Origin of the sequence: Psychrobacillus faecigallinarum, from assembly GCF_014836595.1 — a bacterium.
In the GTDB taxonomy this organism is placed as follows: Bacteria; Bacillota; Bacilli; order Bacillales_A; family Planococcaceae; genus Psychrobacillus; species Psychrobacillus faecigallinarum.
This window is the reverse complement of sequence record NZ_JACSQO010000007.1, coordinates 115,344-173,014: the sequence shown is the minus strand read 5'-3', so window position 1 is coordinate 173,014 and position 57,671 is coordinate 115,344. Positions and strand designations below refer to the sequence as shown.

The 57,671-nt window shown below is 36.9% G+C and carries 49 protein-coding genes, 1 other RNA gene and 1 pseudogene (2 of these 51 cut by a window edge); 15 read left to right on the top strand and 36 right to left on the bottom strand.

Features of this window, described 5'->3' with window-relative positions; genetic code table 11:
• The 3 genes from H9650_RS14125 to H9650_RS14115 all read left to right on the top strand — a co-directional run.
• Positions 1-473, top strand: partial view of a branched-chain amino acid aminotransferase gene (locus tag H9650_RS14125; protein WP_191697480.1) — the 3' portion only. Its footprint begins 112 nt before the window's first position; the window shows 473 of its 585 coding nt (coding positions 113-585); the start codon falls outside the window, past its left edge; its stop codon occupies positions 471-473.
• 179 nt (positions 474-652) lie between these two features.
• Positions 653-1,282, top strand: a complete 630-nt coding sequence (locus tag H9650_RS14120) for a spore coat protein (RefSeq protein ID WP_370455722.1) — start codon at positions 653-655, stop codon at positions 1,280-1,282.
• A 214-nt stretch (positions 1,283-1,496) separates the two neighbouring features.
• A complete protein-coding gene (locus H9650_RS14115) occupies positions 1,497-2,159 on the top strand; it encodes an HAD family hydrolase (protein ID WP_151110086.1) in 663 nt (220 codons plus the stop codon).
• Between the two features lie 213 nt (positions 2,160-2,372).
• Here H9650_RS14115 and hisF read toward each other — a convergent pair whose 3' ends face one another.
• The 4 genes from hisF to gltB all read right to left on the bottom strand — a co-directional run bounded on the left by hisF (position 2,373) and on the right by gltB (position 10,104).
• Positions 2,373-3,146 (bottom strand): imidazole glycerol phosphate synthase subunit HisF, encoded by a 774-nt coding sequence (gene hisF, locus H9650_RS14110; RefSeq protein ID WP_144536769.1) that lies wholly within the window; start codon positions 3,144-3,146, stop codon positions 2,373-2,375.
• Complete coding sequence (hisH, locus tag H9650_RS14105) at positions 3,139-3,759, bottom strand: imidazole glycerol phosphate synthase subunit HisH (RefSeq protein ID WP_151110088.1); 621 nt, start codon at positions 3,757-3,759, stop codon at positions 3,139-3,141. Before hisH ends, hisF begins: the two co-directional genes overlap by 8 nt.
• Positions 3,760-3,905: 146 nt before the next feature.
• On the bottom strand, positions 3,906-5,387 hold the full coding sequence (gene gltD, locus H9650_RS14100; protein WP_151110090.1) for a glutamate synthase small subunit: 1,482 nt from the start codon (positions 5,385-5,387) through the stop codon (positions 3,906-3,908).
• A gap of 184 nt (positions 5,388-5,571) precedes the next feature.
• Positions 5,572-10,104: a glutamate synthase large subunit gene (gene gltB, locus H9650_RS14095; RefSeq protein WP_191697479.1), complete on the bottom strand. Its 4,533-nt coding sequence runs from the start codon at positions 10,102-10,104 to the stop codon at positions 5,572-5,574.
• Positions 10,105-10,224: 120 nt separating this feature from the next.
• On the opposite strand from gltB, the gene H9650_RS14090 reads away from it, so the two are divergent.
• Entirely contained in the window at positions 10,225-11,127 is a 903-nt protein-coding gene (locus H9650_RS14090) for a LysR family transcriptional regulator (RefSeq protein ID WP_151110094.1), read from the top strand.
• Between the two features lie 95 nt (positions 11,128-11,222).
• On the top strand, positions 11,223-11,780 hold the full coding sequence (gene lepB / locus H9650_RS14085; RefSeq protein ID WP_151113690.1) for a signal peptidase I: 558 nt from the start codon (positions 11,223-11,225) through the stop codon (positions 11,778-11,780).
• Positions 11,781-11,957: 177 nt separating this feature from the next.
• On the opposite strand, the gene H9650_RS14080 is transcribed toward lepB, so the two are convergent.
• From H9650_RS14080 to H9650_RS14060, 5 genes are all read right to left on the bottom strand, one after another.
• Positions 11,958-12,506 (bottom strand): NADPH-dependent FMN reductase, encoded by a 549-nt coding sequence (locus H9650_RS14080; RefSeq protein ID WP_186318081.1) that lies wholly within the window; start codon positions 12,504-12,506, stop codon positions 11,958-11,960.
• 374 nt (positions 12,507-12,880) lie between these two features.
• Entirely contained in the window at positions 12,881-14,257 is a 1,377-nt protein-coding gene (locus H9650_RS14075; RefSeq protein ID WP_191697478.1) for a GntP family permease, read from the bottom strand.
• Between the two features lie 70 nt (positions 14,258-14,327).
• Entirely contained in the window at positions 14,328-15,338 is a 1,011-nt protein-coding gene (gene pdxA, locus H9650_RS14070; protein WP_144536781.1) for a 4-hydroxythreonine-4-phosphate dehydrogenase PdxA, read from the bottom strand.
• Positions 15,335-16,642: a four-carbon acid sugar kinase family protein gene (locus H9650_RS14065; protein WP_191697477.1), complete on the bottom strand. Its 1,308-nt coding sequence runs from the start codon at positions 16,640-16,642 to the stop codon at positions 15,335-15,337. Before H9650_RS14065 ends, pdxA begins: the two co-directional genes overlap by 4 nt.
• The gene (locus H9650_RS14060) at positions 16,639-17,403 is read right to left on the bottom strand and encodes a DeoR/GlpR family DNA-binding transcription regulator (protein ID WP_191697476.1); all 765 of its coding nucleotides are present in this window, start codon (positions 17,401-17,403) and stop codon (positions 16,639-16,641) included. Before H9650_RS14060 ends, H9650_RS14065 begins: the two co-directional genes overlap by 4 nt.
• A gap of 211 nt (positions 17,404-17,614) precedes the next feature.
• Between H9650_RS14060 and ilvA the strand changes: the two genes are divergently transcribed.
• The 3 genes from ilvA to ytzI all read left to right on the top strand — a co-directional run bounded on the left by ilvA (position 17,615) and on the right by ytzI (position 20,800).
• Positions 17,615-18,877, top strand: a complete 1,263-nt coding sequence (ilvA, locus tag H9650_RS14055) for a threonine ammonia-lyase IlvA (protein WP_191697475.1) — start codon at positions 17,615-17,617, stop codon at positions 18,875-18,877.
• 165 nt (positions 18,878-19,042) lie between these two features.
• Entirely contained in the window at positions 19,043-20,533 is a 1,491-nt protein-coding gene (locus H9650_RS14050) for a catalase (RefSeq protein WP_154310910.1), read from the top strand.
• Between the two features lie 114 nt (positions 20,534-20,647).
• Positions 20,648-20,800, top strand: coding sequence for a YtzI protein (gene ytzI / locus H9650_RS14045; protein ID WP_144537223.1), 153 nt, complete (start codon positions 20,648-20,650; stop codon positions 20,798-20,800).
• Positions 20,801-20,828: 28 nt separating this feature from the next.
• On the opposite strand, the gene rlmN is transcribed toward ytzI, so the two are convergent.
• Both rlmN and H9650_RS14035 read right to left on the bottom strand, forming a co-directional pair.
• Positions 20,829-21,899, bottom strand: coding sequence for a 23S rRNA (adenine(2503)-C(2))-methyltransferase RlmN (rlmN, locus tag H9650_RS14040; protein WP_191697474.1), 1,071 nt, complete (start codon positions 21,897-21,899; stop codon positions 20,829-20,831).
• A 426-nt stretch (positions 21,900-22,325) separates the two neighbouring features.
• Positions 22,326-22,775: a hypothetical protein gene (locus tag H9650_RS14035; protein ID WP_154310912.1), complete on the bottom strand. Its 450-nt coding sequence runs from the start codon at positions 22,773-22,775 to the stop codon at positions 22,326-22,328.
• Positions 22,776-22,999: 224 nt separating this feature from the next.
• On the opposite strand from H9650_RS14035, the gene H9650_RS14030 reads away from it, so the two are divergent.
• Positions 23,000-23,359 (top strand): hypothetical protein, encoded by a 360-nt coding sequence (locus H9650_RS14030; protein ID WP_191697473.1) that lies wholly within the window; start codon positions 23,000-23,002, stop codon positions 23,357-23,359.
• A 117-nt stretch (positions 23,360-23,476) separates the two neighbouring features.
• Here the strand turns inward: H9650_RS14030 and H9650_RS14025 are convergent, their stop codons facing one another.
• On the bottom strand, positions 23,477-24,292 hold the full coding sequence (locus H9650_RS14025; protein WP_191697472.1) for a sulfurtransferase: 816 nt from the start codon (positions 24,290-24,292) through the stop codon (positions 23,477-23,479).
• Positions 24,289-27,900 carry a dynamin family protein gene (locus H9650_RS14020; protein WP_191697471.1) on the bottom strand — a complete coding sequence of 1,204 codons (3,612 nt, stop codon included), beginning with the start codon at positions 27,898-27,900 and terminating at the stop codon, positions 24,289-24,291. The genes H9650_RS14025 and H9650_RS14020 overlap by 4 nt, the downstream gene beginning before the upstream one ends.
• A gap of 337 nt (positions 27,901-28,237) precedes the next feature.
• Here H9650_RS14020 and H9650_RS14015 point away from each other — a divergent pair, with 337 nt between their 5' ends.
• The 4 genes from H9650_RS14015 (at position 28,238) to H9650_RS14000 (ending at position 31,288) form a co-directional block, all read left to right on the top strand.
• Positions 28,238-28,693 carry a chemotaxis protein CheX gene (locus tag H9650_RS14015; RefSeq protein WP_191697470.1) on the top strand — a complete coding sequence of 152 codons (456 nt, stop codon included), beginning with the start codon at positions 28,238-28,240 and terminating at the stop codon, positions 28,691-28,693.
• Positions 28,694-28,999: 306 nt separating this feature from the next.
• Entirely contained in the window at positions 29,000-29,122 is a 123-nt protein-coding gene (locus tag H9650_RS14010; protein WP_144536803.1) for a cytochrome c oxidase subunit 2A, read from the top strand.
• Between the two features lie 20 nt (positions 29,123-29,142).
• The gene (locus H9650_RS14005; RefSeq protein ID WP_144536805.1) at positions 29,143-29,619 is read left to right on the top strand and encodes a cytochrome c oxidase subunit II; all 477 of its coding nucleotides are present in this window, start codon (positions 29,143-29,145) and stop codon (positions 29,617-29,619) included.
• A gap of 1 nt (position 29,620) precedes the next feature.
• On the top strand, positions 29,621-31,288 hold the full coding sequence (locus tag H9650_RS14000) for a b(o/a)3-type cytochrome-c oxidase subunit 1 (RefSeq protein ID WP_191697469.1): 1,668 nt from the start codon (positions 29,621-29,623) through the stop codon (positions 31,286-31,288).
• Between the two features lie 729 nt (positions 31,289-32,017).
• On the opposite strand, the gene H9650_RS13995 is transcribed toward H9650_RS14000, so the two are convergent.
• From H9650_RS13995 to H9650_RS13950, 10 genes are all read right to left on the bottom strand, one after another.
• A complete protein-coding gene (locus tag H9650_RS13995) occupies positions 32,018-32,638 on the bottom strand; it encodes a hypothetical protein (RefSeq protein WP_191697468.1) in 621 nt (206 codons plus the stop codon).
• Between the two features lie 153 nt (positions 32,639-32,791).
• Positions 32,792-34,690 (bottom strand): ATP-dependent DNA helicase, encoded by a 1,899-nt coding sequence (locus H9650_RS13990; protein ID WP_154310918.1) that lies wholly within the window; start codon positions 34,688-34,690, stop codon positions 32,792-32,794.
• A gap of 57 nt (positions 34,691-34,747) precedes the next feature.
• Positions 34,748-35,875, bottom strand: a complete 1,128-nt coding sequence (locus H9650_RS13985) for a THUMP domain-containing class I SAM-dependent RNA methyltransferase (protein WP_144536813.1) — start codon at positions 35,873-35,875, stop codon at positions 34,748-34,750.
• On the bottom strand, positions 35,875-37,599 hold the full coding sequence (locus tag H9650_RS13980) for a putative bifunctional diguanylate cyclase/phosphodiesterase (RefSeq protein ID WP_225216083.1): 1,725 nt from the start codon (positions 37,597-37,599) through the stop codon (positions 35,875-35,877). The genes H9650_RS13985 and H9650_RS13980 overlap by 1 nt, the downstream gene beginning before the upstream one ends.
• Positions 37,600-37,922: 323 nt before the next feature.
• Positions 37,923-38,306: RNase P RNA component class B (gene rnpB, locus H9650_RS13975), an RNA gene on the bottom strand.
• Between the two features lie 65 nt (positions 38,307-38,371).
• Positions 38,372-38,668 (bottom strand): cell division regulator GpsB, encoded by a 297-nt coding sequence (gpsB, locus tag H9650_RS13970; protein ID WP_144536817.1) that lies wholly within the window; start codon positions 38,666-38,668, stop codon positions 38,372-38,374.
• A 79-nt stretch (positions 38,669-38,747) separates the two neighbouring features.
• On the bottom strand, positions 38,748-40,025 hold the full coding sequence (locus tag H9650_RS13965; protein WP_191697466.1) for a ribonuclease H-like domain-containing protein: 1,278 nt from the start codon (positions 40,023-40,025) through the stop codon (positions 38,748-38,750).
• A complete protein-coding gene (locus tag H9650_RS13960) occupies positions 40,015-42,294 on the bottom strand; it encodes a DEAD/DEAH box helicase (protein WP_151110122.1) in 2,280 nt (759 codons plus the stop codon). The genes H9650_RS13965 and H9650_RS13960 overlap by 11 nt, the downstream gene beginning before the upstream one ends.
• 1 nt (position 42,295) lies before the next feature.
• On the bottom strand, positions 42,296-42,655 hold the full coding sequence (locus H9650_RS13955; RefSeq protein WP_144536823.1) for a YppE family protein: 360 nt from the start codon (positions 42,653-42,655) through the stop codon (positions 42,296-42,298).
• A 75-nt stretch (positions 42,656-42,730) separates the two neighbouring features.
• Positions 42,731-42,886 carry a hypothetical protein gene (locus H9650_RS13950; protein WP_154310921.1) on the bottom strand — a complete coding sequence of 52 codons (156 nt, stop codon included), beginning with the start codon at positions 42,884-42,886 and terminating at the stop codon, positions 42,731-42,733.
• A 184-nt stretch (positions 42,887-43,070) separates the two neighbouring features.
• Here H9650_RS13950 and recU point away from each other — a divergent pair, with 184 nt between their 5' ends.
• Complete coding sequence (gene recU / locus H9650_RS13945) at positions 43,071-43,670, top strand: Holliday junction resolvase RecU (protein ID WP_151110126.1); 600 nt, start codon at positions 43,071-43,073, stop codon at positions 43,668-43,670.
• A gap of 21 nt (positions 43,671-43,691) precedes the next feature.
• Positions 43,692-46,316 carry a PBP1A family penicillin-binding protein gene (locus tag H9650_RS13940; RefSeq protein ID WP_151110128.1) on the top strand — a complete coding sequence of 875 codons (2,625 nt, stop codon included), beginning with the start codon at positions 43,692-43,694 and terminating at the stop codon, positions 46,314-46,316.
• 209 nt (positions 46,317-46,525) lie between these two features.
• Here the strand turns inward: H9650_RS13940 and H9650_RS13935 are convergent, their stop codons facing one another.
• The 13 genes and pseudogenes from H9650_RS13935 to H9650_RS13875 all read right to left on the bottom strand — a co-directional run.
• Entirely contained in the window at positions 46,526-47,395 is an 870-nt protein-coding gene (locus H9650_RS13935; protein ID WP_191697465.1) for an SDR family oxidoreductase, read from the bottom strand.
• Between the two features lie 103 nt (positions 47,396-47,498).
• Positions 47,499-48,065 (bottom strand): annotated as a pseudogene (locus H9650_RS13930) (histidine phosphatase family protein).
• A 209-nt stretch (positions 48,066-48,274) separates the two neighbouring features.
• Positions 48,275-48,583, bottom strand: coding sequence for a YpoC family protein (locus H9650_RS13925; protein WP_191697464.1), 309 nt, complete (start codon positions 48,581-48,583; stop codon positions 48,275-48,277).
• Positions 48,570-49,226 (bottom strand): endonuclease III, encoded by a 657-nt coding sequence (nth, locus tag H9650_RS13920; RefSeq protein ID WP_144536835.1) that lies wholly within the window; start codon positions 49,224-49,226, stop codon positions 48,570-48,572. Before nth ends, H9650_RS13925 begins: the two co-directional genes overlap by 14 nt.
• A 10-nt stretch (positions 49,227-49,236) precedes the next feature.
• Positions 49,237-49,947 (bottom strand): DnaD domain-containing protein, encoded by a 711-nt coding sequence (locus H9650_RS13915; protein WP_144536837.1) that lies wholly within the window; start codon positions 49,945-49,947, stop codon positions 49,237-49,239.
• 62 nt (positions 49,948-50,009) lie between these two features.
• Entirely contained in the window at positions 50,010-51,305 is a 1,296-nt protein-coding gene (gene asnS, locus H9650_RS13910; RefSeq protein ID WP_191697463.1) for an asparagine--tRNA ligase, read from the bottom strand.
• A 28-nt stretch (positions 51,306-51,333) separates the two neighbouring features.
• On the bottom strand, positions 51,334-51,822 hold the full coding sequence (locus tag H9650_RS13905; protein ID WP_191697462.1) for a cell wall elongation regulator TseB-like domain-containing protein: 489 nt from the start codon (positions 51,820-51,822) through the stop codon (positions 51,334-51,336).
• 3 nt (positions 51,823-51,825) lie between these two features.
• Positions 51,826-51,996, bottom strand: a complete 171-nt coding sequence (locus H9650_RS13900) for a YpmA family protein (protein WP_144536843.1) — start codon at positions 51,994-51,996, stop codon at positions 51,826-51,828.
• Between the two features lie 22 nt (positions 51,997-52,018).
• Entirely contained in the window at positions 52,019-54,778 is a 2,760-nt protein-coding gene (dinG, locus tag H9650_RS13895) for an ATP-dependent DNA helicase DinG (RefSeq protein ID WP_191697461.1), read from the bottom strand.
• A gap of 348 nt (positions 54,779-55,126) precedes the next feature.
• Complete coding sequence (panD, locus tag H9650_RS13890) at positions 55,127-55,510, bottom strand: aspartate 1-decarboxylase (protein WP_144536847.1); 384 nt, start codon at positions 55,508-55,510, stop codon at positions 55,127-55,129.
• Positions 55,510-56,358, bottom strand: a complete 849-nt coding sequence (gene panC / locus H9650_RS13885; protein ID WP_151110140.1) for a pantoate--beta-alanine ligase — start codon at positions 56,356-56,358, stop codon at positions 55,510-55,512. Before panC ends, panD begins: the two co-directional genes overlap by 1 nt.
• A complete protein-coding gene (gene panB / locus H9650_RS13880; RefSeq protein WP_191697460.1) occupies positions 56,333-57,190 on the bottom strand; it encodes a 3-methyl-2-oxobutanoate hydroxymethyltransferase in 858 nt (285 codons plus the stop codon). Before panB ends, panC begins: the two co-directional genes overlap by 26 nt.
• 267 nt (positions 57,191-57,457) lie before the next feature.
• Positions 57,458-57,671: the final stretch of a biotin--[acetyl-CoA-carboxylase] ligase gene (locus H9650_RS13875; RefSeq protein WP_225216094.1), read on the bottom strand. The gene runs 767 nt beyond the window's last position; only the last 214 of its 981 coding nucleotides appear in the window; the start codon falls outside the window, past its right edge — the gene reads right to left on this strand; the stop codon is at positions 57,458-57,460.

Genomic DNA, 57,671 nt, shown 5'->3' with positions numbered 1-57,671 from the left:
CAAGTATATCCTTGATAGAAAACGACACCCTATTTAATAGAGCAATCATTGAACGGTTTGACAAAGAAACAGAAGAATTAGTTTCAAAAGAATCTAGCGCATTTTTAAAAACGCCAATAACTCATTTTAAAGAAAAAGTAAACGAGTTCATGTACTTAGAGACTGCTCACTTCGACGTGATTAGTGTAGATGCTATTGCCTTTGAATATGATGAAGTATTTGATGTGTATACAGCTATGTTTGGCCTTGCCATACAAAAAAAATATGGTGAAGCACTAAAAGCTTACTTGGACAATCACTTCGATGGAAAAGCAATGAATTACAGCGTCATGTTCTCTAACGGCGATGGTCTTTGGGAAGTAAACCTTCCATTAAATTATATTGACGGTTTTAACGATAACTATACTATAGAAGAAACATACCATTTTTTGTATCGCTTCCTCTTTTCTTTAGGTACATCAATCGAAAACTAAATTGCCCAAGCACAATCGTGAATTTCCCTAAAAAATTCACGATTGTTTTATTTCAAATGTGTTACAGGTGCCTGGCACCTGTAACACATTTTATCTATAAGTATCTGTACATATTTTTGGTTGTTTTGCTCACACTAATTGAGATGTTTTAATACATCTTTATGGAGGAGGAGAATAGATTGGATAACACATACAGTCAAAATCACAGTGAAACGATGAACGGGCAAACAGTTGTACCTCATTTTAATCATGGGGCTCACGAGCTAATGGATGTACATGAGGTATTGTCAGCAGCAATTGGTGCATTAAACTTGAAAACCATTCTTCGTCCTCATGTGAAGGATCAGGAATTACTGAATATCCTGGATCGCCAATATTCATTCGCTTTGGATGAGTATAATATGTTAGTGGAGTGCTTTAAAACCGGAAAAGATCCTTCACACCGCACGTCATCTTATAAGATGGCAACGGAAAATGATTTCACTTATGGTTTAAAGCCATCTTCACAGCCTAAGAAACCTATGCAAAGCATTTCAGAAATTAATGATGAAATGATTTCAGGTTATTTGCTAGGGTCTGCTAAAGCTGGTGCCGCTGGAAAAGTACCTGCTGCGTTAGAGTCTACCAACCCAGTTGTACGAAGAGTACTTCAAGACTCAATCCCGAACTGTATTGAGATGGCGTATGAGCTTTCCATTTATCAAAACAAGCATGGTTATTATCAAGTACCACGCTTCGATGATCAAACAATGGAACAGATCTTCAACAACTACGGTACTGCAGAAGGTCCAATGTACAAAATGCAATAATTCGAAGCAGCATCCTGGCGCTTTCTGTTTAACTTTGGAGCAGAAAGCGCTTTTTTTTTGTAAAAGCTAAGAATAATCTGCAATTTTGTATACATTTTTATAAGTAGAAACTCATAGAGATTTCTACAAAATTCACTTGAAGGACAAGTATTTTTTCTTTCCTTCGTATTTTCCAGTATAATAAAACAAAGTCCTATAAAGAAAAGGTGAAGACATGCGAGTTGCAATTTTTGACTTTGACGGAACTTTATACGAAGAAGAAACGTTCAAGCTGTTAATGAACCATTTAAAGGAACACCCAACTTATCATCCCCAATATAAACGATTCTATCGATCGATCGTACCTCCTTATATTGCAAATAAGCTTAAGCTTTATCCAACTACAAATATGAAGAAGCGGTCCATGCAACTATATTTGGAAGCTTTTGAAGGTAGATCAAGAGATGAGATGTATCAGTATTTTGATGAATTAAAGGAACAAATGCAAAAAAACTTCAATAAAAAAGTACTGGAAAAGCTAAATGCTCACCAACAAGAAAATGTACATATTTATCTAGTATCGGGTGCATATACTCAATTTTTAGAGCGAGTAACCGAAGGGATTTCATTCAAACAAATAATAGGCACTGAAATAATCTATAAAGAGAATTCAGTATATACGAAATCACCGCTAGAACATGTGAATGGCGCTATGAAGACTCAGAAACTTTTGGAACAGTTAGAAGGCCAAGAAATAGACTGGGAAAACAGCTATGCATACGGTGATAGCTATTCGGATTTACCTGTTCTTGAATTAGTCGGAAATCCAATTGCAGTTAAACCAGAAGAAAAGCTTCGAAATCTTGCCCAAGAACGCGGTTGGGAAATAATTAGATAGATTTAGAATGTCTTAAAAAACCTTTAATAAATCTTTGCTACTCTTACTATTTTTGTGGCTAGCGCAGTGCTAAATAAATGCATAAACTTCCTTTACCCAAGCTATCCATTTGGATGGCTGGATAGCTTTTTTTAATTCCGTCCGATTATCAAATAAATACTGCAAAAAGACCTGCTGTGAACAAGATCGTTCAACAGACAGGTCATTTTAACTTTACATTCTCATATTAATACCCTTCACCTGCAGGTAATCCTTAATCTCTGAAATAGTATAATCTCCGTAATGAATCATTGAAGCTACTAGTGCCGCGTCCGCTTTTCCTGCAGCAAACACTTCTTCTATATGCTCTAATTTACCCGCACCACCAGAAGCAATAATTGGTACATTTACTTTTTCCGAGAGTAACTTGATCAGCTCCACATCATAACCATTTTTCATGCCATCCTTATGAATACTTGTGCAAATAATCTCACCAGCTCCAAGATCGGTTGCTTGTTGCGCCCACTCCACTACATCCATTCCCGTTTTCTCGTGTCCAGAATGTGTATATACTTCCCATCTCACAATTTCCTTATCGTCATTATAAATTGGCATGGCATCAAGTCCCAACACTACACATTGTTTACCAAATATATCCGCTGCTTCTCTTAAAAGCTCTGGTCTTTGTACGGCAGCTGAGTTGACCCCTACCTTATCAGCGCCAGCGCGAAGAAGCCTCTTGAAATCATCTATTGTTCTAACACCGCCTATTACAGAAAAAGGTATATACACCTGCTCTGCAACTCGACGTATCCAATCTATTTTCAAATCTTGGTTTTTTAATGAAGCGGTGGTATCTAAATAGATTAACTCATCCGCGCCGTCTTCTGAATATTTCTTCCCTAGCTCTGCTGGATCACCAATTATTGTAGGGTTTCTAAATTGTACATACTTTACCGCTTTGTCACCTAAAACATCTATTGCAGGAACAATTCTTTTTCTAAGCATGCTGTCTAACTCCTTGCTTGCAGTAATTGTCTAGTAATTGAATGCCATACTTACCGCTTTTTTCTGGATGAAACTGTACACCCATCACTTGCTTATTTCCTATTGCACACGCAAAGTCGGGTCCATAATTAGTCACACCTATGACGTGTTGCTCCATCCTAGGCTCTGCGTAATACGAATGAACAAAATAGAAATCTGTGCTTTCTGGAATATCCTGAAACAAGAAATGATTTTGAACATCCTTCACTTGATTCCATCCCATATGAGGAACCTTTTCAGCCTCTTCACCAAACAATGGAACTGTTCCGGGTAGAAATCCTAAACATGGTACATCTCCCTCTTCACTAGTTTCTAAAAGAAGTTGCATTCCTAAGCAAATTCCCAAAAGCGGTGTCCCCTTGGCAACCTCTGTTCGTAAATAATCACTTAAGCCTGTCTCATTTAAAACATTCATAGCTACCTTTGCATTTCCTACCCCTGGCAGAATTAGCTTATCTATTAGATCGTCATGGTCACTAGGTTTAGTAATAAGCTTAATCTGATAACCAAGCTGAGTAATTGCCTTTACTACACTATGTAAATTTCCTGCTCCATAATCTATAATACCAATCATGCTGTTACTACCCCCAGTTCTAGTATTACTTTATTATGCCATCAGTTGACAGAAAATAAAAGAAAAACTTTAGTATGCTAATATGATAACACGATGAAATGTAGTACAAAAAAATCGAGAGACCCATCCCAAGGTCTCTCACATGATTATCTAACAACTGCTTTATTCGTTACATAGTCATTCACTCTTTTTGCTACCTCTTGACCTTCTTTAATTGCCCAAACGATTAAACTTTGGCCCTTTCTCGCATCACCTGCTGCAAATACACCTTCTACATTTGTAGTATAATCTTTAGCTGAAGCAGCAATCCTTTTGTTCAAAACCTTTACTCCAAATTGTTCAGTTAAAGAAGTCTCTGGTCCTTCAAATCCTATTGCTACAAAAACAAATTGCGCAGGCCAAATCTTTTCCGAACCTGGAACTTCTTTAAAGAAATAAAATCCGTCCTCACCAAGGATTTTTTCCATTTGGATTGTATGAAGCTCCTTTAGCCTACCATCCTTGTCTTTAATCATTTTTTTCGTTTGAATTAAATATTCTCTAGGGTCTTTTCCATATTTTGCATTAGCTTCCTCGTACGCATATTCCAGTTTAAAAATATTCGGATCTGTAGGCCATTGGTTATCCTCTGCACGGGATGCTGGAAGCTGTGGATGTTTTCCAAACTGAACTACACTACGACAGTTTTGACGGATAGCTGTAGCTACACAGTCTGCACCTGTATCTCCTCCACCAATTACAATAACATCCTTCCCCTTCGTGTTAATAAATTGACCGTCAGCGAAATTTGAATCTAACAAGCTCTTTGTTGTAGAAGTTAAATAGTCCATTGCTAAATAAACTCCCTCTGCATTACTACCCTCCATATGAAGTGCACGTTGTTTTTGTGCCCCGATGCAAAGGATAACTGCATCATATTGAAGTTTTAGCTCCTCAGCAGTAATATCCCTTCCAACCTCTGTATTTAAAATGAAATCAATACCTTCCTGCTGAAGCAGGTGGACTCTTCTTTCTACTATTTCTTTTTCTAGTTTCATATTCGGAATACCATACATCAACAGCCCGCCTGCACGGTCCGCACGTTCATAAACCGTAACAGAGTGGCCTACTTGGTTTAAATTGTCTGCACTAGCTAAACCAGCAGGACCAGAACCAATAACGGCTATTTTTTTTCCAGTTCTAATCGTAGGAATTCTTGGAGTAATCCACCCATTTTCAAATCCTTTGTCTATGATCGTTCTTTCGATATTCTTAATAGAAACTGCAGGATCTGTTATAGCTAATGTGCATGAGCCCTCACAAGGTGCCGGGCATACTCGACCTGTAAACTCTGGGAAATTATTTGTCATCATTAATCGATTTAATGCTTCCTGCCATTTCCCTCGGTAAACTAAATCGTTCCATTCTGGTATTAAGTTATTTATTGGACAGCCCGTAGTTGCACCTCTGATCTCGATTCCCATATGGCAAAATGGAGTACCACAATCCATACAACGTGCTCCTTGCTTGCGAAGAGACTCATCAGAAAGTTTATAAGCGTATTCCCCCCAGTTTTTTATACGTTTTAGAGGTGCGACTTCCTTTCCTTTTTCTCGTTGATATTCCATAAAACCAGTTGGTTTACCCATATAAAAATTCCTCCTTTCCTTAGTACCGCACTGTTTGCCTTCTCCACTCGATAATTAGACATCTTTAGATGTCACAGTGAGCATTGTAAAACTATTACTTACTCTGATCAGCTCTACCAAAAGTGCCTTACGTAGTGCTATCCTATTTGAGCCCGAATCTCTTCCATAAAGGAGTCAAATTACTTTATTTTTTGATAAGTGTAGCTTTCTTTTCTACTTGTTTTGTAGAGGTTGAAAGGAAGGCTTTCATCGCTGCATCATCTTCTGTTAATCCATCTTTTTTAAATGCAGCAATTTTTTCTAGCATCATTTTATAATCATTAGGTACAACCTTGACTACTTTTTGCACCATTTCATTCCAATTGTCTAAAATATTCATTGCTTTTGTGCTTCTTGTATAATAGTAATGATCCATGATTAGCTGTCTTACACTATGAGTCTCTTCTTTAGATTGAAGTTTCTCAAATCCAATCATTTCTTTATTACACTTAAATTTGAACTGCTCTATATCTTCAACCAATACATAAGCGATACCACCGGACATACCTGCTCCAAAATTTTTGCCTACGTCCCCAAGGATAACTGCACGACCGCCCGTCATATACTCACAACCATGGTCACCTATCCCTTCAACAACCACGTCTGCACCACTATTCCTTACAGCAAAACGTTCACCAGCTCGGCCGTTAATGAACACTGCTCCATCAGTAGCTCCATATAGCGCCACATTTCCAGCGATAACATTTTGTTCTGAAGTTCCTGATAATGGAGAAGTAACAACTAGCTTTCCTCCAGAAATTCCTTTGCCAAAGTAGTCGTTTACATCTCCCTCTACAAACATTGTCATTCCTTGTGGAATATATGCACCAAAGCTCTGACCGGCAGCACCATTGAATCTTAAAGTAATTGAATCATCTGGCAGACCTCTTGCCCCGTATTTTTTGGAGATTTCACTTCCAATAATGGTACCGACAACTCGATCAGTATTAGCAATCTTATATTGTAGATCAACCTTTGTTCTATTTATAATAGCTTTTTCCACTTGAGGCATAAGCTCCCTAATGTCAAATGACTTTTCGAGCTGATGATCTTGTTTTTGTTTACATGTTCTGTCTCCACTCACTTGGTATAGTAGGACAGAGAGATCTAGTTGCTGAGCTTTCCAATGAGATTTTGCTCGATCACTAACTTCAAGTAGGTCAGTTCTTCCTACCATTTCATCAACTGTTCTAAATCCAAGCAATGCCATATACTCTCTTACTTCCTCTGCCACAAACCTCATAAAGTTAACGACAAAATCAGCAGAACCACTAAATTTGTCTCTTAGCTCAGGATTTTGCGTTGCTATCCCTACTGGACAAGTGTCCATATGACAGGCACGCATCATGACACAGCCTAATACGATTAGAGGCGCTGTAGCAAAGCCAAATTCTTCTGCTCCTAACAAAGCAGCCATTACTACATCCTTTCCAGTCATCAGTTTGCCGTCGGTTTCCAAAACCACTTTATTTCGTAAGCCATTTAGCATTAACGTTTGATGTGCTTCAGCAAGTCCTAGCTCCCAAGGTAATCCTGTATGCTTAATGCTTGTTTTTGGAGAAGCTCCCGTTCCACCGTCGTATCCACTAATTACAATTACGTCTGCAGAGCCTTTTGCAACACCCGCAGCAATTGTTCCTACTCCCGATTTGGCAACGAGCTTCACACTAATTCTCGCAGATCTATTTGCATTTTTTAAATCATGAATGAGTTGGGCCATATCCTCGATGGAATAAATATCATGATGTGGAGGTGGGGATATCAATCCCACTCCAGTTGTGGATCCTCTGACATCTGCTACCCATGGATATACTTTATTGCCTGGAAGTTGACCGCCTTCACCTGGTTTAGCGCCTTGAGCCATTTTTATCTGAAGCTCATCTGCCTCTACTAAATAGTGACTATTTACACCAAAACGACCTGAAGCAATCTGCTTGATAGAACTACGTCGGTTATCCCCATTAGCATCTATTACATAACGATTAGGATGTTCTCCACCCTCTCCGCTGTTACTCTTGCCTCCAAGACGATTCATTGCAATTGCTAAAGTTTCATGCGCTTCCTGACTTAGTGAACCAAAGGACATAGCCCCTGTCTTAAACCTCTTCACAATGGAATCTACAGATTCAACTTCATCTAATGTGATTTTCTTTGTTCCCTTCTTAAATGTCAGTAGGTTTCGTAAAAAGCCTATTCGCTCTTCATTTGCCATTTCTGCATACTGACGATAAAGTCCGTAGTCTCCTCTTCGCGTTGCCCATTGAAGTGTGTGAATTGTCTTTGGATTAAAGGCATGATGCTCGCCAGTGCTTCTCCATTGAAAATCACTCCCTGAATCTAAAGCATCCACAGTAGATTCGACCGCTAGTATATGTCTACGAATTGCCTCTTCTCTAATCGTTTCTATGTCAATCCCACCAAGCTGAGACACAGTGCCTGTGAAATAATTCTCAATTACATCTTTGCTAATACCTACCGCTTCGAATATCTGTGCCCCTCTGTAGCTTTGTACAGTGGAAATACCCATTTTAGACATGACTTTTACGACACCTTCTGCTATCCCCTTACTATACTTAGTTATAGCATCGTGATAGTTGCATTCTAAGTGTCCATTTTGTATAGCTTCTGCAATGGTCGCATATGCAAGATATGGATTAATCGCATCTACCCCATATCCAATAAGTGCAGCAAACTGATGAACCTCTCTTGACTCCCCAGATTCCACTAAAATGCTAACTTTCGTTCGATTACCTGTTCGAAGCAAGTGTTGGTGTAAATGACTAGCTGCCAATAAAATCGGAATAGTTGGTTGAGACTGATTTAGAGATTTATCAGACAAAATGATTAAAGAGATTCGCTGTTCTATCAGTTCGTCTGCTTTTTTAGAGATTCTTCGGAAATCTTTTTCCAAATCTTCAGACATATTAATGTAAATAATACCACTTTGAAAGCTTTCATCCTTCAAATCCTTTATTTCTTGAAGTTGCCCATTAGTTAAAACTGGTGTATCCAAATATATTCGCTTCGCATTAACTTCTCCAGGGGTAAGCAGATCGCCTTCTGCACCAAGCAATGTCATGGTGGATGTAACAATATGCTCCCGTATTGAATCTATTGGTGGATTGGTAACTTGAGCAAACAACTGCTTAAAATAATTGAAAAGGGATTGCGGTCTATCTGACAATACAGCTAACGGGGTATCATTCCCCATAGAACCAATAGGATCTTTTCCCTCTATTGCAATTGGCAGCATATATTTGTGAATGTCTTCATACGTATAGCCAAAAGCCTTTTGACGAAATAACAGGCCATCAAGATTTTCTATGTTTTCTTCATTTACTAATATCTTTTGTTGATAGTCTTCTAACCATTGCTGATAAGGCTGAGCCATCGCCATTTCTGACTTAATTTCTTCATCGGATATAATTCTTCCCTGCTCCAAATCTATTAAAAGCATTCTTCCAGGACTTAGACGCTCCTTATAAAGAATATTATCTTCTTCGATATCTACTACTCCGACTTCTGAAGAAAATATAATGTAGTCATCTTTTGTCACGTAATAACGAGCTGGTCTCAACCCATTACGATCTAGAATAGCACCTATCTGCTTGCCATTTGTAAACGAGATAGCTGTTGGTCCATCCCAAGGCTCCATTAAAGAGCTGTGATAAGCATAAAATGCTTTTTTCTCTTGAGAAATATGAGGATTCTCAGTCCACGGTTCCGGAATAAGCATCATAGCTGTATGTGCCGGAGATCTCCCAGCTAATACAAAAAATTCAAATGCATTATCGAGCATAGATGAATCACTTCCAGAAGGATCAATAATAGGAAGGATTTTTCCTAAATCATCACCAAAGGCATCTGAAACAAACTGTTGCTCACGAGCTTTCATCCAATTGACATTACCGCGTAGTGTGTTTATTTCACCATTGTGAACAATATAGCGATTTGGGTGTGCACGCTCCCAGCTAGGGAATGTATTAGTGCTGTATCGAGAATGCACTAGTGAAAAAGCAGAAGTAAAAAGCTCGTCTTGTAAATCCACATAAAACTGATCTACTTCTTTAGGAGTCAGCATTCCTTTAAAAACTATTGTTTGACTTGAAAGACTTGCACAGTAGAATTTTTTAGCTTCTTGTTGTGCCCAATGCTCTATCTGTTTCCTAATAACATATAACTTCCGTTCAAAGGATAAAGAGTCAGGAAGACTTTTAGCTTTAATAAATACTTGCCGCACTACAGGTGCAGTATTTCTAGCTGAATCACTCAACATACTTTTATCTGTCGGGACTGTCCTCCACCCTATAAGTTCCTGACCTTCGGCGAAAATGGTATCATTTATTCTTTGTTCTATCGCTTGTCTTTCTTCATCCGCCTCTGTAAAAAACAACATACCTACCCCATACTGTCCTTTTTCCGGGATTTCCCATTGGCTACAAACTACCCGAAAAAAAACATCTGGGATTTGTACCATGAGACCTGCTCCATCTCCCGTTTGACCATCACTACCTTTTCCAGCACGATGATCCAAACGACATAACATTTCTAAACCTTTTTTCACTATATCATGTGTTGGTGTTCCTTTTATATTTGCATATAAACCTATCCCACAGGCGTCATGTTCTAATTCTGGATTATACATGCCCTGTGCTTTCGGTAGCTGGTGAAATGTCATGTAATCGACCTCCATTTTCCAAAAAAGTGTGTTAGGAACATTGTATGTTTTCAAAATAATATAAACAATATATAATTTGGATATAAACAATCTACTTTTGAGATAGGTTAGGAGAAAACTATGGAAATAAGGCAATTAAGATACTTTAAAGAAGTCGCAGAACGAGAACATATTTCGGAAGCGGCGATACATTTACATGTTGCTCAGTCTGCGGTTAGCAGACAAATAGCTAATTTAGAGAATGAGTTGGGAGTAGAATTATTTGAGCGAATAGGTCGCAATGTTAAATTGACACCAATAGGGAAGATCTTTTTAGAGCATAGCCTTTCAGCTCTTCAAGCTATAGACTATGCAAAAAAACAAATTGACGAATATTTGGATCCTGAAAAAGGGACTATTAAAATCGGTTTCCCCACTAGTTTAGCCGGCCATTTATTACCGACCGTTATTTCTGCCTTTAAAAAAGAGCATCCGAATGTGGCTTTCCAATTAAGACAAGGCTCTTATGATTATTTAATAGATGCAGTAAAAAATCGAGAAATTAATATAGCATTTTTAGGACCGCTCCCTCCGAAAGATTATTCTATTAATACCACCATATTGTTTACGGAAAACTTTTCCGTGCTAGTTCCTGTAAATCACCCTTTAGCAAAGAAGGAGAAGGTTCCCTTGATTGATTTGCGAAATGAGGACTTTGTTTTATTCCCTAAGGGATTTGTATTACATAAGATTATAATAGACGCATGTAATTCACTTGGATTTACACCTAAAAGTTCCTCAGAGGGTGAGGACATGGATGCTATTAAGGGATTGGTTGCCGCTGGGATCGGTATAACACTTTTGCCTGATAGCACCTTTTATGACTCTATTCCTAGGTTTACGGTTAAGATCCCACTGTATTCTCCTCCTCTTCAAAGAACAGTTGGCATGATTAGCCCGGTCACGAGGGATTTATCCCCATCTGAGAAGGTATTTCATGATTTTACTGTGAAGTTTTTCAAATTGCTTAACCAATATCAATAATGTACTCAAACAGGTTATTTTTTCTATAATTTATATTTTCATGGTAAAATAAAGCAAATAATAATGGAAGAATGTGAGGGAATAATTTGAAAGAGATGAATGGTAAAAGTGAGTTTTGGGAGTGGTTTAGAGCGATTGGAATTGCTGTTATATTTGCTTTTGGAATTCGATATTTTTTGTTTACACCTATCGAAGTAGAAGGTGCCTCTATGCTCCCCACTTTTGAAAGTGGTGACAAAGTCATGGTCAATAAAATAGGGCCGAAATTAAGTGACTACGAGCGATTTGATGTAATTGTTTTTAAAGTGGATGCGGACACTAATTATATTAAGCGAGTTATAGGCATTCCTGGAGACCATATTTCTTATAAAAACGATGAGCTTTTAATAAACGGGACTAAGTTCGATGAGCCATATTTAGATGAATTTAAAAAAGAGTTATTAGATAATGGCACGCTCACGGAGGACTTTACACTTGAAGAATATTTGGGAGAAGTAGTCGTACCAGAGGGTTCCTTGTTCGTCCTAGGTGACAATCGGCGTTTCAGCAACGATAGCAGAAATCCCAGTGTCGGATTTGTACCTATTGATATCGTTTTAGGAAAGGTGAACATGACAATTTATCCTTTAGAAAATTTTAGCTATATTAAATAATAGACCTAGAGCTGAGTATACAAGATTTTTGCATTGCAAGGCTTGCGAAAAACTAAGCTCCTAAGCACCTTGAAAAGCAATTGCGTGAAAAGCTAAATAAAAATTATAACAGAGATCAAAATATGCTTTATATATTAAAAGGGAGAAAATCATCAATGATTTTCTCCCTTTTTACTCTTACTTAACTTTATTATAAAATTCGATGAAATTATTTACTACTTTATCTAGAAAATCGATTGTTGCTTGATCAGTCACTTCATTTTGTTCATTCAATTTTGTATGAATTGCCCCTACATACACTTCGTTTCCTGGAAGTAGCTGTGGTTGGAGATTCGGATTAGATAGTATCTCACGAAGGTGCATTTGAGCTCGAACGCTTCCTAGCACACCCATTGAAGAGCCGATGATGAAAGTTGGTTTACCAACTAAATCATTTCCACTACGTGATAACCAATCTATTGCATTTTTTAAAGCACCAGGAATAGAGAAATTATATTCTGGTACAGCAAAAAGCACCGCATCCGCATTACGAACATTCTTTTTAAATTCAATCGCACCTTGCGGAGGATCATTCTCAATATCAGCATTAAACATTTCTACTTCATTGATAGAAACAAGCTCAATAACTAACTTATCCGCATAACGCTTCTTCATATACTCCACTAATTTACGATTGTAAGACTCTTTTCTGTTACTTCCAATAATAGCTGCTACCTTGATTGACATATCCATTCCTCCTAAAACTATTAAAAATCATGCAAAAATTTCAAACCCAAATCATTTTGTTAGTATATCACGCACCCACTAAAATATGCTGAAAATTTGCTCATAAAAATAGTGTTACAGGTGCCTGGCACCTGTAACACTATTGAAATAAAAGTTCCTATTTTTTCTTCTCTATTTGCAACTAACTTCCTCTATTAAAAAAACCTTTTTTAAGCGTATTTATTACGAAAATTGCAACTATATTATATTAGAATATTAGCGTTTGTATATTAAAATAATTTGTTTATATTACAGGTGCCAGGCACCTGTAATATACCAAACACTTGAAATATACCAGACACATAAAATATAAGAAGCAATGTTCTAGTATTCTATTAGCCTACTATGGCATTGGCTATGATTAGCATGATTAAAGAGGTACCCCAAGCAATGGTTGTAGGTACGGACCATACTAGAATTTGTTCTTTTAGTTTAGTGATTCCTAACATACGGTTAACAACCCAGAACAGGGAATCATTGAAGTAAGAAAATAACATTGCACCTAGTGCCGCCGCTTGGGCCGCTAAGGCTAGATTAACGTCAAGATTGGCTAAAATTGGAGCAGAGATTGAAGCTGCTGTAATCATAGCAACAGTCCCACTACCTTGTATTAATCGTACAATAGACGCTATAAAGAAAGGCACTAATATAGCAGGCAAAGGCAATCCAGCAATTATTTCAGCTAAATAGTCCCCTGTGCCACTGTCACGCAATACTGTTCCTAATGCACCACCAGCACCTGTAACTAAAAGGATGATACCCGCCGTAGTCATTCCTTCTTCCATTCTCTCTAAAGCCTCTTCTTTTTTCATTTGATTAGCCAATCCATAAATTGCGGCAACTAACCCAAGTGCTAAAGCGATAATTGGTTGTCCTAAGAATAGTACATATTCCCAGAACCCTCCTGTTATTTCTAAAGCTGTTAAAGTGGTATTTAAGAATATTAATATGATTGGCAATAATATCGGTAAAAAAGATATGAAAAACGATGGTAGCTCTTTTTCTCTGTCAGCAGAAGCTGCTAAAAAATCATTGTATACCATTTCAGACGAATCTTTACGAATAAATCCTTCTCCATCTTCTTCTGGAACTTGGTATATTCGTTTTCCAATCCATTTTGCATAAAGAACACCTATTATAATTATCGGAATAGCAAATATTAATCCCCAGAAAATCATTTCACCTATATCTACTCCAAAAATACCCGCTACCCCTAAAGGACCTGGAGTTGGTGGAACCGCATGGTGAGTTGCTGCTAACCCTATCGCTAATGCAACCCCCAATGTAACTACAGATTTCCCTGTTTTACGTGATAATGACTTTACTAAAGGATTTAAAATGACGAAGGCCGAATCTACAAAAATAGGAATAGATACGAAATAACCAGCAATGGCCATTGCCCATTCTTCCTTCTTCTTTCCAACTACTCGAATTAACGTGTAAGCTAGCTTTTCAGCGGCTCCCGTTACTTCTAAAATCCTCCCCATCATTACCCCTAGCCCTACAACGATCCCTATAGAAGCTAGCGTGTTACCAAAACCAGAAGTTATAGAGTTAACTACCTTTAAAGGCTCCATTCCTCCAATAAGCCCAGTTACAGAAGCGGCAATTAGCAACGCTAAAAAAGCATGAATTTTAGTTTTTAACACAAGCAAAATTAAAACCGTTACACCAATAACTAACCCCAACAACATTTGCATTTCTAAACCCATTCTTGAAACCCCTTTCAATTATGTATATTTAAATAGAAAAGGGGAATCCCCTTTTCTAGAATTACAAAACTTACAAAGACTCACGAGTAAATTTAGGCGCATACTCTGCAGCAAGCTTGATACACTCAAACATACTCACTTCTGATGCAATGTTTTTCCATGCAATATCAAACGCGGTCCCGTGGTCTACAGAAGTGCGCAAGAATGGTAGACCGTTCGTAATAGAAATAGTACGATGGAAATCGGTCATTTTCGCTGCAATATGGCCTTGATCGTGATATAAGGAAAGAACCGCATCATATTTTCCATTAAGTGCTTGGAAGAATACGGAGTCAGCAGGAACTGGTCCATATGCATCAATTCCATCTGCTTTAGCAAGCTCGACGCCTGGTTTAATCTCTTCTACTTCTTCCATCCCAAACAAACCACCCTCACCTGCATGGGGATTTAACCCAGCAACAGCTAATTTACGAGTTTCAACACCTAAACGCTGTAAAGCTTGGTCACATCTGTTCAAATAATCGCGTACACGCTCTTTAGTCATTTGTTTAATAGCGTCAGCAACAGATAAGTGGCGAGTTAAGAAGAAAATACGCATACCATTTACTTGGAACATTGTTAATGGATCCGGAGAGCCACCAAGGTCTTCTAGCATTTCCGTATGGCCAATGTAAGGAACATTAGCTGCTTTTAAAGATTCTTTGTTGATAGGAGTTGTTGCCAATGCTTTAACTTCCCCAGCCATAGCTAATTCCACTGATCGTTTGATAAATTCGAAAGCCGCTTGTCCATTTTGAGCAGAAACGCTCCCAGGTTCAAAAGATTCTAAATCAATATTATTCAAATCAATAATATCAATTGTTCCAAATTTATAAGAACCATCTATTGGAGAGGCAACCACGTTTACATTTAAGTCCACCCCAGTAACTTCAATTGCTTTACGAATAATTTTAGCGTCACCTACAACTAGTGGTTTACACATAGAATAAATCTCTTCTTTAGCTAAAGATTTCACTGTAATTTCTGGTCCTATCCCTGCTGCATCTCCCATAGGTATTGCAATAATTTCTCGTGTTGTCATATTAGAACACTTCCTTCTTCTTTTTTGTTTGTTAAAAATCTTACGCATTTGTAGATAGAATATTTATCTCCTACCATCCCGCCCTTAGTAATCACGGGAATACCATCAAATGTACCACCTATAAAATGGCCATAAGCAGCTAAGGGAATGACTTCATCCTGCAAGCCTATCGCTGCAGCATCACTCACAGCACAAATAGCTGCCGTTACATCTCCTCCACTTGAGAAAGTACCATCTATTTGATGTTTTGTCTGCTGAACCACATTGTTTGTTACTCTAGCAAGCCCCTCTGTTAAACGCTTTGCCAGTTTTTCTTCCGTAACGCCCTCTTTCAATGCTATATCAGCTAGGTTCAGCTTTTCTGTTCCAGGCGCATAGGTAGTAATGATTAATACTTCTTGCGCCTCTAGTTTATTCAATGCTTCTTCCGTTGCACGATCAATTTCTTTCTCCCAGGAGCTACTTACCGATGCTAAAGCGCTAGCACGCACATATACTGGATCTGCATTTTTCTTATCAATTAAATAATTCAGCTGTCTACCAGTTAATGGAGTAATACTACCAACAGTCACGATGAATTTATTTGTTTGAACATGTTGATGGGCTTTCATTCTTCCAAAAGAGGCAGAGAGTGGACCTGGGTCTACGGGGATAAAATGAATTCCATCTATGGAAGCCATCGCCTCGGCAATATTGTCAATTTCTTCATTTGTCACTGCATCAACTACTATAATGCGATTCATCGCTTCAATTTGCTTCATTAACTGTAATTGTATTGCCTCTTTACCCTTTAAAACTGTGCCAAGCCCCACATGACAAACAGGAAGTTGGCTTTGGTTTTCCATAATAGTAGGGACATGAGAGATACTTATTGGATTCATAGGATCTTTAGCGACATCAGTTGCTTCCACAGGTACCCCATTTACTAAAAGATAGCCACCTGAAACTACTCGACCTGAATCTGGGTAAGAAGCAACAACAACCGCTACGGAGTTTCCACCGATGGCATTCAGTAAAACATCGGTCTCTACTCCGAGATTACCTCTCACAGTACTATCAATTCGTTTACCAATAACACTTGCTCCCCAAATTGTTAGTTGCTCATATGCCTTCAAAACACGTTCTTCTGCATTAGAAGGAGAACAATATCTACTATCTGTATCTATGCTAATAGAGGTAAAATCACTATTTAATGGCACCTCTCCACCAAAAACAACTGTAGCACTCATGAAACCATTTTTTGCCAGGCGGACTCCAGTAGCATTTGCTCCTGTTAAATCATCTGCAATAATGCCTATCTTCACTTTGTCACTCCCTTTATAAAAGTAGATTTCTCTTTATAAATCTCTTCTACTTCCTTAGAAATAGTGCTATCCGTTATAATTCCTGTTACCGAATCCACACCAGCTATTTTAGCAAATGCTTTTTTCCCAAATTTATGTGCATCTACAGTTAGGTAAACCGCCTCACTTACGTTTATCATCTCTTTTTTAATAGATGCTTTCTCAAAAGTTGCAGAAGTTATACCGAGAGAAGCATGCACAGCATGTGCCCCAAGGAACAGAATATCTACATGTATGTTTTTTAGCATTTGCTCAGCGTAGGATCCAAGTATTGCACCGACACCATTCTGGATCTTTCCACCAAGTAAAATAACTTCTAAATTAGAATCTGTTAATTCAGCTGCAATCTTAATATCATTTGTAACTACTGTGATATTCGTCCGTGATTTCAATAGCCTTGCAATTTCTAATGTAGTTGTTCCTGAATCCAACAAAATTCTCATACCGTCTTTTACTAAGCCAACGGCAATTTGTGCAATCTCTTTCTTTTGTATATGAGCTTCTGAAAGCTTTTGTTCATATGATTGTTCCCCTATTATCGCTTGAGGTAGCGCAGCGCCACCATGAGTTCTTATCAATTTCTTCTGCTTTTCTAATTCGTCCAAATCTCTTCGTATAGTCATTGCAGATACTCCTAAAAGGTCTACAAGCTCTAAGATTTCAACCTTCCCCTTAATAGAAAGCTCATCGATAATTTTCTTTTTTCTGTTAATTGGAAGCATGAATTCATCCCCTAAATACAAATAAAATGTTAACTATGAACATATTATGTTCTAATCGAACATTTTTGTCAATAAAATATGTTTGAAATTATCAAAGTGTAATGTAAAATTTCGTTAGTGTTTTATTATTTAGAATTATCAAAAATAAATCGTGGGTTTATCACTGTAGTGTGTTAAAATATACTGATAATTAGATTTAGGAGGTCATATCATGCAAATGGCGGATATCAAAACACTTCAAATTGAAGATGTGCTAAAAGCGCACCAATTTCTTAAAGAGGTAGTTATACATACACCTCTTCAAAAAAACGACTATCTATCTGAAAAATATGAAGCAAATATTTACTTTAAACGCGAAGATTTACAACATGTTCGTTCGTTTAAACTCCGCGGTGCTTATTATAAAATTAAAACCATTGAAGAGATCGCTCGAAAGCAAGGAATAGTCTGTGCTAGTGCAGGTAATCACGCCCAAGGAGTCGCTTATGCCTGTGCTCACTTAGGTATTTCCGCTAAAATATTTATGCCTCTAACCACTCCTAGACAAAAAATTGAGCAGGTAAAAATGTTTGGCCGGCAATACGCAGAAATTATCCTAACTGGGGATACATTTGATGATTCCGCTAGTACTGCAACTACTTATGCAGAACAAGAAGGCCGTTTGTTTATTCATCCATTTGATGATCTAGATATCATTGCTGGTCAAGGTACAGTGGCTGTGGAGATTATGAATGATATTGATGAGGAGCTTGATTATGTTTTTTCTAGTATTGGTGGTGGAGGTCTCATCTCTGGAGTTTCTTCTTATATAAAGAACCTATCCCCCAACACTAAAATTATTGGTGTAGAGCCTTCAGGTGCTGCAAGTATGAAAGCTGCCATAGCTAACAAAGGACCAATTGTTCTTGATGCAATTGATAAATTCGTTGACGGGGCAGCTGTTAAGTGTGTAGGAAAGCTAAACCACGAGATTGTTTCTAAATATGTGGATGACATCACCCTTGTCCCAGAGGGGAAGGTATGTACAACTATTTTGAGCTTATACAATAAACACGCTATTATCGCAGAGCCTGCAGGGGCATTATCAATTGCAGCACTCGATTCTCATAAGGAACAAATAAAAGGTAAGTCCGTCGTATGTATTATTAGCGGAGGAAATAATGACATTGGCAGGATGCAGGAGATTAAGGAAAAATCGTTATTACATGAAGGGCTCCTATATTACTTTATCGTTAGCTTTCCACAAAGAGCTGGTGCACTAAGACAATTTCTTGATAAAGTACTGGGTCCAGACGATGATATCACCACCTTTGAATATACCAAAAAGAACAACAAAGAAAGTGGACCGGCGTTAGTCGGCATTGAATTAAAAAGAAGTGAGGATTATTTAGAGCTTCTCTCACGTATGAATGAGAATGGCTTTTTCTTTAAGGAAGTTAATAAAGATAGCACACTTTTTGATCTATTAATTTAAGTGAGAATCCAACTATATCAACGTTTTAGATAGTTTTACATTGACTAATAATGTTCACATTCCTATAAGAATAATAAAAAGTTACATTCAAATTCTAGCATTCTCACCCACCCTTTGATATAATAATTCTTGTATTATAAAGATTCTAATCTAGGGGGAAAAAGAATGACTGAAAAACAAAACAATAAGCTGACAACTGCAGCTGGCGCACCAGTAGTAGATAACCAAAACTCACAATCTGCTGGTAGAAGAGGTCCTCTTTTACTACAAGACGTATGGTTATTAGAAAAACTAGCACACTTTGATAGAGAAGTAATTCCAGAGCGTCGTATGCACGCAAAAGGTTCAGGTGCTTACGGTAAATTTACTGTGACTAATGATATTACTCAATATACTAGCGCTAGTATATTCTCTGAAATCGGTAAAGAAACAGATATGTTCGTACGTTTCTCAACTGTAGCTGGTGAACGCGGAGCTGCAGATGCGGAACGAGATATCCGTGGATTCTCTATGCGTTTCTATACAGAGCAAGGTAACTGGGATTTAGTTGGTAACAACACTCCAGTATTCTTCTTCCGTGATCCACTTAATTTCCCAGATTTAAATCATGCTATTAAACGTGATCCACGTACTGGTATGCGTAGTGCTAATAGCAACTGGGATTTCTGGACATCATTACCGGAAGCACTTCACCAAATTACAATCGTAATGAGTGACAGAGGACTTCCAAAATCTTACCGTACAATGCACGGATTTGGTAGCCATACATTCAGTATGATCAATGCTAACAATGAACGTGTCTGGGTTAAATTCCATATGCGTTCTCAACAAGGTATTGAAAACTTAACTGATCAAGAAGCAGTTGAAGTGGTTGGTGTTGACCGTGAAAGTCATCAACGTGACCTATACGACAATATCGAAGCTGGTAATTTCCCTAAATGGAAAATGTATATTCAGGTAATGACGGAAGAACAAGCTAATAATATGCCTTATAATCCTTTTGATCTAACAAAAGTTTGGTATAAAAAAGACTTCCCACTTATCGAAGTTGGTGAATGGGAACTAAACCGTAACCCTGAAAATTATTTTGCAGAAGTAGAGCAAGCTGCTTTTACACCAGCTAACGTAGTACCTGGTATTAGCTTCTCCCCTGATAGAATGTTACAAGGTCGTTTATTCTCTTATGGCGATGCTCAACGTTACCGCCTAGGTGTTAACCATCACCAAATTCCTGTTAACAAACCTAAATGTCCTGTACACTCTTTCCATAGAGATGGTGCTATGCGTGTAGATGGTAACTTAGGTAGTACATTACCTTATGAGCCTAACAGCTATGGTCAATGGAAGGAACAACCTCAATTCAAAGAGCCTAGTCTAGCACTTCAAGGAGATGCTGGTATTTGGGAATTCCGTGAAGATGATGACAATTATTTCGAACAACCAGGTAAATTGTTCAATCTAATGACCCCAGAAAAACAGCAAGTATTATTTGAAAACACTGCTCGTAATATGAATGGTGTAGAAGATTTCATTAAAATCCGCCACATCATCCATTGCTATAAAGCAGATCCAGCTTATGGTAAAGGCGTTGCTGCGGCAATGGAACTTCCATGGGAAAAAATTGAAGAAGTTATGAATGTTACTGCTACAGTATAAAGTAAAAAGCTATCCCTCGGGATAGCTTTTTCTATTGTAATTGCCCCCTCTCCCGCCATCATCTTTATTGTGCTATGATATGGGTGTATACTTTATTTTTTGGAGGTTATTCCCATAGTTACAGTCATTGTTATTGGAATCATCATCTTTATCATTGTCCTTGCCTTAACTATTTTCACTATCAACAAGGGCTATGCCTATAAGCATACAATAGACGAGCGTCCAACAGAATTAGAGAAAAAGAAAAAAACGCATCCTCCTGAATAAGGAAGATGCGTTTTGTATTGGAAGTATATTATTTTGCTCCAGCTTTTTCTTTTTTAATTTGTTTACTACGTAATTGGCCACAAGCAGCATCAATATCAGTTCCCTGTTCCATTCTCACTCCACAGTTAATCCCGCTATTTTTTAAAGTTTGGAAGAATGAACTAATAGACTTTTCTGTGCTACGTTGGTATTGACCATGCTCGTCAACTGGATTGTAAGGAATCAAGTTAACATAAGAAAGATGGCGTTTATTTTCCAGTAGCTTCGCCAATTGCTGTGCTTCTTCAACATGATCATTTACATCTTTAAGAAGAATATATTCAAATGTAATACGACGGTTTGTTTTTTCTAAATAATAGTCAACAGCAGCCATAACTTTCTCAATTGGAAATGCCTTATTGATAACCATAATTTTAGAACGAAGCTCGTCATTTGGAGCGTGTAAAGAAACTGCAAGGTTAACTTGAATATTTTCGTTTGCAAAGTCCATAATCTTCTTAGCTAACCCACTTGTAGAAACTGTTATATGGCGCGCACCGATAGCAAGACCTTTTTGATCATTCACTGTTCTTAAGAAATTCATAAGGTTTTTATAGTTATCAAATGGTTCACCAATACCCATTACTACGATGTGGCTAACGCGCTCATCCTTCTGTAATTCGTCTAAATGCTCCTGTACCTTCATAATTTGCCCGACAATCTCTCCAGCATCTAGATCTCGGCTTTTCTTTAACAGACCACTTGCACAGAAACTACAGCCAATATTACAGCCTACTTGTGTTGTTACACATACAGACAAGCCATATTTAAATCGCATTAAAACTGTTTCGATTAAATTTCCATCCTGCATTTCAAAAAGGAATTTAATCGTTCCATCAGCAGACTCTTGTTTTACATTTTCCTTCAAGGTTTGGATTACAAAATTATCTTCTAATAGCTTAAGACAATCTTTATTTACATTCGTCATTTCCTCAAAGCTCTGTACTCGTTTAATATATAACCAATCCCATACCTGTTCAGCACGGAATTTCTTTTGTCCATGTTCCATTAACCACTCTATTAATTGGTCTCTTGTTAGACCATAAATTGATTTTTTCATTATTTAGCCCCTCTTTTCTTACACATACAATTTGCCTATTATACACCAAATTCTTTTATACGACAATTTATTATATATGAAATACCCTTAAAAAGATATTATTTAGTTTCTCCAAAAACAAGCGAACTACTCTGTTAACTTAAATAATATTAGACGAGCCTAAGCATAAATATTCTTACCAATGCGTATAGTTTACTTGATTTCCACTTTAGGCGGACGCGTTCCACGAGATGAGTGATAAGCCATCACCGTAGCTTTGCCTCGTTTGTGCTGTCTTATCTGTCTTACTCATCCCGCTGAGTCGCCGCCGGTCGTTCCAATCAGCGGAATGAGAAATATTCGTGTTTAATTGGTTAACTAAAATATTTTTTAGTTAAGGGGATAATAGTAAAGAGATAAAGCTTATTGTCGTTAAAAGATTATCTTTTAGACCTGTTCTATTAAATCCAATATCTTATTGGTAGATTCACTAGGAAGAATATAAATAGTGTGAGTGTCATTTGTATTCATTAAGGTACTTTCTTCAAATGCTCCACCCAACCAAAGATGTAAAACCTGTTTGTCTTCATTTTCATTGATTATATCTACAGAATAATCTGGATTGGCTATATTTACGATTCCATTTTCTTTTACCGCGCTTGAAATTATGCTTTTAAATTGCTCAAGTGCATTGTAATCATCAAAAACAATTGATGTACCCTCTTTTATCATTGTAAGAGTAACCACTGAAAATTCTACATCTGTCTCCACTTTTTCATTTTCTTCTAAATACTGCTGAGTACTAGGTTTATTTACAGTGCTTTCTTCGAATTGACAGCCAAAAAGAACGACTGAAGTAAAAACCATTGATAAATAAAGGGCCATTTTCTTCCTCAAAGATCAACCATTCCCTTCCAATTTCTTTATTAGTCAAGTTAGACGTAGCAAATCCCTTATTGTTTCATTTTCTTTCGATTATGAATGAATTTACCTAAACTCCGCATTATTTTATATCGTTTCTAATTCAACCAATGGGTCTTTGAACTAAATTTATTCATGTTTACAGGACAATTCGAATAAGTTGCTATAGCGTTTAAAAACAAGTATTGGAGTTGTTTCATATGAGGTACCGTAAACGAAGAAGGATAAATTATAGTTCAGGCAAAACATTTTTAAAGTTAATATCTTTTATTTTTTGTCTCATTGCTTTTTTACCAACCAGTTTTTTTTATACAAACGTACATAATGATTCTGAGTGGAATGATTTTAACTTAGGTACATTTAATAATATTTTTCAAAATTCATTTGATCAGCTAATAGTAGTTTCATATGAGATTGATAGTAATAAGATCGATGAAGAGGAACAACTACCGTATATTATTCTAAACACTTATACTGTTTTTGGAATACCATATGCAGAAGTAATCGTTACCAGTGAAGGAGCATATATAAACAAAAAATACCTGTTTAAAAAAGAGTGAACTCAAGAGAAGTCGTAAAAAGCTATAAAATTATCTAAATGCAAATCTTAAGCTTTTCAAAAAATTAAACCTAATAATAAAGAGACCAATCCCCTAGAAGATATGGTCTCTTTATTATTAGTTAGATTTCTCTACATCATTTTCTCGGATCCAGTCACTGTAACTACCTACATACAATTTTACATCCTTGTAACCAGCTTCTTTTAAGCTTGCGTATAATGGAGCTGCCGTTACTCCGCTCCCACAGTATGCAATGACAGGCTTATCCTTATTAGAAAGGTTGCTTAGCTGAGATTCCATTAGTTCTTGCTCCAAAAATGCACCATCTCGCTTTAGTTGCTCCCAGTCATAATTTATTGCTGTTGGAATATGACCTGCTATATGATCAATAGGCTCTATTTCTCCCCGATACCTAGCCGAAGAACGAGCATCTATTAACTGTCCGTCCCTTTTTCCATTTGCAATATCTCGCACTTCATCCATAGTTAAATAAATTTCGTCATTCCAAAGTGGAGTCATATTCGACTTCGTATATTGAGTCACTTCATCAGTTATTGGAAGTTGCTGTTTTATCATTTCAAAGCTTTGGCGTATAACTCTTACATTTTTAAACCCTGCCCATTCCAGTAAGAAATAAGCTCTTAATGCAAAAGGAGCTTCCCCTTGATCATAAATAATAATTTTATCATCTAAATTTAAACCTGAGTTTTGTACAAGCTCAATCATTTTTTCCTTAGAAATCATCGGATGTCTACCTTTAAAATCGTCCATATCAGAGAGGTCTTTTTCAAGATCCCAATAAACTGCTCCACTCACATGGCATTCTTTAAATGCTTCATAGCCTGCGGAAGGTTCCCCCAAGATAAAGCGCGTATCAATAAATCTTGAAGACTTTATATCTATTTCTGAAAGCTCTATAAATACCTTTGTCATTTTTCGTTACCTCCAGTCTCTAATTTCTTATAGATATCCTTCCACTTAGCTAGTGTTTCTTCCTGCTCCAGTAATCTTCTTTCTGCCTCCAACTGAGTTAAGGATTCATTTAACCATTTTAAGCGAGCATTTTCTACTTCCTTCTCTGCATAGATAGTTAGCCATTTTACTAAACGTTTTTTTTCATCATCTAAATAAGCAGCTGCCTCAACTTTTGTTTGCTCGGATAGAGCATCTCTTAGTTTTTCTTTTTCATTTTTTTCAAAAAATGACTTAGCACTTTTAAAATATGATTTTACATGAGTATATTTGTCTTTGTCTTTAAAGGGGCCAACAAACTCTAGTAATTCGTAGTCTTCACTTTCATGAGGGCTATAAGTTAAGCTCCCATTCCATTCCTTTAATACTCGCATTTCTTCTTTATCTATTTGAGTCATTTGTTTTTGAATATATTGTAGCAGTCGGAAATTCGTTACACGGACTTCCTGCTCCAGATCAAAACGAATCATTTGAAGTATATCCCTCAATGCTAAGTCCAAAGCCGTGGATGCATTATAATTAGAGAAAAGCGAAGGATTATACGCTTCCTTAAAAAATTCGTTGAATCGATAATACACACGTTGTAATACGTAAAAAAGAAGGGATTCCAATTCCTGAACCGCATCCTTAGTTAAAGATACAGACTTGTATTCAGTATAACGATTCCTTATTTTTAGTTCCTGATCGCTAAGCTCAGAAAGTCGTTCATCTTTTCTAGCTAAGTTAGCCTCCGTTTGTTCTATTAAAGAAAGCAATTTATTTTTTTGTCGATTAGATTCCTCTTCTAATGAAGTTATAGCAATTTGTTTAAGATCTTTTTCCAAAAAATGATGGAATGCTTCTTCAAAATGTTCCATGCCTTGATGAAGTCTTTCTTTGTTTTGCTTTTCTTTTAAAGCTTGAAGACTAGAGACTCCATACACCCTAGGAAATCGAATTCCAAATCGCTGCAGTTCGTCTTTTACGTACTGTTTAACTAAGTTAGCCTCTTCCTCGTTGCTTGCAAGATCAATGGCGTTTACAATGAAAAACATTTTATCTAGTTCAAAGGAATCTTTAACACGACCAAGCTGAATAAGAAATTCTCTATCAGCCTTTGCAAAAGCATGATTAAAGTATGTGACAAAAAGAACGGCATCTGCATTTCGTATATAATCGAACGCAACACCAGTATGTCTTGCATTGATGGAATCTGCACCTGGTGTATCTACTAAAGTGACGCCTAATCTAGTTAACTCACAATCATAATAAAAGTCAATGTAATCAACAAAACAGCTTTTCGATTCCTCTGCCACATAAAGGGAAAATTCTTGATCATCCACATTTAGTATCTCACCTAGGTGATTCCGTACATCAGGATATCCTTTATAGAAAGCATTTACAAATGACTTATGCACTTCTTCTGCAGCTGATTCACTTAAGGCAGAAGGAGCCTTTTCGTATGCATCCTCTAATGAAATAACGTTTTTACCCAATTGTAAAAAGGCAAACTTTACATCATCGAGTAACTGTTCTTTAGATTTTAAAGTAACATCAGCGGTATTGTGCAGATGTTCTTTAGAAATTGGATGTATTTTATTGATGGCAGCGGTTGTAGGGTTTGGAGAAACCGGCAGAACATCCGCTCCCATTAAGGCATTAGAAAAGCTTGATTTTCCTGCACTAAAGGCACCAAATAGAGCAATTGTAAATTGTTGGTTTTGAACACGCATTGCCTTTTTCTTAATAACAGACGCGGCGTCCTTAAAATCAGGAAGCTCCGATAAAATCTCTCCAATTTTGTTTGCCCTTTGCACTACTTCATCTAAAGGTAATGTAGCACTTTCCTCTAATATCTCTTCCTCTATTAAGACAGGGGAAATTACTTCTGTTTCTTCACTAGCTTTATCAACGTACTCTACTATAGAGCGCTCGAAGGACAAGCGTTCTTTCTCCCATTCATCTAGAAGATGATCTCTATCTTTCCTAAACTGGATCGAAGGTGTCGATAATTGCTTATCCAGATTTTCTATTCTTTCTTCTATATCAGACACTTTTGATATAGCTTCTTGCTTTTCCTTTAAAACATTCGTTTTATCCCCTAACCGCACATCTTGATTGGTTGAATGTAGTTCGATATAATTTGAATTTTCATCCTTCCATCGGTCAGTTTCTTTCACATAATATCTAATAACTGCATCATTTACTCTATTAGCATAGTTCAGTATTGCATCTCCCGTAACACTTGCCCCACTATGCATAGTGTCTGCGATGATTTCCTCAGGTAAAGAGAAGGACATATTATTTATTTCGTTTGCCTTTTCTTCATTTAACAAGCTAACATCCTTTAAAAGACCCTTCATTAAATCTTTTATATGTGTAGTAATATTAGTAGCTACAATTTTATCTAGCATCTGAATTGCTTCTGCTAACCTTCTTTTTCTTTCTTCTTCTGTTTTTTTCTTGCTTCCGATGAAACCAACCTTAAATGAATCCTGCCTACTTTCAGCATATTGTTTTAAAAGGTCACGCATTTCATAAGTCATAATTGAGGCGTTTTCCAATATAGCCTTCCTGCTCGTTTCAAATGTCTTTTTCCACGCACCGCTCTCTTGGAGCTGTATTTGCTTCTCTGAAGTTTCCAGCTGATCTAATATTTCTTCAACATTGCTCCAATCTTCTTCTGTGAGTAAATAACTTAGTTCCTGCTGTAAGTCTTTTTTTTCCTCTTCTAAATATTTTATATGTTCATCCTTTAGCTTTTTTAGAGTAGCTGATGCTGACCGTAGGAAAAGTTCTTCTTTATGTAGTATAGATTCTTTAACGATCTGCCTAACTTGTTGAAAATCATTATGTACTATATCTTTGTTTTTTAATGAAGTATAAAAGATATCCTTTGGCTCGACATTCCAAGCATTGAAAGCTGTAGAAACAGATTGTTTATACTCAGTGAAAGATAATTCCTCTTCTCTGTGTTTATCAATCTGATTTACGATTAAATAAATATTTTCATTGTAGTGAAGCAGCTGTTTAGTAAATTGAAAATTCAGCTCGGATTGCACATGATTATAATCCATAACATAAAACACGATATCTGCTAGATGTAATGCAGACTCTGTTGATACACGATGTGCATCATCCGTTGAATCCACTCCCGGTGTGTCCATAACTATAATCCCTTTAGGAAGCTCCGAGGTTTGATGTCCAATTTCTATTTGAGAAACTTTACTCCCGTCCTTGGAATATTTTTTTACTTGACCAATATCATATTCCCCAGAGAATTTGACCGGAGCATCATTTACAAAGTGGACAATAGCAAAATTCTTATCCGCTTTGCTTACCGTAACTATATTCGCAGAGGTTGGTATAGGACTTGTTGGTAATAGCTGTTCATCTACAAGGGCATTAATCATACTTGATTTCCCTGCTGAAAAATGACCTGCAAAAGCAATTGTAAATGTTCCCTTTTCTATTTTTTCTGCAAAAAGTTTTGATTTTGCATATCTCTCTTCATCATTGTTTTGTTTAGAAATTGTCGCTAGTAAAGCATTCGATTCTTTGATTTTCTGTAATTCCTCTAATTGATTCATGTGAAATTTATTTCCCCTTTTTATTCTTTAAACAATATGTATATCATATCAGAAAATATAAAAAAAGATGACTTTATTGTTCACAAAGTCATCACTGTACTACTATTATTTTGGTTGTGGTGTAATAGAATTTAAAATGTGTTTAGTTATTACGCTGTATATAACTACAGTCGATCCAATTAATATAAATACCATGACAATCTCCCTCTCAACTGAACTTGATATTCATTCTCATTTAGATGTTATCACATTTTTCAACAATTGACTACAAAATATATTCTTTTTGACTAGACAATATGATAAAATTGATTCATCTTTACTATTAGGAGGGGATAAAATGGGTAATTCCAAGCATATTAAAACACTTTTAAATGGTACCATTCAATCATTAAAGTCTGTTATTCCTCTTAACCTTAGTTTTAAGTCTCCCACACTAATGATTCAACCATTTGATCAGGAAGAGATGGGCGTTCTCATCGGAATTGTTGGAGACATTAAGGGAAGAATTATTGTTGATGCATCCTCCCAATTCTTCTCCTCCGTTGGCGCCTCTATGTTCGGCATGCCTCTCGAGGGCGAAATGCTCGAATCTTTTACTGGTGAACTCGGAAATATGATTGCAGGCAACTTGTGTACTACTGTTGCCCAAGAAGGATTAGAGATTGATATTACACCGCCAACTGTCATTGTTGGCAAGAGTAAACTATTTGGTTTTCATCATGCCTTTCGCTTGCCTGTAGAAACCGAAGACATAGGCCTTATGACTGTTATTCTTACAATAGACGAGGACTAACTATCAATAAGAATACATATAAAACTTAGAATCCTTTTAAATAAAGGATTCTTTTTTATTTGGCAATCCCTAAGGACCTTGAGCTAATTTAAAGGATAAGATCTTTAGCTAGCACTCTGTTTCTCAAGAGTCTGAACTGCAACTATCTTCACTAATCTCCCTTCCACTTCTATGACTTTTAATTTATTTCACATTATCTTCACATAATACCTTTGTATGTGTGAGAAATATCACATCACACATAAATATTTAAATTTATGATGTAGCTATAGATAAAAAGAAGAATATTTTGGAGGTGTACGACTGATGTCCAAAAAACACAATAAAGAACCAGAACTTAAGGGCACGTTAATATCTGTTAGCGTAGTGGGGATCTTTATATTAGTAACTTGGTTTCTGGCATTCTATTTATTTATTGACAGATTTTAAATCATTGGAGGTTAAAGGTTATGCATATTCACAAGTATGAAAAATGGTGGATAACATTCGGGGTAGGGTCTTTGGTTTTATTCTTAATTATAGTTGGCTTTAGCGCATTTCATTACGGTTCTCATCCACCTAGTGCAAAAGTATATATTGATCCTGAGCGAGTAGATGAAATTGCTCCTTTTAATAATCCTGGAGTTCACAAGGTCGAAGGTAAGGAATGGGATTACGAGGTAGTAGTCGTTGCTTCTGCTTTCTTCTATAATCCACAAGAATTTGAAGTACCACTCGGATCGACTGTTAAATTTATCGCAACAACAAAAGACGTAATTCATGGCTTTCAAATAGTAGGTACGAATATTAATATGATGCTAGAACCTGGCTACGTTTCAGAATACGTAACAACAGTAGATAAAGCTGGAGAGTATTTAATATTATGTAACGAATATTGTGGCATAGGACACACTTCTATGACATCGAAGTTAAAGGTGGTTGAGTAACATGGCAACAATAACAGAGAAAGCACAAAGCTTTGTGAAGGTAGATCGTCGTGATGGCAAGCTCGCAATGGCTCACATCCATGTAGCATTCATTGCACTTTTAATCGGAGGACTTTGTGGACTATTACAAACACTAGTACGTTCTGGACAATTTACTCTTCCTTGGGGAATCGGATACTATCAATTATTAACGGTTCATGGGGTTTTATTAGCACTTATTTTAACAACTTATTTTATCTTTGGTTTCCAAATTGCTGCTGTAAGCCGCACTGCCGGCACGTTGACAGATAAGCAAAGAATGCTAGGCTGGATTGGGTTCTGGACAATGACAATCGGAACAACTGCTGCTGCAGTAATGGTTTTATTAAATGAAGCATCTGTTCTGTACACTTTCTATGCACCCCTACAAGCACATTGGATCTTCTATGTGGGATTGGCACTAGTAGTCGTAGGCTCTTGGATTGGTGGAGCTGGCCTTATAATGAAATATAGAGAATGGCGCAAAACTAATCCAGGAGAACCTAGCCCATTATTAACTTTTATGGTAATCGTAAACTTAACTATGTGGATCATTTGTTCACTTGGTGTTGCAGTTGAGGTAGTTTTCCAATTGATTCCTTGGTCATTAGGCTGGGTAGATAAGATTGATATTCTACTTTCTCGTACACTTTTCTGGTATTTTGGTCACCCATTAGTATATTTCTGGCTATTACCTGCTTATATGGTTTGGTACGTAATCATTCCTAAAATTATCGGCGGGAAAATTTATTCGGATGCACTTGCAAGACTTTCCTTTATGCTTTTCTTGATTTTCTCTATTCCTGTTGGGTTCCATCACCAATTGACAGAGCCTGGTATTGATTCTTTTTGGAAATACTTGCAAGTAGTTTTGACAATGATGGTTGTTATACCTTCCCTTCTAACTGCTTTCTCAATGTTCGCTACATTTGAAATTCGCGGAAGACAGCTTGGAGGAAAAGGGTTATTTGGATGGTTTAAAAAGCTTCCATGGAAGGATGCTCGATTCGTTGTACCATTCATCGGTATGGCAGCCTTTATCCCTGCTGGAGCTGGAGGTATCATTAATGCATCTAACCAAATGAACCAAGTAGTACATAATACTATCTGGGTTACTGGTCACTTTCATCTCACTTTAGCAACAACAGTTGTTTTAACATTCTTTGGTGCCGCTTATTGGTTAATCCCTCATCTTACTGGTAGAGTGTTAACTAAACAAATGAATAAGCTAGCAATTATACAAGCTATTGTATGGGCAGTAGGTATGTCCATCATGTCTGGAGCTATGCACATAGCCGGTTTAATGGGTGCTCCTCGCCGTTCAGATTTCTCTACCTATGGTGATTCTGCACAAGCAACTGATTGGATTGGCTATCAGATAGCACAGGCAGTTGGTGGTACGATTTTATTCATCGGTATCATCTTGGTATTGTATATCATCGTCCACTTAGTATGGTTTGCTCCTAAAGGAGAAACAGAATTCCCAATTGGCGAGGTTTCTGAAAATGCAGAAAAAACTCCGATGGTTTTGGAAAACTGGAAGATCTGGTTGACTATTTGTATCTTCTTAATCTTGTTTGCTTATACAGTTCCAGTGTTCGATATGCTACAGAATGCTCCTCCAGGTTCAAAAGGATATAAATTCTGGTAACTTCAAAATCTTAATATTACGAGGCTGCGATAAACCCATCTTAAAAATTCAAGAGTCCTGGAAATTTACCGTTTAGTAAATTTCCGGGGCTTTTTCTACTTACAGTCGGTGTTTTCTGCTACAGCGGACGCCTTCCTGGGGGCACTGCTCGAGTCTGTTGTCTCTACCTTACGCTTGTCCCCTAGGAATTGCCGGCTTCGATCCAAACACCCCAACTTATCTTCGATATCAAGTGAAAACTGCACATACCTTCACTTATAAAAGAGGATATCTTCAGTTAAATAAATGTCTATCAAAACGTATTCAATCAGAATGAAGTATTCTTTTGTTTATAGATTGTAACAAGAATCGACTCACAGCATTTTTATGTAGCATGAATCTACTTATGTCCCAGCCTCTTTTGAATAATGCTACAATTATACCAAGCAGTCCCTCTCCCCTCTCTTCACCAAACATATCTGGATAAAGCCAATTAAGTCTATTCAACCCAATTTACTATATGTTTATATATTTAAAAATGAGCTTAGTTTCTATGAACCAAGCCCAGACATCAAATTAGAAGGAGTTGAAACTCCAGTATTCTCTATTTCTACGGTGCCATAGATAAAACTTCGATATTACTTTTAACAGGTTCCACGGATGGTTATTTGCCTTTTTTTCTCTGTATAATTACACTTACAGTATTTATTTTAGATACACATGCTAACAAATTGTAATATTCAGGATAGATCATATATGTTGGTCTAATAACACAGATGAATCTTGCAGTAATAAATGTGGTTTTCTTTCCCAGTCTGTTTGATTATCTTCATATTCCATGTAAGCCATCAATTCTAGTTCGTAGTTATAATCATCTAATTCCATTGTTTGTGAAGAGGTGAATAGATGAGCTCTTTTATATTTCTCTTTAGGTTTGCTAGAGATATAGCTATTGTTTAAAAGTTTATAATAAGGCTCTAGTGTGCTTCTGGCTACTTTCAAACAGTTTAGCATGCTGCTATCCTTCTTGCTCTTCTTAGCGTCCATTAATATAAATTTGTAATCAGTGGAAGATGTCAATATTGATCTACCACATTTTCTTCTTATAATCGTAGGTCGCTTTATTTTTACTATCTCATTTAATTCTTCCGATGACTGTTTTGATGTGTCTTTATTAGCTACTTCATTTTGTTGATGAATATTTTTTGGATGGTTCATTTGTAAAAAAGTTAAATTGTCAAACCATGGACCAGTCATTTTCTCTTCTGTATTAGCATAATGAAAATCACTAGTAATATCGTCCTTGTTTAAATAAACTGTATCATCCATATTTTGTATACTCAATCCCACCTTTTTAAATTCTTGAGACATACGCCCTGTTATTTATATTATTCAATTTAAAGGGATTCGTTAAAAAACCTTTTCCTTTTATATTCGTCCAATGTATAACAAACAAATTCCTTAAAATTCATAAGGAATGAGTGGTTTACATCCACAAACTTAAAAGAAAAAGGCTATTTAAAATTAATTTGAAATTGGTGTTGGCAAAATCCCTACAAAACGCCCCTCTAATGGCGCTTCTTCTTCGTTCAACAATAGGTGAATTTCACCGTAGTCTTCAGAGGTACGAATTAGTCGACCTATTCCTTGCTGAAGTCTAAGCAGCATGAACGGCAGCTCCACTTCTTCAAATGGATTATTAGAAAATGAACGTTTGGCATCAAATAACGGATCTACCGGTGGGAAAGGCAAATCATAAATAATTACTCTAGTTAATGCTTCTTTAGGCAAATCTAAGCCTTCCCAAAGATGATAAGAGCAAAGTGTAGAAAACTCTCCATTTTGAAATTCTTTGACGATTGTGGAAAGCTCACGATCCCCTTCATATGCAATATCATCAGTACTTGTGGAGGACCTAAATTTATCCATCGCAGCTTTTGATTTAAACAAAATAAGTGTTTGTTGTTTTGCTTTCAATAAATGATCGACTTCACTAACCTTCTCTTCCTGGCTTATATGATGCGTTCTAACTTTCATCACTTCATCGTAGTCAAAAGGAGATGGCACTGAGAATGATTGGAACTTTTCTATTCCTAACGAATCTGCCAAATACGTAAAATCTTTTTCAATCGATAATGTAGCAGATGAAAAGATGATCGGAAGCTTGGTAGAAAATAGCTTTTCATTTAAAATGTCTGTGACTAATCTAGGCATGATAATAAGCGTTTCGTAGCCATCGATTATTTCTAACCACTCAACCCCATCGCCCTTCTCTGTAAATAATCGCAATGAAAATGAATATTGCTCTAAAAATTCCTCTACCATTCGAAGTTCATATTCTGGAATTGTAAAAAGCTCGGATTCAAACACGAACTCCTCTAGTAAATCATCTGTAATTTTAATGGCATGCTTACATAACTGCATTAGCTCAGAAGACTTGTTAATCTTCATACGTTCTGTTTCTTCCGCAAAGCTGCCGATTCGTAAAACGCTAAAAATTTTCTCATGCGTATCTTGGAGAACTTCCATTAAGTTTAAAGTCTTTTCACGAACACCATCGACCATTACTCTTTCAAGTAATCGAATTAATGTTTCACTTTGTACTTCATAGGTTAACGCTTTTTGAGCTGCGAATTCTAGCAAATGTCCTTCGTCTAATACAATCATCGACACTTCTGGTAAAAATGGCAATTGTCCTTCTCGAACACGTGAATCCTTAGTCCATAAGTGTTCCATTAAAAAGTCATGGGAACAGATGATTAAATCAGATGATTCTCTGTAATGCTGACGGTGAATTGTTTGCCCACATCTATTGCGTAAATCACAGACAGTACATTGTTGAGTAGGATGAAAGTTAACCTTTTGCCAGTCTACATCACTTACTCCTGAGAATTGGCTACGCTCACCAAATGGAAAGATACTTTGAAGAGAAGACGAGCCATAAACGAAATCAGGTACTCCATCTTCAATTTCTTCTATAAAGAAGTCGTTATCGCTATCCTTTTGCGCTTCTTCCAATCGTTTTAGGCATAGGTACTGGCTACGTGATTTAGCTAGCCTAACATCAATTTTTATATCTAAATAATTTTGAAGCTTAAAGATGTCTCCGGCCTCTTTTACCAATTGCTCTATTAGCGTTTCATCCGCGCATGCAATCAAGGCTGGTTTTCCAGTATATCTTGCATAAGAAATAGCAGGAAGTAAGTAAGCGATTGTTTTACCTGTACCCACGCCTGCTTCTGCAAATAATACATTTTTTTCTTTTAATGCTTTTTCGATTTGATATGCCATGAAAATTTGTTCATCACGACATTCAAACCCTTTCTCTGGCAATTCATCGTATAATACGTCTCCCATCCAATCTCCTAATGATTCAAAGAAAGAACGGTCTTTTGATAATTTAAATGGCAAAGCCTGCTTCATTTTCTAACTCCCTTGAATAATAATATAACAGCATGGGAGAGCTAGTCTCCCCTACTGTTATGAACGTTTACCCCAGAACTGATAGTAGTCTGTTCTTATAAATCCATTAAATAATTTACGTTTCTTAGTTGCTTTACGTCCGTACAGATTTTCAAAATTCTCCATAGAAGAAAGCATATATACCGACCATGATGGATATGTTTCCATTGTATGACCAAGGTCGCTGATAACTTTTTCAATTTCTTCGATTTCTCCTATACGTTCGCCGTAAGGAGGATTACCAATCATGACACCATCCGTCAGATTGGTGGAAAAGTCACTTGCCTGCATTTGTTTAAAGCTGATTATATCTGCAAATCCTGACTCAAATGCATTTTGTTCTGCGATTTGAATCATCTTATGATCAATATCAGAGCCGATAATCTCTAATTTTTGATCATAATCAGCTAAATCCTCTGCTTCGTTTCTTACATCATCCCAAATTGTTTTAGGCATCCAAGACCAATCTTCGCTGTGAAAATCTCTATTAAAGCCTGGAGCGATATTTTGGCCAATCATAGCTGCTTCTATTGGAATTGTCCCAGAACCACAGAATGGATCGACAAATGGACGATTTGGGCTCCATTTAGAGACTTTTACCAAAGCGGCTGCTAACGTTTCCTTTAATGGAGCTTCCCCTTGGCCATGTCGGTAGCCACGTTTATGCAATCCAGCACCACTCGTGTCTAAAGTGATTGTAGCCACATCTTTAAGTATACTTATTTCAATCTTATATGTTGCACCTGATTCATCCAGAAATCCAATTCGTTTATATGCAAGCTTTAATCTTTCTACAATCGCTTTTTTGACAATAGCCTGACAATCTGGAACACTGAATAAAGTAGATTTGACGGATTTACCTTGAACTGGAAATGCAGCATCCACAGGAAGAAACTTTTCCCATTGAATAGCCTTCGTACGTTCAAAAAGTTCATCAAAAGTTCTTACTGGAAACTGAGCTGCGACGATTTTCACTCGATCTGCTACTCTTAACCAAACATTGGCTCTTGCAATTGCCCGCTCGTCTCCTTCAAAATATACTTTTCCATTTTCAGTCGTTGTTTCGTATCCTAGTGCTTTCACTTCTTCAGCAACGATGGCTTCTAAGCCCATTGCTGCTGTTGCTACTAATTTAAATGTTGTCATTATTGCTTCCCTTCTTGCTTAAGGATCTCCCAAAGCTCGAGAAAATCCATTAGCCCTTTACTTGGAACTGGCTTGCTGTAATAATATCCTTGTATAATATCGCAGTTCATTTCTTTTAAGATTTTTACTTGTTCTTTGGATTCTACTCCTTCAGCTATTACTTTTAATTGCAAGCGATGAGACATTAATATAATTGATTCTACGATCGCTTGTTTATCCTTTAATGAAGTAATATGCTGTATAAAGCTTCTATCAATTTTTAAATAGTTTAAAGGAAATCGGTTTAAATAGCTTAGTGAAGAGTAACCTGTACCAAAATCATCAATGGAAATTTTAAAACCCATATTTTTTAGCTTTATTAGCTTGGTTATAATACTCTCGGAGTCCTTCATAATCGTACGCTCTGTTAATTCTAATTCAAGCTGCTGTGGACTACAATTATATTGCATCAATATTTCATTTATTCTCTCGATAAAATTATCCTGTTGAAAATGGAGTGAAGCAATATTTATTGATACATTAAGGTTATTTAAACCAAGTGTTCTCCATTCAAGAATATCTAAACATACTTTTTCAAATATTAGCTCACTCAAAGGAATGATAAGGCCCGTGTCCTCTGCTAAAGGTATAAATTCTCCAGGGGATACGACTCCAATTTGATCATTTTGCCATCTGACTAAAGCTTCTACTCCAACGATTTCATTTGTATCTAGCGAAATTTTCGGTTGATAGTAGATGTTAAAATCTTTAGCCTGAATACCCTTTCTCAACTCAGCTTCTAGGAACAATTGCCTCTTTGAATCTCTCTTTAATTCCTCGAAGTAAAAAGCATATTGGTTTCTACCATTTTGTTTAGCGAAGTACATTGCCTTGTCAGCCTTGTGTAAAAGCTTGTCAACATCCTCGCTGTCTTGAGGGTATAATCCAATTCCAATACTAGAAGTGATATAAATTTCCATATCATCTAAATAGAATGGCTTGCTAAGCGATTTAATAATTTCTGAAGCATATTGGGCGGCTTCTTTTTGATTTTTAATATCCTGTATAGCAAGCAAAAATTCGTCTCCACCATATCTTGCAAAAATATCGTCTTTATTAATAATTTGCTTTATGCGTTTAGCAAATTCAACTAGGATGATATCCCCTACTTCATTGCCAAGTGAGGCGTTTACTTGCTTAAAGCGATCTAAATCTATAAACAAGATTGCATGCTTTGCCTGAGAACCAGATTCAGTAATTATTTGCGAAAATAATTCGTTAAAGGAAGATCTATTAGGTAAACTTGTTAGGCGATCACTGAAAGTTAACGTTTCCATTTCTTTCTCTACCACTTTTTTTATGGAAATATCGGAAAAAACACCAAAGTAATTAGTAGTTTCCCCTTGCTCGTTTTGTATGCTATTAATAGTTAGATATTCTGGGTAAAGTTCTCCGTTTTTTCTTTTATTCCATATTTCGCCTTGCCAGGTACCTTTAAGCTTCAACTCATTCCACATAGTTGCGTAAAATGTTTTTTCTTGCCTACCTGACTTCAGTATACGTGGAGTTTCGCCTCGCACTTCGTTCAAAACATAGCCCGTAACCTTTTCAAACGCAGCATTTACTAACGTAATCCGCATTTTTTCATCCGTAATCATAATACCCTCAGTAGTCGAATTAAATACTTTCTCCACTAAATTTTTTGGATATGAAGAAAAGCTTTCAGGTTGTTGCTCTTTGTTCAACTTTAATGACCCGCTTTCATCCTGCATCTCCTGTTCGGGATATGCCTATTCTCTTATAATCGGTGATGACCATCTTATGATCGACTCTATGTAAACATCTCGTAGTAAGCAATTTTAGAAAATTTGTGAGGATAGTGAAGATTTTGCATTATATTATAAAGAATCAAAAGTACGATAGTATTTCACTTACATGCCATAATCGTACAACACTCCCATAGCTATATAAATACTATAAATAAGCATATACTTTTTATCTATTAAGAAAAGAAAAGCTCTCCGTGATTGGAGAGCTTTCCGTATTATTAATTATAGCCACTCATACACTCAATAAGCCATGTTTTGTTTCCACGGTACTCAAACGGTGCATTACCTCGTACGTATGTGGATGGCAATCATCTATCTACAGATTATTGTCTGTTTTTCTATCCGTTCAATTCCTTCAAGAAAATGCCCCTACCATAATTTGGGTTTCTCACTCGTGGGGTTTACCTCGTTCCACCTGTATAGTTTCCTATACAGCTCCGTCACTGTGGCACTTTCAGAGATTGTCAGCCATATCCGAAGACTTAGGCCTTCATCCCGCCGTCAGCCAAAATGGCTGCCTTAGTTTATTTTTTCACTAAGCACGAACACTACATTCATCTCAGAATTGTGTGAGCATGGACTTTCCTCTACAATGTCTAGCATTGCAGCGATTGCCCGAATATATAAGTGGTAAACCAATTATACACGATGTTAGCTGAATATACAATAATTCTTTACTAATATAATATTACTCGTACAATTTTGCGCCAAACACATGTTTTTCTAAATGAGATAATCTTTTTAGAATATCAAAATTAGTAGCGCCAGCTGCTGGTTGGACCGGAGCTGTTCGCTTTGGTGCCTCAGCTAACTCTTCTCTTAGTTGCTTATTTTCTAATTGCAGCTGTGATACTTTCTTTTCGAACGCTTCATAATCTTGGATGATATCATCTAAAAACATATCTACTTCTTCTTGATTATAGCCTCTTAAGCCTGTTTTAAATTCTTTTTCTAATATATCAGAAGCCTTTAACTTAAATTCCATGCAGCATCTTCCTTCCGTCTACAATTCGCTACTCGTATTATAGCATAGTGGTGTCGAATAATGGAGTATTTTTGGGCGATTAAGTGCGTTTTTTGTTAGGTTGTGCGCTTTCCCGGGAAATATTTATTTTCTTTTTTATTCTTATTTCCCGCCTACGGAGCTGACTACTAAAATCTTTATGTGAATCTATTTCAGAATCTCTCCAATATTCAAGGCATTCAAGGGTCATTTCTAATGCTTTTTCATAATCTTTTTTTTGATGTTCATAGAGCTTTGCTAGTTCTACCAGAACTTCTAAACGATATTTCCCTTTTATTTCTTTTAATGCTTCCTTAAAGGCTTCGATACTTTCATCCATCAGTTTTTGCCTTTTTAAATGCAAACCCATATAGTAGTAGGCCATGCTTGTTTCTCTTTCTGGAAATTGATCCAATACAAATTGGAACCATTCCTTGCTTGCATCCTTAGACTTTAAATCTTTAAACCATTTTCCAATATTCGTATATGTGTTTGCAGTTTCCTGAACCTCGGTTTCTTTTAGTAGATCCACCGATAAAGTATATAGCGTTGCTAGTGATAGGATATCCCATTCGTTATGCTTTAAAATTCTCATAAGGTTAGTTGGGTTACCATGCTTAACCGCATCAAAATAAATAATTGGAGCTAAATGACCAGGTATATCATTTTTGCGACTAAAACCTAATTTACTATCTTCTAATTGCTTTAATTTAAAACGCTCTAAATCACCTTTCCAAATTCTTTTAGATGAGTGCATTAAGTCAATTTGTCCATGAGATTTCATGGGTGGTAAAGTGTTACGATTCATTGTCCACCTTGTCGTTAATTGGGGCAAATCAAAGCTTTTACCGTTATAAGTAATAATAGTTTGAGTGTTTTTCCAAAACTCAGTGGCCAGTAGAAAGGCAGCTTCCTGTCCTGGGTCTGCTAGCACGTATTGAGACAATAAATAACCTCCAGGAGCCTTTTTTAAAATACCATTCAAAAAAATTAAGACACCTGCCCCTTTTAGACCGGTCGTTTCCGTGTCATAAAAGCAATAAGAGCTGTTTGGAGAAATAGTAAGCGGATGAGTTGGATATCTTTCCTGCATAAAAGAAATAGCAGCTTCAAGCTTATCCAAGCCAATAGTTCCATGTATATGCTTGTTACGATAAAATGTTTCTTTTAAAAAGAAGAAACCTTTTTCATTTTTTATTAGCTTTAATCCAGCCTTTTCCCATTGCTCTGTATAAAAAGGAAGTGCAATATCTAGCACTTCCTTTTTGGGTTGCTGTTTTTCAGGAGTATTTTTCTTTAATAGGCCCTTCATTTCTAATAGTTTTTTTTCATACGACATTTTGATTCACCTGCAATAAGTGAAGGAGTTTAATAACTTCTTTTTTCAAGTTTTGTTCGGCGTCCTGAGCGCCAATGCAAGCGGGACAACCACCAGTACATGGACAGCTTTCTATCTGCTCCGTCACCTTAGGCACTAAATTATTCCATAGATCAAACATTCTCTCGGATAAACCTATTCCCCCTGGATAGCTGTCATAAATATAAAAAGTAGGCTTTTCTACATTAATCGATTTTACTTGAGGTACTACATGAATATCCTTAGCATCACAATGTATGAATAAAGGGATAAACGAGTGTAGCGCATAGGCCACTCCTGTCATTGCGTCTGAAAGCAACGTTTCTGACCAATTGTTTGGTTTATCGAAGCTAAACCAAGTGGACGAGGTATGAAGCTCTAGGGGCGGTAGATGTATTTTTCCTGAACCAATATTATCATGGGTATCGAACTTAATCTTTTTGAAGATAGTAGGCTGAGCAAGAACAATGATATCACCAAATCTAAGCGTACCAATATCCGCTTCCCTTTCCTTATCCTCGCTTAATACCTTTAGTTCGATTGCGATATTAGCATCAGTAAAGTAATCCACGTCCACTTCCTTCACAAAGGCCTTTTTCTCCTCCCAATCTAGTTTTTCTACTTGAAACTGAGTACCCTGATGGAGATAGATCGCTTCTTCATGGAGTAATGTCATCGCACTATAAAGGTCCATTTCTCCAATCACTCTAGTTTTTGTTGGAATAGATTGATCAATAATTATGACATTGTCCTGAGAAGCAGACCTAAGACTTACATTACTAGCTGGAAAGCTTTCGGACATCCAATGCCACTTGTCCGATGTCTTTAGAAGAACTCCTTCGCTCTCAAGAAATTCTAACAGCTCTTGAATAGAGAATTCTCCATATGTATCACTAGTACTAAATGGAAGCTCGAAGGCTGCACATTTAAGGTGGTCCATCAAAATTATCATATTGTCTGGATGGATCCGGACCTCTTCAGGTGATTGTCCAAGAAAATAGTCAGGGTGCTTTACTACGTATTGATCTAGAGCTGTCGATTGAGCCACATAAATAATAAGGGCCTCGTCCTGTCGACGGCCTGCTCGACCTGCTTGCTGCCAAGCACTTGCAATATTTCCTGGATACCCAGTCATAATACAAGCCTGAAGCTGGCCAATATCTACTCCTAACTCAAGTGCATTTGTGCTAACTACTGTTCGAATGACTCCTTCTCTCAACCCTTTTTCGATAACTCTTCGCTCAGAAGGTAAATATCCTCCTCGGTAGCCACGAATAGATTGATCATTTATCTTTTTACTCACCAAAGCCTTTAAATAAGTTACTAGCATTTCCACTCTTACTCTACTTTTAGCAAATACAATAGTTTGAATTCCGTTTACATACAACTCTTGCGCAAGATCCCTAACCTCTAAAACCGCACTTCTTCTAACATTAAATACTGGATGTATAATAGGAGGATTATAAAATACAAAGTGCTTTCTGCCAGCAGGAGCGCCGTTTTGATCAATTAATTGATGTGTTTCATTTGTTAAATTTTCTGCAAGCTCTTTAGGATTTTTAATAGTAGCTGACGTACAAATAAATTGCGGCTTACTACCGTAAAATTCGCAGATCCTTTTCAATCTGCGAATAACATGTGCAACATGACTACCAAATACACCTTTATATGTATGAATTTCGTCAATGACAATATATTTCAGATTTTCAAAAAGGGAAACCCATTTCGTATGGTGAGGTAGTATGCCAGAGTGAAGCATATCTGGATTAGTCAACACAATATGTCCAGATTTTCTAATTTTTTGTCTAATCCCCGGCTCGGTATCACCATCGTACGTAAAACTTAATATCTCTTCTCCACTCTCTCGAATCAATTCATTTAAATCGCTTTTTTGGTCCTGTGCTAATGCTTTCGTCGGAAATAAATAAATGGCACGAGAGGTTGGATCTTCCATTATCGATTGTAAGACAGGAAGATGATAACAAAGAGATTTACCAGAGGCAGTTGGAGTAATAGCAGTAAATGACTTCCCTAAAGAAGCAGCATCAAAAGCTTGTCTTTGATGAATATAGAGTTGACTCACCCCACGACCTTTCAAAGCATTTTTAATAGAGGGATGCATTTTTTCTGGGAAAGGTGCATAAATTGCATCTTTTTCCTCTACTGTATGGATATGCTCAATTTGCGGGTGGCGATTGCTATCAATTCTCCAATTATCTAATAGCTCTGCAATACTTTTATTCTTTTGCATGTTACTCTCCAACCTCCTTCAATGCCTGAAGAATTGTTTCTAATGTGTATTTGGAAGAATGTACAGACTTTAAGAAACGTTTTTTACTCGTTGCTTTATAAAATGACTGCACAACAAATTGCCTCATAGATTCTAGTAGTGAATCAATTTGACTTGGATGGACATATTTCGGTCGTTTGGTCTGTATCCAAGGTCGAACAAGCTGCTCCCATTCGTTTAATAATTCATCTATATTATATGCATATGGCTTCACTTCTCTAAAAAAGTCAGGCTCTCGGTCCTCTTCTCTGAAACGGTGAAAACGTTCTATACAAATATCACACTCGTTTAAAAGCTGATTATTTACACTTGTTAATGACAATGTAATCCCTCTCATTCTAGTAATAGTTTATCAAAAAGCATATCATATTACCAGTTTCAGACGAACATACATTCCTTACATATTATTCTCCAATTTTTCCATTTTACCTAGTAAACGAAAGGATGATTTACTAAAATCTTCTTCGAACTGATCCTGTTCTTCATTCAGACGGTTTTCTAATAGATATTCCAATAGCTCAAGTTGGTCGATAAGGCGTTCAATTTTGTTCATAATGTCCACTCTCCTTTAACTGTTAAGTTCCTTCCTACATCATAAATACCTTCCTGCTCGACAAAGGTTCTTTACATCAGACAAAACTAGTGGTCCATCGACAGTTACAAAAATGAAACTAAATTGATTACTCGTTCGTCTAACTAACTTGTGATAAACTAATACCATAAAAGAGGTGATTGTCTTGGCTATTCAATACCCTAATGGGAAAGTATATACACCTACCAAGAAAACAAATATTCCAAAGAAAAAAGATTATTCTTTTAGTAATAGGGGTAGGACGTTAGAAGATGAGATAAATGATGCCAACGAGTACTATCTGGCTCATGAAATTGCAGTCATCTATAAAAAGCCAATACCTATTCAGGTCGTCAAGGTGGATTATCCAAGTAGAAGCTCCGCAGTTATAAAAGAAGCATATTATCGAACCCCATCAACTACTGACTTTAACGGAGTCTACAAAGGAAAATATATTGACTTTGAAGCAAAAGAAACGGAAAATAAAACTTCCTTTCCTCTGAAAAATGTTCACTTACATCAAGTAGAGCATATGGGTAAAGTAGTTAAACAACTTGGGATCAGCTTCTTGTTAGTTCGATTTTCTAGTATGGATAGATATTTTTATTTGTCTTACGAGCATTTAAAATTATTTTGGGATAGAATGCTATCGGGGGGAAGGAAATCAATAACCCTCGAAGAATTTGAAGAATATGGGATTGAAATAAACCCAAAATATGCACCAAGGGTCAATTATTTAAAGATAGTTAATGACTTGTATGTATAAAGCGAAAGTGAGGAGACGTTTATGAGTGAGCAAAAAACAACTCGTGAACAAAGAAGAAAGCAACAAATGGCTCAAAAGAAAAAACAAAAGAAACCTGCCAAAACATGGATTAAGCGAGTTTTATTAGCTATTGTGGCGGTTGGATTAGTAGGATTGATAGCTGGTGGATCTGTATTTGCATTTTACGCAAGCAGCGCTCCAGATTTAGACGAGGACTTGTTAAAGGACCCAATTAGTCCTAAATTATTAGATGCTAATGGGGAAGTGTTTGCAACTGTCGGAAGCGAAAGTCGCGAATATGTTTCCTATGAAGATATCCCTCAACAAATGGAAGATGCCATATTAGCAACAGAGGATGTACGTTTTTACGACCATATGGGAGTCGATGTTCTACGATTAGGTAAAGCCGTTTTGGCCAATCTGAAAGATGGGTTTGGTGCACAGGGGGCAAGTACAATCACTCAACAAGTTGTTAAAAACTCATTCTTTACAAATGAAAAAACAATAAAACGTAAGGCTCAAGAAGCCCATTTGGCTCTTCAGTTAGAGCGTGAATATAAAAAAGAAGAAATTTTCGAAATGTATTTTAACAAAGTTCTTATGTCAGGACGTATTTATGGATTCGGAACTGCCTCTAAATATTTTTATGGTAAAGAGTTAAAGGATTTAGAGCTACATGAAATGGCAGTGTTAGCGGGCATGCCCCAAAGTCCAAATAACTATAATCCTTTTAAAAACCCAGAACTAGCTGAAAAAAGAAGAAATACTGTCCTATATCTAATGAATCTTCATGGGAAAATAACTGACGAGGAAATGAAGGCTGCTCAAGCGGTGCCAGTTACCGACTCCCTTCTTCCAGAAGAAGAAAGAGTTGCAAACCAAGATTCAAAATATGATGCGTTTATCGACATAGTATTAGATGAGCTTGAGGAAAACGGTGATGCAGATGCCATTTCCGAAGGAATAACAATCCATACGACTCTTCAACCAAAAGCTCAGGAGCAAGTAGAAAAGACCTTGAACTCAGATATATTCCCAACAGAGGATATACAATCTGGTGTTGCAGTGGTTGATACTAAGACAGGGGCAGTTGTTGCTGCAGGTGGAGGAAGAAATTACGGAGAAGATAGAGGATATAATCATGCTCAAGATATGGTCAATCGTTCACCAGGTTCGACTATTAAACCGTTGATAGATTATGGTCCAGCTGTAGAATTTTTAGGTTGGTCCCCTGCTCAGACACTTGTGGACGAAGAAATTAAGTATACAGGGACCGATCAGGTAATACGTAATGCTGATAACAAATATTTAGGATCTATGACTATGCGTGAAGCATTATATAAATCACGTAATACTACTGCCGTCAAAACTTTAAAAGAAGTAGGTACTAAAAAATCAAGAGAATTTATTAGTCGATTTGGAGTAGACATCGGTACAGTCAACGAAGCTTATGCAATCGGTGGTATCTCAAAATTCATGTCCCCTATCCAACTAGCAGGAGCATATGCTGCATTTGGTAATGAAGGGATTCATACAGAGCCATATGCGATTAATAAAATTGTATATAGAGATGGCAAAACAGAAAAAAACTATAAGCCAGAATCTAAAGCAGTTATGAAGGATTCAACAGCTTACATCATTACTGATGTTCTAAGAGATGTTTTAACAAAAGGTACTGGTAAGGCCGCAGCAGTTAGTGGATTGGATGTTGCAGGTAAATCTGGTACTTCCAACTTCGGAGGAGACAAAAAAGGAGTTCCGGATGTTTGGTTTGCTGGATACACAACCAATTATTCAGTAACCGTATGGTCTGGTTATGATGATAACTCAGCCATCACTACATCTGAAGAGCGTAGCCTCCCCCAACGTATCTTTAAAGAGGTAATGGGGAATATTTCTGAAGGACAGAAAACGGAAAGATTTAAAAAGCCTAATTCTGTTGTAGAAGTAACAATTGAAAAAGGATCTAATCCTTTAAAATTAGCTAGTGAATATACTCCTGATGATAAAAAGTTAACGGAGTTATTCGTTAAAGGAACAGAGCCTACACAAGTATCTGAGGAATATGATCAGCTTGAGCTCAACGCTCCAACTAATTTATCAGTTCAATATGACGAAACAACATCATCTGCAACATTAAATTGGGAATTTGAACAGCCAGACGAGGAAGATATAGATGTTCAATTTGAAGTTGCGGTCTCAATAGACAATGGTCCAAATAAGATCTTGCAAACGACAAACAAAACAGGGTTAATCGTCCAAAACCTTATTCCTGGTAGTAAGTATGTATTTACAGTTACAGCTTTAGCTGAAGATGTTCGAAGCGCTCCAGCTAGCGCAGAATTAGTTTTAGAAGGTACTGAGGAAGAAAATCTTGAGGATCCAGAGCCTGAGGAAGAAAACCCTGAGGAAAATCCTGAAGATGAAAATGAGAACCAAGGCGGAAATAATGGTAACAACGGTAACAATGGTAATAACGGAAATAATGGCAACAACAACGGGAATAATGGTAACGGGAATGGCAACAACACTGGTAACAATGATGGAGGCGCTAATGAGGGTGGTCAAGGAAACGAAGGTGGAACTGATGGAGAAAGTCCAGTAGAAAATCCAGAAGGTAACACCGAAAGCGGTACTACACCTTAACCAAGCATTCTTTAACATGGTTAGATGATAATTTTATAAGCTAAAACGAGGAAAGTTTATATAAACTTTCCTCGTTTTTTTGGTTTCTTTTATTTTTGGTATAAAATATGAATCAATCTTACGGTAAATAAAGAGTCTCTTGCAATTCTAATAAACAATTTGACTTTGAAAATGAATCTGCTCAAGAAGAGACTGAAAGATATTACCTTTTAAACTTTCACATTTTTTATAAAATAATTTCCCCAATGTGGTTGTGAACCATCTGCATCCTTAAATGCATATTCCTCTGAAAGTTCCCAGGTGCTATATACCCCACCTGTCTTTTTAGCTATATGAGGATCACTTGCAAGACAGCGTATAGCCTCTCCAATATAAAATGGTGTTTCAGACGCAATAAAATGAGGATCTATCTTTGTTGCCTCTCTCCAATTTTCTTCGGTAACGCCAAACGATTCAAGCATTGCTTCCGAACGTAAAAAACCAGGAGTAACTGCAATGACAACAATATTATATTCTTTTAGATCCATGGCCATCGCCTGTGCCATGTGGATTGAGGAGATTTTTGCTAGACTATAATAGAAATTACCTCGAGGTTCGTAATCAATGCCGTCAGTAATTTCGATGATCAGGCCACCATTATTCTCTTTAAATAAAGGGATGCTATAATGGGAAGTAATTATATGTGAGTGGACTGCTTGTTTTTGCATCTGAAGTCCTTTATGAAGACTATGCTCTCCTATTGGCTTTCCCCATTCCGTAAGAGGATCTCCTCCCCAAATATCATTAACTAATATATCTAACCTTCCCTGTTCCTTTTTGATACGGTCAAATAGGTGAACAACTTCCGTTTCAATAGTATGATCGACCTTTACAGGTATTCCTTTTCCCCCGGCTTTTGTTACCAATTCTGCTGTTTCCTCAATTGTTTCCATACGGCCCATGGGTGACTGACTATGAATTGTACTTCTCCCTGTCACATATACTATTGCTCCAGCTTCTCCCAACTTAACAGCAATTCCTCTACCAGCACCACGTGTTCCACCAGCAACAACTGCAATTTTCCCCTTTAACGAATTCAAAAGAGCATCTTCCTTTCAAAATTAATAATAAATGAGTAGCATTCTTGGATAAGCTGATGCTCTTTTAAAGCTTTACTGACATTATGAACTTAACAAATAGACATTACTTCCATATTTTAGTTACATCTATTAATTCCAATTCATTGAACTCCATTCTATAAATATCAGGCTTTGAAGTGCTTAAAAGAAAATCCAAGCCATAACTATTGTCAAAATATCCCATCATTAACGTCATTACTGCCCCATGAGTACCTACTACTATTTTCTGACCTTTAAAAGTATGTAATATTGATTTAAGTGCATCTATTCCCCGTCTTTGACACTAATTATTCGACTCTCCTCCCTTAAGAGAAAAATCCGGTTCCTCAAAAGATTTTTCTAACAAACATTGAAGCTCATTATCAGATAAACGTTTTTTTTCAGGACTAAAAACTCTTTCTTTAAGATTTTCAAGAATTACCACATTTTGTCCAATGTATTCAGCAAATGGTTGAACTGTTAATACAGAACGGGTATATGGGCTAGATATAACTGTATTAATATTTTCTTCTTGTAAAATCTTTATTAGTCGTTGAGCATCCGTCACACCTTTTTCAGTTAGGCCTCTATCTTTTTCATTTCCCGTTTTAATTGAATCACAGTGTCTCAACATATATATGAAAGTTTTCATATAAACCTCCAGAAAAAATAATATTATTCTGTTAAATTTAACCTATATTATTAAGTTTTTATAGTCTTAGGTGCATCTTTGATAAGGCTCACCAAGCAAGATGAAAAATAAAAACATTATCATAAAAAATGCCCCATAGAAACTGCCTCTGTATGTTAGTTTAGTATCTAACTTCTAAAGGCAGTTCTTATGGGGTAGTGTTAAAAATATTAAGGCATTCTTGATTCCATGATGAATCGACGAGCAAGTTTTTTTTCTGTTTCCTTGAACAATTCATCTAGTTGTCGAAAAGCTGCATAAGACTTATAATTCTTTTGAACAAAGATAAAACGCTCTTCATAATTTAAAGGGGAAGTACCTTCAGCCAATACAAATAATTCACTCAATAATTCGATGCCCTTCTCCATTAAATCATGGGTGTCTTTCTCTCTTTCCTTATAAAGAATCTCCAACTGATTCCGAATAACTGACCATCTTGCAAAAATAGGTTTAAAATCTTCTTTTCTAAGCTTGGACAACTTTACTCATCCTCTTCTTACCCTCTCGACAAACCGGCAACAAAGGACATTGCGGACAATTGGGATTTTGGGCCTTACAATGATACCTCCCAAAAAATATCAGTTGATGATGCGCCTTAGACCACGATTCAATTGGTGTCTTTTTCATCAACGTTTCTTCTACCTGCAGAACAGAATCTTTCCATCTGCATAGTCCCAGTCGCTTTGAAACACGCTCTACATGAGTGTCTACAGCTATTGCTGGTATATCAAAGGCTACCGAAACAACTACATTAGCTGTTTTTCGACCAACACCTGGAAATGTCGTAAGTAAATCACGATTAGCAGGAACCTCGCCGTTATAGAGCTCAATTAGTTGCTTGCTAAGTGCTTGAATATTTTTTGCTTTATTACGATATAAACCTATTGAGCGAATATCATTTTGTAATTCCTCTATGGATACATCCAAGTAATCTTCAGGTTTTTTATATTTTTGAAAAAGGTCCTTTGTTACTTTGTTTACAAGGACATCAGTACATTGTGCTGAAAGTAATGTAGCTACCAATAATTCAAAAGGATTGTCGTGGACTAACTCGCAATGAGCATCCGGAAACATCCTTTCCATTTCCTCTAAACAAAAATGCCATTGGGCTTTTGTAAGCAACTTTCTCCACCTACTCTCTTTCTTCTAACCAATTGTAGAAAGGAACCTTCGCTGTGTTTGCAGGTTGCTCCTTTGGTCTTTGTATTGGTATATGCTGTCGAAACTGTGCCGATTGATTTTCTGCAGCTTCAACCGTTTTAATATTTTTCTTTTTCCATTCGAATAATATCCGATCTATATAACGCAGGCTAAGCTTTTGAGACAAAACCGCCTCTTTTAACGCTAAACGTATTAAGGAGGCTGAGTGGTTGTCCTGGTCAAACCACATGCCTATCGTTTCATATTCCATTGGAGATAATAATCTACCGAACTCCTGCTCAAATAACTTGTAAATTTCGCCTTCTTCGCCCTTTACTTCTTCGTCTTCTTTAGTTAGGTTTTGTTGCTCTACGCAATCGACCAAGAGCTCCCATAAATGATTAAAATCGTAGTACTCATAATGGACTCCGTCGTCGTCCATATGCTGTTCTATTTGAATTAAACCTTTTTGGACAAGACGCTGTAAAATCGTCACTACTTTATGTTCACTAAAATGTGTACGTTCCACTAAGTTTTGAGGGGTTGGAAAGTGGTTTCCCGCTTCTCCAAAAGCGATAAGATGTAATAGCAGAATAGCTTCCTCATCCTTCATATTAATGGCCTTATAATGGCTAAAAAAAAGCTGGGAAATGGTTACATTTCCCTGCTCTGTCCAGATTCGGAGCCGATTTCGCTTATGCATACTCGCACTCCCTTTCTTATCTATTGCATGATGATAATATATATTGTTCCTTTGGCTTAAGATTATGGATACAAACGATTTAATAGTCTTGGGAATGGTATAGATTCACGAACGTGCTCTGCTCCACTTAACCAAGCTACAGTACGTTCTAATCCAAGACCAAATCCTGAGTGAGGAACAGACCCTTGTTTACGAAGCTCTAAATACCAAGCATAGGCTGATTCATCTAATTTATGTTCCGCAAGACGTTGCTTTAATAGGTCATAGTCATGAATACGTTCAGAACCACCGATAATTTCACCATATCCTTCTGGAGCAATTAAATCGGCACATAATACAACATCTTCTCTGTCTGGATGTGGCTGCATATAAAATGGCTTAATGCCTACTGGATAATGAGTGATGAAAACTGGCATATCATAGCTTTCTGCGATAGCTGTTTCATGAGGTGATCCGAAATCGTCCCCCCACTTGATATCATCAAAGCCTTTCTCATGTAAGAACTTGATTGCATCGTCATAAGTAATACGAGGGAAAGGTGCTTGAATTTTTTCCAGTTTAGATGTATCGCGACCTAAGCGCTCTAATTCTAATTGACAGTTTTTAAGAACGGCCTGAACAATAAAGGAAACGTATTGCTCTTGTACTTCTAAGTTCTCATCAAATTCTATAAATGCCATTTCAGGCTCAATCATCCAAAATTCAATTAAGTGTCTGCGTGTTTTGGATTTTTCTGCACGGAATGTTGGTCCAAAAGAGAATACTTTTCCTAAGGCCATAGCAGCTGCTTCCATATATAGCTGACCAGACTGAGACAAATAAGCATCCTCATCGAAATACTTAGTTTGGAAAAGCTCAGAAGTTCCTTCTGGAGCGGAGCCAGTTAAAATTGGGGGATCCATTTTTACAAAGCCGTTATTATTAAAGAATTCGTATGTAGCGCGGATAATTTCGTTACGAATTTTCATGATCGCGTGTTGTTTTCTTGAACGTAACCATAGGTGACGGTTGTCCATTAGGAACTCAGTACCGTGTTCTTTCGGTGTGATTGGATAATCTACCGCTGCATGAATTACCTCTATTTCTTTTACTTGAAGCTCGTAACCAAATGAAGAACGCTCATCTTTTGTTACTTCTCCAGTAATATACATAGAAGTTTCTTGAGTTAAACCTTTTGCTGTTTGGAAAATCTCTTCTCCCACAACTTCCTTCACTACTACTCCTTGTACAAATCCAGAACCATCGCGAAGCTGTAAAAAGGCAATCTTACCACTTGAGCGTTTGTTTGCAAGCCACGCACCAAGTTTTACTGTCTCTCCAACATGGCTAGACATATCTTTAATCATAATTTTTTTCATGTTGTCCTCCAAAAGTTAAAAATATATTTTACAAATTGGATATTCTCTTCCACCAATCGCCATTATCAAATAACAGATATACGTAGTTGAGGTTATCCTTAGAATTCACAAAGGTAATCTCCCATACTGGCCCGACCTCTTCCACACCTAATTTCGCGTGAAGCAGCTTACTACCTTTTTCCCCTTCCAAAGCTATCGAAACAGCTTTCTCTTCAGATATACCTTCATCAAGGCTTACCTCCATAATTTGCTCTTCGTTATCCTTTGTTGGGATAAAAAAAGCTTTTTTAGAGCCGTCCTTATTGGTACCAATAATTGTCTGATATGAGTCGGTATTATTATACACATACGAATCATCTATTGTCTTCAATAAATTATTTTGAAGCGTATAAGACTCTGCCTTCATCAGGTTATCATTGAAAGGTTCTCTTGCTTCCTTATAAATAAGTAGGCTTAGGATTATGGTGAGACTGATAGCAAAAACAACGATAAATATTAGCCATCTCTTTAATGCCATAGTTTAGGTCCTATAAATTGTGAAGACTGCTTTTTCTTGATCTTCTTTATCTAATGCTAATCCAAACATCAGATCCTTTTCCTTCAACGAACGGTTCAATGCATCCACTATTTTATATAGATCTGATTGGTATTGTACGGTGACGGTTGATATCACTTCAATTTTGTTTTCCATATTTATACCCGCTTTCTAATACTCATCCTTCATTAGTATACCAATTTTCTAGCTCTAAGACTATATTTTCTAATGATACTTTCTTAACAGGAATATTTGGGATTGCCTGTAGAAAATCACTACCATAAGACTTCGTATCAATCCTTCTGTCTAATACGATAAATACTCCTTTATCGGCAGAGGAACGAATTAATCTTCCAAATCCTTGTCTAAATCTTAAAATTGCCTCTGGTAAGGAATAAGAAGAAAAAGGATTCTGTCCATTTTTAGTTAACAGCTCTGCACGCTTTTTAAATAAGGGATCATCGGGAGAAGAAAAAGGTAAGCGAACCATAATCACTACTGAAAGAGCTTCACCTGGAACGTCTACTCCCTCCCAAAAGCTATTAGTTCCGAATAATACAGACTTAGAAAATCGCTGGAATGACTTTAACAAACGCATCCTGCTCCCAGTCGTGATTCCTTGTGCAAATAGCATGAAATCTTCAAGCAGATTAGTATCCTGTATCAATTCCACAGTCTTACGCAACATATCCTGTGAAGTAAATAACACAAAGCACCTTCCTCCAGTGACCAAAACCGTCTGGACAATTGCTTCCGCAACTGATTCAATATAATCCGATTGAGATACTTGCTGAATGTCTGGCATATCCTCGATGATTAAAAGCTCTGCACCCTTGTAGAAGTTAGATTCTACTTTAAACTGATGGATAGGTATATTTGAGCTCAATCCAAGCTGAGAAGTAATAAAGTATTTATTGGAGGGCACTGTCAATGTTCCAGAAGTCCAGATAATTCCTCCCTGCTCTCTTAAAGGAGCCATGGCATCCTTTATATCCTCTTGATAATTTAATGGTCTTTTGATGATAGTGAGACTTCCAGGGACGCTTCTATTATCTAACTCGAGCCATTTCGCCTCTACTTCCTTATCCTGCAAGAAGATTTCATCCCATTCACTTACTTTAATCTCCAGTTCACGTAACCAATATTCCCACTCATTTACTAATACTAATAATTGTTCATCAATAATATTTTTCTTTGCAGAGCCCACGTAGGGCTTAGTTGAATAGATAAATGTTTGTAGATTCTTAGCAACTTTTATAAAAAAAGCTTTATCTAAATTTAAATCCTCCATAGCATAAGTTCGTTTGGTACTCTTCGATTTATGTGGATAGCTTTGAATAGTAGAGATAACATATCCCATTGCATGATCAAATGATTCAACTATGTCAACAAACAGCTTCTCTATACGAATGCGGACAGACAAGGAAACATTTAGAAGAGACAGCTTGTAAAGTAGATGATCTGTATCTAGAGTGCCAAATTGACCTAAAATATATTTCCAATTAGTATATGAAAAAATTCTTTCTTTTCGGGATATACTAGCATGAATCATTTGATGTGCCTCATCAATAATTGTGGCACAACCATGGCCCAATAGCTTTGTTTCTCGTTCCGTATCCATAATAATCATGGAATGATTCGTTACAAGGATATCACAGTGCTCACTTCGACGAAGAGCACGCTCATAAAAATCTATCCCTTTTACATCATTAATCTTTTTTTCTGAGGTCCTTCTTATTTTATCTATAAATAGCTGACCACCACCCGAAACATTCAATTCCGAGAGGTCACCCTCTTCTGTTATAGTAAGCCAAACTAAAACTTGCATAATTGTAAAGGTCTCGTCGTAAGACTCATCCTCTTGCTGAAGGTGCTCCCAAAAACGATAAACATCAATATAGTGATTGATACCTTTTAGCTTCGCCACTCTAAGTCTAATGTTAAGAATGTCATAAAGCTTTGGAATTTCCTCTGTTATAAGCTGATCAATGAGATGTGTTGTATAAGTACTAACTATAATAGGCTTTCCTTGACCTATTCCATATAAAACAGATGGAATAAGATAGGCTAATGTTTTTCCTATTCCGGTTTCCGCCTCGCACACAATCTCTTTGGATTCTATTAGTGCATGGTGAATCTCATCCATTAGCTTATATTGCCCTGGTCTTTCCTCTAGCTTCAGGCTACCGTGTTGGAATAATCGGTTCTTTTCATCATTAGAAATCGGATAAGCAAGTTTACTCCATTCTGGTGCAGGCTCTTTTTTCACATCTTTTAGTGGTATTCCGCGATATTCTAAATAATCTTGGGTCACATAAGTCTTTCTTTTTATCGTTATAACTTCAAAAAAGATGAGTGCTAGATTGGATTTCAGTTGGAAGGATCTTTTATGTAATAGCTCCACCGTTTTTAATGGCAATGCTTGCAGCTGATCAAAGCATTTTAAAAGCAAATGTGCAGTAGCCAATGCATCATCATCCGCACGGTGAGCAGACTCTAATTCTATATGGAGCTCAGTCGCAATGTCCTGAAGCTTATAGCTATAAATATTAGGGAACATCAACTTAGCGAATTCTACTGTATCAATAGATTTGCAAACTAATTTAGGCAACCCTACCCGTTTTAGCTCCTGTTGAAGAAACGTCAGATCAAAATTTGTATTGTGCGCAACAAAAATATGGTCCTGAAGAATTTCCAAAACTTTAGGAGCAATTTCTTCGAATAACGGAGCGTCCTTTACATCCTCGTCCTTTATATTCGTTAAATCCTGAATAAACAAAGGAATCGCTTTTTTGGGGTTTACGAACGTAGTAAATGAATTACTAATCCGATTGTTCTCAATAAAAACAATTGCAAGTTGAATAATTCGGTCACCATTGGCAGATGAATGGCCTGTTGTTTCAATATCTACAACTGCATATTTATGATTTTCCAACATTCTTCATCTCACCATCATTTAAATTAAAAGCATCTATTTTTCCTAAAAACTTTCTTGTGTTGCTTTTTAAAAATTGTACCACATTCCATAAATAGAAACGAAATATATGTAGAATGAAATAATAATTACTGCTTGGATTTGCAATAAGCTCTGATTCCGGTCATAATCGCTGCAACTCTGCGAAGATGTGCTTTCCTGCAACTTTTGTTGTTAAACTCGCAACACTTTAGCGCGAACGCGCAACCCTTCTCTCAATTTCTGCAACACTTTTCCGGTTTACCCATGTAAATTGAACGGCTATAAATCCAAAAAGAAAGCTAGACTTTGGCTAAGTCTAGCTTTCAAATCTTACATAACAGTCGCTTCTGGTTCATAGTGGATAATTTGATTGATTGTGTTATCCGTATTCATGATTGCCACTGTAGGCTGATGTGATTTTGCTTCTTCATTCATCACATAAGCATAGGACAGGATGATTACTACGTCTCCACGCTGTACAAGACGTGCTGCGGCTCCATTTACACAAATTACACCGCTACCACGTTCTCCAGCGATTATATATGTTTCAAAGCGGGCACCATTATTATTGTTAACGATATGAACTTTTTCATTTGGAAGCATGCCAACTGCATCTAATATATTTTGGTCAATCGTAATACTACCTACATAGTTTAAATCTGCTTCTGTAACTATTGCCCGGTGAATCTTACTATTTAACATCATTCTTAACATCATTGCACTTCCTTTATATTAACTATCATATTATCAATTAATCTTGCTTTTTCGAAAAAAACAGCTGTTGCGAAGAGAACTTCTTCTGTATACTCGTTAACCGGCTGTAAAGTAGGATAGGCCAATGCCTCCAGGTAATCTATTTTACCAGAAGTATTTTCATTAATATATTGTTTTGCTTTGGCAATAGCCCCTTCTATATCCTTCGTTCTCAACCATGTATCCTTTGCTAAATTTAACGCCTTGTATATATGAGGTGCCTCATCTCGTTCTTTTTCGCTTAGAAAGACATTCCTTGAGCTTTTCGCTAGGCCATCCTCCTCACGGACAGTTGGAACGCCAACTATTTCAAGTGGAAAGTTGTATGCTTCTACAAATAATTTAATTATAGCTAACTGCTGTGCATCCTTTTGGCCAAAGTATGCCTTAGTAGGTTGGATTAAATGAAATAGCTTGGAAACTACTTTTAAAACTCCATCGAAATGTCCTGGACGAGTTGCACCACAAAGCTTGGTTGAAATCTCTCCAGCGTTGATAGTAATACCACTTTCAAAAGGATACATCTCGTCTGGCGTTGGAACAAACAATAAGTCTACCCCTGCCTCTGTGGCAATTTTTGTATCTCTTTCAATATCTCGTGGATATCTATCTAAATCCTCATTAGGACCGAATTGTGCAGGATTTACAAAAATACTTGCAACTACGAATTCATTTTCAGCTCTTGCTTTTGTCAGAAGTGTTTTATGTCCTTCATGCAAATAACCCATTGTAGCCACAAATCCAATGGTTTGTTGTTTATGATTTGAGATAATAGCTTTTAATTCATCTATCGTTTGAACTGTTCGCATGATTGCCTCCATATAACTGATTTAATTGTTCGTCCTTCATCGTAAAAGAATGCTCCAAAGAAGGAAATATTCCACTCTTAACTTCTTCTACATACTGCCTAATGCCTTGAAGAATTGGTTCACCCACATTCGCGTATTCCTTCACGAATTTAGGGATATGGTGTGAGCCATATTTCACTAAATCATGGAAAACTAATACTTGGCCGTCAGCAGTGGAGCCAGCTCCAATACCGATAGTTGGAATAGTTAAATTGCTTGAGATTTCTGCGGTAAGCTGATAAGGAATACATTCTAAAACAACGGCACAAGCACCTGCCTGTTCACATTTTTTTGCATCCTCTATTAGCTTTTGTGCTGCTTCTGCAGTTTTCCCTTGTACTTTATAGCCACCTAAAACTCCAGCCGATTGTGGCAATAAACCTAAATGCGCTACCACTGGAATACCAGCAAAAGTCAATCTTTCAATAACAGGTATTACATCATCTGCCCCTTCAATTTTCACCGCTTGTGCCCCAGTCTTTTGCATTAGTTGGACAGCGTTCGCAAGTGATTGATCAATATTCCCATGATACGTACCAAAGGGCATATCAACTACTAAAAACGTATTTGTTGCTCCTCTTCTCGCTGCCTTGCCGTGATGAATCATATCTTCCATGGTTACTAATACTGTTGAATCGTAGCCTAATACAACCATCCCAACAGAATCACCAACTAAAATCATGTCGACTCCAGCCTCTTCTGCAAACTTAGCAGTCGGATAATCGTAAGCTGTCATCATCGTAATCTTGTCTTCTTTACTTTTCATCTTCAAAAAGTCACTCGTCGTCTTCAATCATTTCCCTCCTCATAATATCCATACGTCCAGCTCAGCCTTAATACAGATGCATTCTGCAAGATGAAGAGAAAACCAAATATAAAGCCCTTCAATCCGAAAGTGGACAGAAGGGCAGAAAATTTAAATTCATCGGTTTTCTCCGTCCCTGTCAATCTAAGATCAAGGCAGACTATTAAATTTTTTTAACAATAATATAGGTGTAGTTCTCACTAAAGATACTACCCTTCGCATAAAGAATAACAGAATTCGACTCAAACGTCCAAACTAAGTTTTTAATAAATCGATATCTGCGGAATATATATTTTTTATCTCCCCATTATCAAGCCGAAGCTGTAACGCCCCATCATTTGTCATTCCTATTGCCTGACCTTCGACAGTCTCTCTTAAGGTAGTAGCTCTAATGCGATTATTTAATGTGCAATTGTAGCTTTCCCAAATAAGTTTAATAGGTTCAAATCCTAGTTTTATATACATATCA

Coding starts and splice junctions, on each gene's coding strand:
- H9650_RS13995 (WP_191697468.1), bottom strand. CDS start 32,638: ATGTCTCAAGAATTTAAAAAGGTGGGATTGAGTATACAAAATATGGAT.
- H9650_RS14050 (WP_154310910.1), top strand. CDS start 19,043: ATGACTGAAAAACAAAACAATAAGCTGACAACTGCAGCTGGCGCACCA.
- panC (WP_151110140.1), bottom strand. CDS start 56,358: ATGCGAACAGTTCAAACGATAGATGAATTAAAAGCTATTATCTCAAAT.
- rlmN (WP_191697474.1), bottom strand. CDS start 21,899: ATGAAAAAATCAATTTATGGTCTAACAAGAGACCAATTAATAGAGTGG.
- H9650_RS14020 (WP_191697471.1), bottom strand. CDS start 27,900: ATGAATCAATTAGAGGAATTACAGAAAATCAAAGAATCGAATGCTTTA.
- lepB (WP_151113690.1), top strand. CDS start 11,223: ATGAATGGTAAAAGTGAGTTTTGGGAGTGGTTTAGAGCGATTGGAATT.
- panD (WP_144536847.1), bottom strand. CDS start 55,510: ATGTTAAGAATGATGTTAAATAGTAAGATTCACCGGGCAATAGTTACA.
- dinG (WP_191697461.1), bottom strand. CDS start 54,778: ATGTTGGAAAATCATAAATATGCAGTTGTAGATATTGAAACAACAGGC.
- H9650_RS13905 (WP_191697462.1), bottom strand. CDS start 51,822: ATGGCATTAAAGAGATGGCTAATATTTATCGTTGTTTTTGCTATCAGT.
- gltB (WP_191697479.1), bottom strand. CDS start 10,104: ATGACATTTCACCAGCTACCGAAAGCACAGGGCATGTATAATCCAGAA.
- pdxA (WP_144536781.1), bottom strand. CDS start 15,338: ATGACAACACGAGAAATTATTGCAATACCTATGGGAGATGCAGCAGGG.
- H9650_RS14030 (WP_191697473.1), top strand. CDS start 23,000: ATGAGGTACCGTAAACGAAGAAGGATAAATTATAGTTCAGGCAAAACA.
- H9650_RS13965 (WP_191697466.1), bottom strand. CDS start 40,025: ATGTCGTATGAAAAAAAACTATTAGAAATGAAGGGCCTATTAAAGAAA.
- gltD (WP_151110090.1), bottom strand. CDS start 5,387: ATGGGTAAACCAACTGGTTTTATGGAATATCAACGAGAAAAAGGAAAG.
- H9650_RS13990 (WP_154310918.1), bottom strand. CDS start 34,690: ATGAAGCAGGCTTTGCCATTTAAATTATCAAAAGACCGTTCTTTCTTT.
- H9650_RS14090 (WP_151110094.1), top strand. CDS start 10,225: ATGGAAATAAGGCAATTAAGATACTTTAAAGAAGTCGCAGAACGAGAA.
- H9650_RS14060 (WP_191697476.1), bottom strand. CDS start 17,403: ATGCTTCCAATTAACAGAAAAAAGAAAATTATCGATGAGCTTTCTATT.
- H9650_RS13900 (WP_144536843.1), bottom strand. CDS start 51,996: ATGGAAAACAAAATTGAAGTGATATCAACCGTCACCGTACAATACCAA.
- hisH (WP_151110088.1), bottom strand. CDS start 3,759: ATGATTGGTATTATAGATTATGGAGCAGGAAATTTACATAGTGTAGTA.
- H9650_RS14115 (WP_151110086.1), top strand. CDS start 1,497: ATGCGAGTTGCAATTTTTGACTTTGACGGAACTTTATACGAAGAAGAA.
- H9650_RS14025 (WP_191697472.1), bottom strand. CDS start 24,292: ATGACAAAGGTATTTATAGAGCTTTCAGAAATAGATATAAAGTCTTCA.
- H9650_RS13915 (WP_144536837.1), bottom strand. CDS start 49,947: ATGCATAAGCGAAATCGGCTCCGAATCTGGACAGAGCAGGGAAATGTA.
- gpsB (WP_144536817.1), bottom strand. CDS start 38,668: ATGGAATTTAAGTTAAAGGCTTCTGATATATTAGAAAAAGAATTTAAA.
- H9650_RS14010 (WP_144536803.1), top strand. CDS start 29,000: ATGTCCAAAAAACACAATAAAGAACCAGAACTTAAGGGCACGTTAATA.
- H9650_RS14075 (WP_191697478.1), bottom strand. CDS start 14,257: ATGGGTTTAGAAATGCAAATGTTGTTGGGGTTAGTTATTGGTGTAACG.
- hisF (WP_144536769.1), bottom strand. CDS start 3,146: ATGCTTAGAAAAAGAATTGTTCCTGCAATAGATGTTTTAGGTGACAAA.
- H9650_RS13950 (WP_154310921.1), bottom strand. CDS start 42,886: ATGAACAAAATTGAACGCCTTATCGACCAACTTGAGCTATTGGAATAT.
- H9650_RS14005 (WP_144536805.1), top strand. CDS start 29,143: ATGCATATTCACAAGTATGAAAAATGGTGGATAACATTCGGGGTAGGG.
- H9650_RS13940 (WP_151110128.1), top strand. CDS start 43,692: ATGAGTGAGCAAAAAACAACTCGTGAACAAAGAAGAAAGCAACAAATG.
- H9650_RS14080 (WP_186318081.1), bottom strand. CDS start 12,506: ATGTCAATCAAGGTAGCAGCTATTATTGGAAGTAACAGAAAAGAGTCT.
- asnS (WP_191697463.1), bottom strand. CDS start 51,305: ATGAAAAAAATTATGATTAAAGATATGTCTAGCCATGTTGGAGAGACA.
- H9650_RS14015 (WP_191697470.1), top strand. CDS start 28,238: ATGGGTAATTCCAAGCATATTAAAACACTTTTAAATGGTACCATTCAA.
- H9650_RS13960 (WP_151110122.1), bottom strand. CDS start 42,294: ATGCAAAAGAATAAAAGTATTGCAGAGCTATTAGATAATTGGAGAATT.
- H9650_RS13985 (WP_144536813.1), bottom strand. CDS start 35,875: ATGACAACATTTAAATTAGTAGCAACAGCAGCAATGGGCTTAGAAGCC.
- ilvA (WP_191697475.1), top strand. CDS start 17,615: ATGCAAATGGCGGATATCAAAACACTTCAAATTGAAGATGTGCTAAAA.
- H9650_RS14000 (WP_191697469.1), top strand. CDS start 29,621: ATGGCAACAATAACAGAGAAAGCACAAAGCTTTGTGAAGGTAGATCGT.